55 protein-coding genes and 4 pseudogenes (2 of these 59 only partly in view) are annotated in these 56,217 nt (G+C 70.6%); 22 read left to right on the top strand and 37 right to left on the bottom strand.

All coding sequences use genetic code 11. From position 1 onward, the window contains the following. From AB0C21_RS05380 to AB0C21_RS05365, 4 genes are all read right to left on the bottom strand, one after another. Positions 1 to 6, bottom strand: partial view of an STAS domain-containing protein gene (locus tag AB0C21_RS05380; protein WP_500202823.1) — the 5' portion only. Its footprint begins 426 nt before the window's first position; 6 of the gene's 432 nt are visible here — the first part of the coding sequence; the start codon lies at positions 4 to 6; the stop codon falls past the left edge of the window. 74 nt (positions 7 to 80) lie between these two features. Further along, positions 81 to 650 (bottom strand): DUF5994 family protein, encoded by a 570-nt coding sequence (locus AB0C21_RS05375; RefSeq protein WP_500202822.1) that lies wholly within the window; start codon positions 648 to 650, stop codon positions 81 to 83. A gap of 928 nt (positions 651 to 1,578) precedes the next feature. After that, positions 1,579 to 1,875 (bottom strand): hypothetical protein, encoded by a 297-nt coding sequence (locus AB0C21_RS05370; RefSeq protein ID WP_500202821.1) that lies wholly within the window; start codon positions 1,873 to 1,875, stop codon positions 1,579 to 1,581. A 1,255-nt stretch (positions 1,876 to 3,130) separates the two neighbouring features. Further along, a complete protein-coding gene (locus tag AB0C21_RS05365) occupies positions 3,131 to 3,370 on the bottom strand; it encodes a hypothetical protein (protein ID WP_500202820.1) in 240 nt (79 codons plus the stop codon). Positions 3,371 to 3,475: 105 nt separating this feature from the next. Between AB0C21_RS05365 and AB0C21_RS05360 the strand changes: the two genes are divergently transcribed. The 3 genes from AB0C21_RS05360 to AB0C21_RS05350 all read left to right on the top strand — a co-directional run bounded on the left by AB0C21_RS05360 (position 3,476) and on the right by AB0C21_RS05350 (position 6,433). Next, positions 3,476 to 4,033, top strand: a complete 558-nt coding sequence (locus tag AB0C21_RS05360) for a helix-turn-helix domain-containing protein (RefSeq protein ID WP_500202819.1) — start codon at positions 3,476 to 3,478, stop codon at positions 4,031 to 4,033. A 305-nt stretch (positions 4,034 to 4,338) separates the two neighbouring features. Further along, on the top strand, positions 4,339 to 4,776 hold the full coding sequence (locus AB0C21_RS05355) for a nuclear transport factor 2 family protein (RefSeq protein ID WP_353817754.1): 438 nt from the start codon (positions 4,339 to 4,341) through the stop codon (positions 4,774 to 4,776). Positions 4,777 to 5,941: 1,165 nt separating this feature from the next. Continuing rightward, positions 5,942 to 6,433 carry a nuclear transport factor 2 family protein gene (locus AB0C21_RS05350; protein WP_500202818.1) on the top strand — a complete coding sequence of 164 codons (492 nt, stop codon included), beginning with the start codon at positions 5,942 to 5,944 and terminating at the stop codon, positions 6,431 to 6,433. Between the two features lie 13 nt (positions 6,434 to 6,446). Here the strand turns inward: AB0C21_RS05350 and AB0C21_RS05345 are convergent, their stop codons facing one another. Continuing rightward, positions 6,447 to 6,815 carry a hypothetical protein gene (locus AB0C21_RS05345; protein WP_500202817.1) on the bottom strand — a complete coding sequence of 123 codons (369 nt, stop codon included), beginning with the start codon at positions 6,813 to 6,815 and terminating at the stop codon, positions 6,447 to 6,449. 78 nt (positions 6,816 to 6,893) lie between these two features. Next, positions 6,894 to 9,053 carry an MMPL family transporter gene (locus AB0C21_RS05340; protein ID WP_500202816.1) on the bottom strand — a complete coding sequence of 720 codons (2,160 nt, stop codon included), beginning with the start codon at positions 9,051 to 9,053 and terminating at the stop codon, positions 6,894 to 6,896. Between the two features lie 234 nt (positions 9,054 to 9,287). On the opposite strand from AB0C21_RS05340, the gene AB0C21_RS05335 reads away from it, so the two are divergent. After that, the gene (locus tag AB0C21_RS05335; protein ID WP_500202815.1) at positions 9,288 to 10,520 is read left to right on the top strand and encodes a sensor histidine kinase; all 1,233 of its coding nucleotides are present in this window, start codon (positions 9,288 to 9,290) and stop codon (positions 10,518 to 10,520) included. Continuing rightward, entirely contained in the window at positions 10,517 to 11,194 is a 678-nt protein-coding gene (locus tag AB0C21_RS05330; protein WP_500202814.1) for a response regulator transcription factor, read from the top strand. The genes AB0C21_RS05335 and AB0C21_RS05330 overlap by 4 nt, the downstream gene beginning before the upstream one ends. 89 nt (positions 11,195 to 11,283) lie before the next feature. Here AB0C21_RS05330 and AB0C21_RS05325 read toward each other — a convergent pair whose 3' ends face one another. The 4 genes from AB0C21_RS05325 to AB0C21_RS05310 all read right to left on the bottom strand — a co-directional run bounded on the left by AB0C21_RS05325 (position 11,284) and on the right by AB0C21_RS05310 (position 14,536). Further along, positions 11,284 to 11,544: a hypothetical protein gene (locus AB0C21_RS05325; protein ID WP_500202813.1), complete on the bottom strand. Its 261-nt coding sequence runs from the start codon at positions 11,542 to 11,544 to the stop codon at positions 11,284 to 11,286. 13 nt (positions 11,545 to 11,557) lie between these two features. Further along, positions 11,558 to 11,950 carry a DUF4352 domain-containing protein gene (locus AB0C21_RS05320; protein ID WP_500202812.1) on the bottom strand — a complete coding sequence of 131 codons (393 nt, stop codon included), beginning with the start codon at positions 11,948 to 11,950 and terminating at the stop codon, positions 11,558 to 11,560. Between the two features lie 987 nt (positions 11,951 to 12,937). Continuing rightward, a complete protein-coding gene (locus tag AB0C21_RS05315; RefSeq protein ID WP_500202811.1) occupies positions 12,938 to 13,210 on the bottom strand; it encodes a hypothetical protein in 273 nt (90 codons plus the stop codon). Positions 13,211 to 13,618: 408 nt separating this feature from the next. Then, entirely contained in the window at positions 13,619 to 14,536 is a 918-nt protein-coding gene (locus tag AB0C21_RS05310) for a LysR family transcriptional regulator (RefSeq protein WP_500202810.1), read from the bottom strand. Between the two features lie 152 nt (positions 14,537 to 14,688). On the opposite strand from AB0C21_RS05310, the gene AB0C21_RS05305 reads away from it, so the two are divergent. From AB0C21_RS05305 to AB0C21_RS05285, 5 genes and pseudogenes are all read left to right on the top strand, one after another. Further along, positions 14,689 to 15,345, top strand: coding sequence for a CatB-related O-acetyltransferase (locus AB0C21_RS05305; protein ID WP_500202809.1), 657 nt, complete (start codon positions 14,689 to 14,691; stop codon positions 15,343 to 15,345). Continuing rightward, entirely contained in the window at positions 15,342 to 16,217 is an 876-nt protein-coding gene (locus AB0C21_RS05300; RefSeq protein WP_500202808.1) for a Vgb family protein, read from the top strand. Before AB0C21_RS05305 ends, AB0C21_RS05300 begins: the two co-directional genes overlap by 4 nt. Before the next feature lie 229 nt (positions 16,218 to 16,446). Beyond that, complete coding sequence (locus AB0C21_RS05295; protein WP_500202807.1) at positions 16,447 to 17,106, top strand: DUF5701 family protein; 660 nt, start codon at positions 16,447 to 16,449, stop codon at positions 17,104 to 17,106. Positions 17,107 to 17,223: 117 nt separating this feature from the next. Further along, positions 17,224 to 17,400, top strand: a pseudogene (locus AB0C21_RS05290) (transposase); the annotation flags it as partial. A 24-nt stretch (positions 17,401 to 17,424) separates the two neighbouring features. Next, positions 17,425 to 18,510 (top strand): hypothetical protein, encoded by a 1,086-nt coding sequence (locus AB0C21_RS05285; protein WP_500202806.1) that lies wholly within the window; start codon positions 17,425 to 17,427, stop codon positions 18,508 to 18,510. Between the two features lie 490 nt (positions 18,511 to 19,000). Here AB0C21_RS05285 and AB0C21_RS05280 read toward each other — a convergent pair whose 3' ends face one another. Together AB0C21_RS05280 and AB0C21_RS05275 are read right to left on the bottom strand one after the other, a co-directional pair. Further along, on the bottom strand, positions 19,001 to 19,732 hold the full coding sequence (locus AB0C21_RS05280; RefSeq protein WP_500202865.1) for a recombinase family protein: 732 nt from the start codon (positions 19,730 to 19,732) through the stop codon (positions 19,001 to 19,003). Continuing rightward, entirely contained in the window at positions 19,669 to 19,926 is a 258-nt protein-coding gene (locus AB0C21_RS05275) for a hypothetical protein (protein ID WP_500202805.1), read from the bottom strand. Before AB0C21_RS05275 ends, AB0C21_RS05280 begins: the two co-directional genes overlap by 64 nt. A 278-nt stretch (positions 19,927 to 20,204) precedes the next feature. Between AB0C21_RS05275 and AB0C21_RS05270 the strand changes: the two genes are divergently transcribed. Further along, positions 20,205 to 21,044, top strand: a complete 840-nt coding sequence (locus AB0C21_RS05270; protein WP_500202804.1) for an NmrA family NAD(P)-binding protein — start codon at positions 20,205 to 20,207, stop codon at positions 21,042 to 21,044. A gap of 140 nt (positions 21,045 to 21,184) precedes the next feature. Here AB0C21_RS05270 and AB0C21_RS05265 read toward each other — a convergent pair. The 5 genes and pseudogenes from AB0C21_RS05265 to AB0C21_RS05245 form a co-directional block, all read right to left on the bottom strand. After that, positions 21,185 to 21,436, bottom strand: a pseudogene (locus tag AB0C21_RS05265) (Tn3 family transposase); the annotation flags it as partial. 473 nt (positions 21,437 to 21,909) lie between these two features. Further along, a complete protein-coding gene (locus tag AB0C21_RS05260) occupies positions 21,910 to 24,738 on the bottom strand; it encodes a helix-turn-helix transcriptional regulator (RefSeq protein WP_500202803.1) in 2,829 nt (942 codons plus the stop codon). A gap of 108 nt (positions 24,739 to 24,846) precedes the next feature. Continuing rightward, positions 24,847 to 26,232 carry a dihydrolipoyl dehydrogenase family protein gene (locus AB0C21_RS05255; RefSeq protein WP_500202802.1) on the bottom strand — a complete coding sequence of 462 codons (1,386 nt, stop codon included), beginning with the start codon at positions 26,230 to 26,232 and terminating at the stop codon, positions 24,847 to 24,849. Positions 26,233 to 26,273: 41 nt separating this feature from the next. Continuing rightward, positions 26,274 to 27,242 (bottom strand): alpha/beta hydrolase, encoded by a 969-nt coding sequence (locus AB0C21_RS05250; RefSeq protein WP_500202801.1) that lies wholly within the window; start codon positions 27,240 to 27,242, stop codon positions 26,274 to 26,276. A gap of 48 nt (positions 27,243 to 27,290) precedes the next feature. Beyond that, complete coding sequence (locus AB0C21_RS05245) at positions 27,291 to 28,019, bottom strand: alpha/beta fold hydrolase (protein WP_500202799.1); 729 nt, start codon at positions 28,017 to 28,019, stop codon at positions 27,291 to 27,293. Between the two features lie 313 nt (positions 28,020 to 28,332). Between AB0C21_RS05245 and AB0C21_RS05240 the strand changes: the two genes are divergently transcribed. Further along, entirely contained in the window at positions 28,333 to 29,319 is a 987-nt protein-coding gene (locus tag AB0C21_RS05240) for a zinc-dependent alcohol dehydrogenase family protein (protein ID WP_500202798.1), read from the top strand. Between the two features lie 827 nt (positions 29,320 to 30,146). Beyond that, positions 30,147 to 31,391, top strand: a complete 1,245-nt coding sequence (locus AB0C21_RS05235) for a hypothetical protein (RefSeq protein WP_500202797.1) — start codon at positions 30,147 to 30,149, stop codon at positions 31,389 to 31,391. Positions 31,392 to 31,686: 295 nt separating this feature from the next. Here AB0C21_RS05235 and AB0C21_RS05230 read toward each other — a convergent pair whose 3' ends face one another. The 5 genes and pseudogenes from AB0C21_RS05230 to AB0C21_RS05210 form a co-directional block, all read right to left on the bottom strand. After that, the gene (locus tag AB0C21_RS05230; protein WP_500202796.1) at positions 31,687 to 31,935 is read right to left on the bottom strand and encodes a hypothetical protein; all 249 of its coding nucleotides are present in this window, start codon (positions 31,933 to 31,935) and stop codon (positions 31,687 to 31,689) included. A gap of 419 nt (positions 31,936 to 32,354) precedes the next feature. Further along, a complete protein-coding gene (locus tag AB0C21_RS05225) occupies positions 32,355 to 32,858 on the bottom strand; it encodes an SLATT domain-containing protein (RefSeq protein WP_500202795.1) in 504 nt (167 codons plus the stop codon). A gap of 250 nt (positions 32,859 to 33,108) precedes the next feature. Further along, positions 33,109 to 33,323, bottom strand: a pseudogene (locus AB0C21_RS05220) (IS3-like element IS3502 family transposase); the annotation flags it as partial. A gap of 205 nt (positions 33,324 to 33,528) precedes the next feature. After that, positions 33,529 to 33,729: pseudogene (locus AB0C21_RS05215) on the bottom strand (transposase family protein); the annotation flags it as partial. A 29-nt stretch (positions 33,730 to 33,758) separates the two neighbouring features. Continuing rightward, positions 33,759 to 34,001, bottom strand: a complete 243-nt coding sequence (locus AB0C21_RS05210) for a hypothetical protein (protein WP_500202868.1) — start codon at positions 33,999 to 34,001, stop codon at positions 33,759 to 33,761. A 138-nt stretch (positions 34,002 to 34,139) separates the two neighbouring features. Here AB0C21_RS05210 and AB0C21_RS05205 point away from each other — a divergent pair, with 138 nt between their 5' ends. Together AB0C21_RS05205 and AB0C21_RS05200 are read left to right on the top strand one after the other, a co-directional pair. Further along, complete coding sequence (locus tag AB0C21_RS05205; protein ID WP_500202794.1) at positions 34,140 to 34,352, top strand: hypothetical protein; 213 nt, start codon at positions 34,140 to 34,142, stop codon at positions 34,350 to 34,352. Then, on the top strand, positions 34,349 to 35,143 hold the full coding sequence (locus AB0C21_RS05200) for a polysaccharide deacetylase family protein (protein ID WP_500202793.1): 795 nt from the start codon (positions 34,349 to 34,351) through the stop codon (positions 35,141 to 35,143). Before AB0C21_RS05205 ends, AB0C21_RS05200 begins: the two co-directional genes overlap by 4 nt. Before the next feature lie 140 nt (positions 35,144 to 35,283). Here the strand turns inward: AB0C21_RS05200 and AB0C21_RS05195 are convergent, their stop codons facing one another. Further along, complete coding sequence (locus AB0C21_RS05195; RefSeq protein ID WP_500202792.1) at positions 35,284 to 37,116, bottom strand: MSCRAMM family protein; 1,833 nt, start codon at positions 37,114 to 37,116, stop codon at positions 35,284 to 35,286. A gap of 584 nt (positions 37,117 to 37,700) precedes the next feature. On the opposite strand from AB0C21_RS05195, the gene AB0C21_RS05190 reads away from it, so the two are divergent. Beyond that, positions 37,701 to 38,594 (top strand): endo alpha-1,4 polygalactosaminidase, encoded by an 894-nt coding sequence (locus tag AB0C21_RS05190; RefSeq protein ID WP_500202791.1) that lies wholly within the window; start codon positions 37,701 to 37,703, stop codon positions 38,592 to 38,594. Here the strand turns inward: AB0C21_RS05190 and AB0C21_RS05185 are convergent. Further along, positions 38,591 to 39,334 (bottom strand): DUF6597 domain-containing transcriptional factor, encoded by a 744-nt coding sequence (locus AB0C21_RS05185; RefSeq protein ID WP_500202790.1) that lies wholly within the window; start codon positions 39,332 to 39,334, stop codon positions 38,591 to 38,593. The two genes, AB0C21_RS05190 and AB0C21_RS05185, sit on opposite strands and share 4 nt — an antisense overlap. Before the next feature lie 64 nt (positions 39,335 to 39,398). Between AB0C21_RS05185 and AB0C21_RS05180 the strand changes: the two genes are divergently transcribed. Beyond that, complete coding sequence (locus AB0C21_RS05180; protein ID WP_500202789.1) at positions 39,399 to 39,968, top strand: TIGR03086 family metal-binding protein; 570 nt, start codon at positions 39,399 to 39,401, stop codon at positions 39,966 to 39,968. A gap of 55 nt (positions 39,969 to 40,023) precedes the next feature. Here the strand turns inward: AB0C21_RS05180 and AB0C21_RS05175 are convergent, their stop codons facing one another. From AB0C21_RS05175 to AB0C21_RS05160, 4 genes are all read right to left on the bottom strand, one after another. Next, positions 40,024 to 40,221, bottom strand: a complete 198-nt coding sequence (locus tag AB0C21_RS05175) for a hypothetical protein (protein ID WP_500202788.1) — start codon at positions 40,219 to 40,221, stop codon at positions 40,024 to 40,026. A gap of 64 nt (positions 40,222 to 40,285) precedes the next feature. Continuing rightward, positions 40,286 to 40,684, bottom strand: coding sequence for an ATP-binding cassette domain-containing protein (locus tag AB0C21_RS05170; RefSeq protein ID WP_500202787.1), 399 nt, complete (start codon positions 40,682 to 40,684; stop codon positions 40,286 to 40,288). A gap of 234 nt (positions 40,685 to 40,918) precedes the next feature. Further along, positions 40,919 to 41,929, bottom strand: a complete 1,011-nt coding sequence (locus AB0C21_RS05165; protein WP_500202786.1) for a glycoside hydrolase family 6 protein — start codon at positions 41,927 to 41,929, stop codon at positions 40,919 to 40,921. A gap of 381 nt (positions 41,930 to 42,310) precedes the next feature. Further along, the gene (locus AB0C21_RS05160; protein ID WP_500202785.1) at positions 42,311 to 42,694 is read right to left on the bottom strand and encodes a DUF5997 family protein; all 384 of its coding nucleotides are present in this window, start codon (positions 42,692 to 42,694) and stop codon (positions 42,311 to 42,313) included. 54 nt (positions 42,695 to 42,748) lie between these two features. On the opposite strand from AB0C21_RS05160, the gene AB0C21_RS05155 reads away from it, so the two are divergent. Together AB0C21_RS05155 and AB0C21_RS05150 are read left to right on the top strand one after the other, a co-directional pair. Continuing rightward, entirely contained in the window at positions 42,749 to 43,432 is a 684-nt protein-coding gene (locus AB0C21_RS05155; RefSeq protein ID WP_500202784.1) for a LysR family transcriptional regulator substrate-binding protein, read from the top strand. Between the two features lie 122 nt (positions 43,433 to 43,554). Beyond that, positions 43,555 to 44,118, top strand: coding sequence for a dihydrofolate reductase family protein (locus AB0C21_RS05150; RefSeq protein ID WP_500202783.1), 564 nt, complete (start codon positions 43,555 to 43,557; stop codon positions 44,116 to 44,118). A 102-nt stretch (positions 44,119 to 44,220) separates the two neighbouring features. On the opposite strand, the gene AB0C21_RS05145 is transcribed toward AB0C21_RS05150, so the two are convergent. Continuing rightward, the gene (locus tag AB0C21_RS05145; RefSeq protein WP_500202782.1) at positions 44,221 to 45,228 is read right to left on the bottom strand and encodes an RNA polymerase subunit sigma-70; all 1,008 of its coding nucleotides are present in this window, start codon (positions 45,226 to 45,228) and stop codon (positions 44,221 to 44,223) included. Positions 45,229 to 45,589: 361 nt separating this feature from the next. Between AB0C21_RS05145 and AB0C21_RS05140 the strand changes: the two genes are divergently transcribed. Next, complete coding sequence (locus AB0C21_RS05140) at positions 45,590 to 45,841, top strand: DUF4873 domain-containing protein (RefSeq protein ID WP_500202781.1); 252 nt, start codon at positions 45,590 to 45,592, stop codon at positions 45,839 to 45,841. 317 nt (positions 45,842 to 46,158) lie between these two features. After that, positions 46,159 to 47,367: a sensor histidine kinase gene (locus tag AB0C21_RS05135; protein WP_500202780.1), complete on the top strand. Its 1,209-nt coding sequence runs from the start codon at positions 46,159 to 46,161 to the stop codon at positions 47,365 to 47,367. Positions 47,368 to 47,395: 28 nt separating this feature from the next. Here the strand turns inward: AB0C21_RS05135 and AB0C21_RS05130 are convergent, their stop codons facing one another. After that, entirely contained in the window at positions 47,396 to 47,635 is a 240-nt protein-coding gene (locus AB0C21_RS05130) for a hypothetical protein (protein ID WP_500202779.1), read from the bottom strand. A 136-nt stretch (positions 47,636 to 47,771) separates the two neighbouring features. Next, the gene (locus AB0C21_RS05125; RefSeq protein WP_500202778.1) at positions 47,772 to 48,353 is read right to left on the bottom strand and encodes a TetR/AcrR family transcriptional regulator; all 582 of its coding nucleotides are present in this window, start codon (positions 48,351 to 48,353) and stop codon (positions 47,772 to 47,774) included. 171 nt (positions 48,354 to 48,524) lie between these two features. Between AB0C21_RS05125 and AB0C21_RS05120 the strand changes: the two genes are divergently transcribed. After that, a complete protein-coding gene (locus AB0C21_RS05120) occupies positions 48,525 to 50,006 on the top strand; it encodes an MFS transporter (RefSeq protein WP_500202777.1) in 1,482 nt (493 codons plus the stop codon). Positions 50,007 to 50,091: 85 nt separating this feature from the next. On the opposite strand, the gene AB0C21_RS05115 is transcribed toward AB0C21_RS05120, so the two are convergent. From AB0C21_RS05115 to AB0C21_RS05090, 6 genes are all read right to left on the bottom strand, one after another. Further along, positions 50,092 to 50,658: a hypothetical protein gene (locus AB0C21_RS05115; RefSeq protein WP_500202776.1), complete on the bottom strand. Its 567-nt coding sequence runs from the start codon at positions 50,656 to 50,658 to the stop codon at positions 50,092 to 50,094. A 214-nt stretch (positions 50,659 to 50,872) separates the two neighbouring features. Continuing rightward, positions 50,873 to 52,348: an NADH-quinone oxidoreductase subunit NuoF family protein gene (locus tag AB0C21_RS05110; RefSeq protein WP_500202775.1), complete on the bottom strand. Its 1,476-nt coding sequence runs from the start codon at positions 52,346 to 52,348 to the stop codon at positions 50,873 to 50,875. Beyond that, on the bottom strand, positions 52,345 to 53,163 hold the full coding sequence (locus AB0C21_RS05105; RefSeq protein ID WP_500202774.1) for a hypothetical protein: 819 nt from the start codon (positions 53,161 to 53,163) through the stop codon (positions 52,345 to 52,347). The genes AB0C21_RS05110 and AB0C21_RS05105 overlap by 4 nt, the downstream gene beginning before the upstream one ends. Further along, the gene (locus AB0C21_RS05100) at positions 53,160 to 54,308 is read right to left on the bottom strand and encodes a M23 family metallopeptidase (RefSeq protein WP_500202773.1); all 1,149 of its coding nucleotides are present in this window, start codon (positions 54,306 to 54,308) and stop codon (positions 53,160 to 53,162) included. The genes AB0C21_RS05105 and AB0C21_RS05100 overlap by 4 nt, the downstream gene beginning before the upstream one ends. A gap of 60 nt (positions 54,309 to 54,368) precedes the next feature. Further along, entirely contained in the window at positions 54,369 to 55,652 is a 1,284-nt protein-coding gene (locus AB0C21_RS05095) for a sensor histidine kinase (RefSeq protein WP_500202772.1), read from the bottom strand. After that, positions 55,649 to 56,217, bottom strand: partial view of a response regulator transcription factor gene (locus AB0C21_RS05090; protein ID WP_500202771.1) — the 3' portion only. 115 nt of this gene lie beyond the right edge of the window; 569 of the gene's 684 nt are visible here — the last part of the coding sequence; its start codon lies beyond the right edge, outside the window; it ends in the stop codon at positions 55,649 to 55,651. Before AB0C21_RS05090 ends, AB0C21_RS05095 begins: the two co-directional genes overlap by 4 nt.

Genomic DNA, 56,217 nt, shown 5'->3' with positions numbered 1-56,217 from the left:
GGTCATGGCGATCTCCGATAGCGGGGTGGATGAGTTCGGCCGTGTCGGTCGTGTCCGCGGGTCAGCGCGGCATTGACGGTTCACGCGGTCATCCGCCATGCGATCTCCACCCTCTGGGGCTCGGCCGCCTCACGCCCGTCATGCGTGTCGGCTGGAACGGTCGGTGCGGCCGGCGGGTCGGGGGCGGCCAGATGGTCGGTGGGATCGGCGGCTTCGTCCAGGGCGGCCTGGGCCGCCGTGCAGCCGATGGCGGCCGGGACGGTGAGCAGGTCGATGCGGCGGCCGTCTGCGTAGATCGCGGTGAGCAGCCCGGCGGGCAGGTTGTCGAACCAGCTCAGCAGGACCTCGCGGGTGTCGTCGGGCCCGTCGACGAGCAGGCGGCGCGGATGGCTCTGCCAGTCGGCCGCCCGCAGCAGGACGTGGCTGATCGGCCGTTGGTCGTCGGGTGGGTCGTGGACCCGCAAGGCCAGCAGCAACCCGGGCAGTTCGGCGACCGGATCGGCCGAGCGGGGCCACCATGCGCCGTCCAGAAGCGTGCGGCCCCGCCCTGGACGGGTTCGCCTGAGCGGGGCGGACGGCTGCAGGGCGAGCCGGGGGGCCGAGGGCGCCGGAAGGCCGATGATCATTCTCGGTTCCGCGGTGGTCCGCATGGTTTTCCCCTCCCCCTGGAACCGCGAGGCGGTTCAGAGCGGTGAACGAGCCGGTGTGGCGGATCACCCTCCAGGGCGGGGATGTCGTCTTTGCCGGATAAATTCACTCTAACCGCCAACCCTCGGCACTTTAAAGGCCTGGAGTAATATCTGCCCAATTTTTCGACATTTCTCCCCCCGTCTTTTGGTTCCGAGCGTTTGACGGAGGCAGATTTCCAATCCCAGATTTCCGTCCGTCCGCGGGTGCCGAATCCGTGGCCACCAGGGCCGACCTGGGTTTTCTCGGCGATGCCACCTGCTTCGAAGGGACTGCACGCGACGGTGTCGAGCGAGTAGATCATGGTTCTGCGGGCCTGGCGAGCTCGCCGCAGTTCACGCTCGGATCTCCCATGAACGCGCCTCATGCATCCCTGATCTGTAGTGATCGGATTGGAGCGCGCTACGAAGAACGTCCGCTGGCCACTTAGCGTGGCGAGAAATGCAGGCGTGAGGAGAGTTGCCGAGGCCCCGTGCTCCGACCGCCCCACCGGCTCCGACGGTGGCCGCTGGGTCAGCGAGAGCGCAGCCTGTCGAGACGATGGGCCGGCACACCGAGCGCCTGCAGAACATCGCGCATTTGCCGCGCGGGCGCCAGCGGTGGGCCGGATGCCGGTTCGGGCCGGAGCGGTTTGGTGAGACCGAGCAACCGCAGCATCTGATCCGTCGCACCCACAGCGCGTCCTGTCCCTTGCATCGTCCTGCCGGCCCGGAGCGGGTCGCCCGGGTGCGTGCCCGTGATTCCGGAGGTGAGGTCGGCTCATACCCCGAAAGCACGGGCCCACTCATCGCGACGAGACAGCGCAGGGCGGACCGTCACCGCAGCGACCTCGATCGCCGGCAGCACCGGGGGCGAGCCCGGTGGCACCGGAGGCACTTCGTGCCTCTCCGCTCACAGGGGTTCGCTGATCCAGCGCCACTCGCCGTCGACATGCCGCGCGCTGATCAGCTGCGCGCTACCAGAGTCCGCGACCTCGGCGATCATCCGCACCAGCCGCCGATGGAAGTCCGCGGGCGGACGGCCCTCGCCCGGCGCCCCCTCCAGAAGGGACACGCTGACCTTCGCCTCGTCGCGCAACTGCACGGTCAGTCGGCCGGTCCTGTCCAGACGCAGGACAACGATCGCATCAGCACGGATCAAGTCGCCTTCAGCCGCCGAAATCCATACCTCTGGTGCATTACCGCTCATGAGCCCCACCCTCCATGAGTCCAGGAGCCCGCCTCACCCCCGAACTTAGTACGGCCCCCGCCTCAGCCCCCTCGGCGCGCCGACGGAGAAGGCAAGGACCACCGAAACGAGGGACGCGCGATAGGCGGCCAGAACGTCGGCGACGACTCCGGCCTCTTCCTCTTCGGCGGCGCGGCGGCAGCGCCGATCACCTCGCCAGCCCTCTTCCCTCCCTCGGGAGCGGAGACCCGACCCTAGCCTCACCTCAAGCTCCCACCGCCTCACCTCCGTCGCCGTTGCTGCCGGCCATGTCGGCTCGTTGTCTGCTCGACGGTTCTGAAACAGGGCAGCACCACACGGCATGGCGCGGCATGGGGATGGGGTTGGATGTGGACAGGACAGTACAGTCCGACACTAAGAGCACTGCCCTGATACGAAAGTCGCGGACTTTTAATCCGTAGGTTGTGGGTTCGAGTCCCACGCGACCCACCACCCCTGACCAGGGGAAACGCGAGAAGGCCCGGCTTGTGAGCCGCCGCGTTTGCCCCGCTTCGTCCCCATGCCGGCTCGAGGTCGGCTCGGCGGCTCGATCCGGGCCCTGCGCCCACCCTGGTCAGGCCTCGAAAGCCAGGCACTCTTCACCCACCTAAGCCGGTCATACCACCCACTGATCCGACCGCAGGACCACAGGAGCAGTCAGCAACACCCTCCCGCAGGAGTGAATCCGCTGGCTCGCATCCCGCTGGCGGCGCCATCGAGCGCTTCCCATCAGGCGGTCATAGAGAAGGCGCCGCGATCAGAGCACGACGCGGACGAAAGCGCGCCTCTACCCCTCGATACTCATACACCCGAAGGCAGCAACCCCACACCAACGGCTCTCAAGACACCCGGCCATCACGCTCACCAAGATCATTACATCTCTGTCCGGGATCGTGATCGCAAACCAACCGAATGAAACCCGACGCCTTCACTGCTAGCGTCGCAGGTCAGCAAGTATCGGCCCCGCGCACGCGGGGATGGTTCCGCACTCGCGGTGTACCGACGGGGCATCAACGCGCGGCCGCCGCTCGGATCCTCACAGCCGCATCGCCGGTACACACCGCCGGCACTCCTCGCTCTCCTCATGAGGTCAGGGTGGGCGGCCTGTCGTTGCCTTGACCACCACGGACGGCGACAGACCGGCCTACCGAGCATGACAGCGCAGCCTCGGGCAAGGGCGGCACGAGTTCCCCTGGCTTGTTTCCCACCACAGAAGCCGGGGCCGCCTCAGTCCCCCTTACAGGACGACCACCGCGACAGCCGCCGCCCCGGCGACCACTGACGACCAACGGAAGAGCTCCTTGGCAACCCGCACCTCGGCTGAGTCGGTTTCCCTCGGAGCCATCTCGTCGTAGAACTTGCGTGCTTTTGCGGCGGCGTCCCCGACAGCCGGCAGCGAGTAGATCCCACCTGACGGCCCGATCTCCTCGACCGTTGCGGCGCCCTCATCGTAGTTGTCGATCTCCACGTCGATCACCTCCAACAACTGAATGGCCTTGTTGCCAGTAGTTGGAGGCTACCGAAGCCCAGACAGCTCAGGCAACAACTTCCAACTGATTACTTGTTGGGATACCCTCTTGGCGTGGATGATGGCGATAGGCAGCCGGAGACCTCCATCGGCGCCCCGTCTCCGTTCGTGGATATGGTCGTCGGACCAGGCGAGTCGGACAACAGCCGCTTCGGGGAACTGCTTGAGCGTCTGCGCTGGAAGGCTGGCCTGTCTCGCGCTGATGCAGCGACCAAACTCGGATTCTCCTCTGAGTACTTGCGCCTCATCGAGGTAGGCAAGCGCACGCCTGCCCTTGGGCAGATGCGAAACCTGCTGCGTGTCTACGGTGCAAAGGGTGCCGTCGAGCAGATCTCGCCTCAGGGATACCGGCAGGACTTGTTGGTCTTCGACCCGCTCGACGGCGACCACGGCGATCCGGTCATCATCGAGTTCACCAGCAGGATCCGTGAAGCACGACGAAGGGCGCTCGGTGCCCCTCCGGACGAGGATGAGGACTGGGAACAGGCGGACTATGAGGGCCCGACTGAGAGTCGGGCCACCGAGCTCGGCCTGGTGGTATCTCTCCTGACCCGAGCGGACGACAGCACGCTACTCAAGGTTCGCAAGTTGCTTGAGGACAGAGCAAGGTGACATGTCTCAGACGGGCCTGCCCACGAGGCCTTGGGGCTTGACGTACAGGGGGCGTACAGGGGCCTGTTAGGCCGCCAGGTCTAAGCCGCCCGGTCCTTCCGAACGTCCCCGCGCAGGCGCCGCCGCGGCATTGCTGGCGCTGTGGGCGGCGTGGGGGCACGGTGCTACAGATGGCGGCCAGATGGTCGGACACCGTGGACTCCCGCTAGGAACGCTCAGGGGAAGGCTCCGCGCGGCCGCGTACCTGCCTGAAGGGTCGATGGAGACCGTTGGACCAGGAATGAGAACACGTTACAGTTTCTGCCATGGGCACAGTCACTTGGGACGCGCCGGACGGCGACCACCCCGCACGCCGGGCGGTGCGCGCGGCGATGGCCGCGGCCGCGGGCGGGCGCAAGCAGGAGTGGCTCGCGCTGTTCGGCCCGGACGCCGTCATCGAGGACCCCGTCGGCCCCTCGATGCTCGATCCCGAGGGCAAGGGGCACCGGGGGCCGGACGGGATCGAGCGGTTCTGGGACGAGAACATCGCCCGGGTGCGCAAGTTCCACTTCCGGGTGAGCGACTCGTTCGCCAACGGCCCCGCCTGCGCCAACGTCGTCACCATCACCGCGACGCTGGACGGCGGGACCACCTCGACGATCGACTGCCTGACCGTCTACACCGTCGATGACGACGGCCTGATCACCTCGTTCCGCGCCCATTGGGAACCGGACCGCGTAATGGCCACCCTGACCTCCCCCTAAGACGCAGGGAAGCGGCTTCAGGGCCATGCGCACTCCCCAGCACCGTACTGGCTCCCCACGCTAGCGGCCGTGCTGTACACCGCCGAGCTGACGGTCGCGCTCGCGGTCATGCTCACCGCGGTCTTCGTCCCGCCCTTCGGTGAACGAGCGCGCTTTTCGGCTGCTGCACTGGATGACCGGCCACCCCGAACCGGCCCACCCGGCCCCTCAACGGTGCGCATGCCTAGAACTACGTCCGCGCAGGTCAAGCAGAATGCTCGTACTCGTTGAGAATTCCCCCAGACGTTGCCTTCTTCAGACGTTCAGCTGGGCGGTCTGGTCTGGTTGGCTGATCGGTGGAGGCAGCGGGGGGTGCGCCGCTGGGGGGTGCGACGTGCGACCCGATCGTCGCGGGCGGCGGGGGTCTGGGGCTGCGCCGCCGCTTTCGGTGGTGGTGGTGAAGGATCTGGTGGCGCACTCGGCGCGGTGGTCAGGTGCTGCAGGTGGTCGCGGTGCTCGGCGAGGGCGTGCTCGACGGCGTCGCCCAGGTTCAACCCCAGAGCGCTGGTGGGCCGTCGGCGAGGTGCCGTGACGGGTCCCTTCTCCGGCGCCCGCTCCCAGGCGCGGGCATGGACCCCGATGGAAGCATGTAGACCGCCGCACCCGGCTGGAACCGCACACAGCCAGCACCGTCAGCCTCTCCACCACAGGGAGGGCTCTGGGGCGAGCTCGATCCGGCGCAGCGTACGGCGCTGGTGGAGGTGGGGCGGCCGCGCAACTACCCGGCCACGGCGCCGCTGTGCTCCCAGGGGAAGGGCTCCGACCACGTCGTCGTCATCCCGGCCAGCTAGGCGAAGGTGATCTCGGCAACGTCAGACGGGCGCGAGGTCGTGCTGGCCGTGCGAGGGGGCCGGCGACCTGGTGCGCGAGAGCGCGGTGCTCGGCAGCCAGGACCGGACGGCGACCCGTGACGGCGCTCACCGCGGTCCGCGGGCTGGTGGTCCCGGCCGCCCGTTTCACCGCGTGCAACTGCGGCCAACGGCCCGGCCGGTCAGCGGGTCCTCACAGCCGCACCGCCGGTACACCCCACTCACAGGTCGCCGCGCCGAACGCCGAGCGGGAGGGGCCCCCAGGGAATTAGAACGCGTTCTTGTCAACGGCGGCGGTGTCGAGCAAGCTACGTCGCATGGACCTGAATGCCCTGGAAGAGATCCGTCAGGTGAAGTACCGCTACTTGCGCTGCCTGGACCTGAAGGACTGGGACGGGTTCGCCGACACCCTCACCGAGGACGCCCTGGGCGCCTACGGAACCCGCGCGGTCGGCGAGGCGCTGCGCCTGGAAGGCCGCGATGCCATCGTCGACTACATGCGCGACAATCTCGGTCCCGAGATCACCACGGTGCACTTCGCGGGCCAACCCGAGATCCGGGTCGACGGCGACAGGGCCGAGGGCACCTGGTGCCTGGAGGACACCGTCATCGCCAAGGCATTCCGGGTGCTGATCCGCGGTTCCGCCTTCTATGAGGAGACGTATCGACGCTGCGCGGACGGCGGATGGCGCATCAGTGGCATCGGCTATGAACGGACCTACGAATACTCGATATCGCTCGACGATGTGCCCAGCTTCAGGCTGCTGGCAGACCGCTGGGCGCCCTCGCCCCCGCAGCCGGGAACCTGACCAGTATCAAGAGTCAGACTTGATGCGTGCCGTCGCCCGCCGCCAGCGCCCCGCGGACGAGGAAGTAGCCGTCAGTGGAGTCGGCGGTGGAGGCATGGCCAGATCGGTGGCGGTCAGGACCAGGCGACCTGCGCTTGCCCGCCTTGATCCGCGGCCTACCTTGCGAGCGGCGGTGCGCGCGGCCAGAGGCATCACGTGAGTCAGGACTTGACGCGCTGCTGCTTGAGGCGGAGTTCCTCCTGCGGACCTCGGCTTTGACGGCTTGCTCGCGTTCCAGCCAGTCGGGCCTTTCGGCCTTCAGATTCGGGAAGCCGGTGAAGGCCAGCAGGTCCTCGCGGGCGGCGTCCAGCTCGGTGGATGAGGCCCGCAGCCGATTGGTCAACGGGCCACCGGCCGGCCCGGCCCCACGGTTCTCAGGAATGCTCTCGCGCTGGGCGCGCTGGTCACCCGGGCGTCCTTCTCAGCGGGCGGCGGGCGCCGGGGGCGGCGCGGAGGTGTCGGGGAAGGGCCTGGTGGCCGGGTCGGTCAGGCGGGGGAGCCGGCGGTCGAGCCAGCGGGGGAGCCACCAGTTGGCTTTGCCCAGCAGGGCCATGGTCGCGGGCACCAGGAGCATCCGGACGACCGTGGCGTCGAGCAGGATCGCCGTGGACAGGCCCAGGCCGAGCATCTTCACCAGCGGTGACGGGTGGGCGACGAAGCCGAGGAAGACCACCGTCATGATCAGAGCGGCGGAGGTGATCACCCGGCCGGTGCCCGCCAAGCCGCGCGCGACCGACTCGGTGCTGTCGCCGGTGGCCTCGTAGCTCTCGCGGATGCTGGAGAGCAGGAACATCTCGTAGTCCATGGACAGGCCGAACAGGACCGCGAAGAAGATCGTGGGCAGCGGTGAGGCGATCGCATACGTTCCGTCCAGGCCGAACAGGTCCGCGCACCACCCCCACTGGAACACCGCGACCACGACGCCGTAGGCGGCGCCGATCGACAGCAGGTTCATGACGGCGGCCTTCAGCGGCACGACGACGGCGCGGAACAGCACCATCAGCAGCAGGAACGACGCGGCCAGGACCGCGGCGATGAAGATCGGGAGGGTCCTGTCGAGCTGCCGCGTGAGGTCGTCGGTCATGGCCGTCATGCCGGAGACGGCGACGTTGGCGGGGGCCAGGTCGCGAACGCGTTCGAGCGTCCGGGAGGTCTCGGCGTCCGCGGGGGCGCTGGTGGGGATCGCGGGCACGACGACCGCGTCCCCCTGGGGAGAGGTCCGCGGCGAGCCCACCGCGGCGATGCCGGGGTCGGCGGCGAGACGTTCGGCGAGGTCGGGGATGGTCTGGGCGGTCACGCCCGGGCGGCGCAGGTCGGCGACGAGCAGCAGCGGGGCATTGTGGCCGGGGCCGAAGCCCTCCGCCAGCAGGTCGTACGCGCGGCGGTGGGTCGTGCTCGTCCTGTCGTCGCCGGCGTCGGGGTAGCCGGTCTGCATCCACAACGCCGGGGCGGCGAGCGTGAGCAGCAGCGCCGTTGCGCCGAGCAGATACGGCCAGGGGCGGCCCGAGACACGATGCGCCAGACGCCACCATGCCCCGTCTTCGGTGCGCTTGGCGGGGGAGCGGCGGCGGACGACGCGTCCGGCGTCGATGCGGTCGCCCAGCAGGGACAGCAGTGCGGGCAGCAGGGTGAGGGCGGTGGCCACGGCGAAGAGCACGACCAGCGCTGCGCCGAGCCCGATCGAGGCCAGCAGGCCCAAGCCGGTCAGCAGCAGCGCCGACATTGCGACGACGACGGCGCCTCCGGCGAACAGGACCGCCGAGCCCGCCGACGCCATGGCGTTCGACAGTGCGGTGCGGTTGTCCTGACCGGCCGTCCGGTTCTGGCGGTAGCGGGCCACGATGAACAGGGCGTAGTCGATGCCGACGCCCAGACCGATCAGCATTCCGACGCTCGTTGCGGCGCTCGTGACGTCCATTACATGGGCCAGCAGCGCGATGCCGGACAGCCCGGTGGCCACCGTGACCATCGCGATCGCGATCGGCACCAGGGCGGCGACGACCGTTCCGAAGACGACGAGCAACACGACCAGGGCGGCCAGCAGACCGGCCACCTCGGTGCCCGAGGTCTCGGTCTCGGCGTTGACGAACGCGGCGTCGCCGCCGACCTCCGCGACGGCGCCGGCGGCCCGTACCGGCTCCAGCGAGCCGGTGATCGCCTTCACCGGCTCGGGGCCGAGCCCGGCCGAGGGCCGGTCGAAGGTGACCTCGGCGTAGCCGATGCGCCCATCGCGCGACACCGTGCCGGTGGCGAACGGGTCGGCGACGGCGGCCACGTCCTCGGCATCGGCGATCCGGGCGAGGGCCGCCTGGATGGCAGGTCGGTAGCGGTCGAGCCGTTCACCCTCCGGAGCGGCGAAGACCGCCTTGGCGCTGCCACCGGCCGCCTGCGGGAAGCGCTCCTCCAGAAGCTCCATCGCCCGTTCGCTCTGGCTGCCCGGAGCGACGAGGTCGTCGGCGAACCTGCCGCCTGCGGTGCCCGCCAGCCCGATGACCAGGACGGCCAGGAGAGTCCAGAGCCCGATCGTTAGCCATGGTCGGCGGGCGCTGGTGTCGCCGATGCGACGGATGACGCGATGCATGACGGTGCTCCTTCGGGGGATGCGGCGGCGAGTGCGCCAGGGTGAGCTGTCGTACCAACCGTGCTCGCCGGGGCCGCCGCAGTCGCCCGTCCACCGGCGGAGCCGATCCCCGTCGCGCAGCGGAGGCCCGGTCCGCCTCGCGGCGGATGACCGGTGTGTCCGTCCCCGCATACGGTGGTCCCGCGCCCGCCGACAAGCCGCGGAGTGCACCGCATCTCGCACCGTGGAGCGCCGGTGAACCGCACAACACCGCCTTCCCGCCCGCTCGCCGAGGCCGCGGCAGGCCGCCCCGGAAGGCTCCGGGGGCCCTTCGCCCGCTGGCCGCGCGCCATGGACGCCGTCCTCGCCGGGCTGGTCCTCCTCGTGCTGGTGTTCGTGCACGACATGCCCGGAGACGCCCTGGCCTTCCGTCCCCTTCGCGACCTCAACCTCGCCGCCCTGCCGGTCTTCGCCGCGGCCGGTACGGCGTTGTACTGGCGACGCCAGGCACCTCTGGCCGTGCTGAGCGTCACCTTGATCGCCTGGGCCCTGTTGCTGCCGACCACGCGCAACCTCGTCGGCGTTCCGGTGCTCATCGCCCTGTACAGCGCCGGGCGGTACTCGCCGGATTCACGGCAGGGGCCCGCGGGCGTCGTGGCGGCCGTCGCCCTGGTCACCGTTGACCTGCGCACGGAATCCGCGCCGTGGAGTGAGGTCGTATTCGGGGTCATCGTCATGGTCGGCCTGTGGTACGTGGGGCGCGGTCTCCGGCTGCGCGATCGCCACGCTGCCCGGCTCGTCGCAGCACAGGCCGCCGAGGCCGTCCGCATCGTGGCCGAGGAGCGGACGCGCATCGCCCGCGAGCTGCACGACGTGGTGGCCCATCGGGTGAGCGTCATGACCGTTCAGGCGGGCGCGGCCAAGGCGATGGCCGCGCACGCCGCCGACGGCCCGATCCCGGAGCAGGCACTGCGGGCGATGGGGGCGGTCGAAGAGGAGGGACGGCAGGCGCTGGCCGAGCTGCGCCACCTGCTCGGCGTCCTGCGTCCTGAGAACGATGCCGGGGGCCCCGAGCCCCAGCCCGGCCTGGCCGACGTTCCCCACCTCGCCGACCAGATCCGCGCAACGGGCGTCGCGGTGACCCTGTCGCTCGCCACGCTCCCGACCGGACTGCCCGCTCGCGTGGACCTGTTCGCCTACCGCATCGTTCAGGAGGCGCTCACCAACGTGCTCAAGCACGCCGGTCCCGGCGCCCACGCCGACGTCCGGCTCGGGGCCGCCGGCGGCGAGATCGTCATCGAGGTGCGCGACGACGGCGGCGGCACCGCCGCCCTGCCGGGAGACGCCCAGGACGGAACGCGCGGCCACGGCATCGTGGGGATGCGGGAGCGGGCACTACTGTTGGGCGGCACACTCGACGCCGGGCCGCGCCCGGACGGCGGGTTCGACGTCACCGCCCACCTGCCCACCGGAGGCGAGCCCGCGTGAGCATCCGTGTCGCCATCGTCGACGACCAGGCCCTCGTCCGCGGCGGCTTCGCCATGATCTTGCAGATCCACGACGACATCGAGGTCGTCGCCGAGGCCGGGACCGGCACCGAGGCGATCGAGGCGGCGCGCCGGCACCGGCCCGACGTGATCCTCATGGACATCCGGATGCCGGACATGGACGGTCTGGAGGCCACCGAGCGGATCCTGGCGGAATCCGACTGGAACATCAGGGTGCTCATCCTGACCACGTTCGACCCGGACGAGTACGTCTACCGGGCGATGCACGCCGGCGCCAGCGGCTTCGTCCTCAAGGACATCCCACCCGACCAGCTCGCCACCGCCGTGCGCACCGTCGCCGACGGCGGCGCTCTGCTGGCCCCCTCGATCACCCGCAGGCTGATCGGCCGGTTCGCCCGGCGGCTGAGCGTCAACAACGCCGTGGCCGAACGCCTGGAACGCCTCACCGACCGCGAGCGCGAAGTGATGGCCGCCGTGGCCCGCGGATCGAGCAACTCCGAGATCGCCAAAGAGCTCTTCATCGGACCCGCGACCGTCAAGACGCACGTCTCCGGCATCCTCACCAAGCTAGGCCTACGTGACCGCGCCCAGATCGTCATCTTCGCCTATGAGAGCGGCCTGGTCGAGGCAGGCGACCGCAACATCGGCCACTGACCGGCGGTGGCGGGCCTACACCGGCTTTCGAGCCGCTGGGGGTCGGGGGGCGGTGAGCCACCGGGGACAACCGACGGCCACGCCCGCCGCTAGAAACGCCGACTGGCGAGGCCGAGGAGATCAAGGTCCTCGTCGACCACGCGCGCGGCTCGGATCCGATCAAACTGGGCAGGCAGGCCCATAACCTCGGGCTCTACCGGTATGCGCTCGGCTTCCACGGCGCCGCGTTCGCCGCCGATCCCGGGCCCACCGACGCGATGCTCTGGTCCGGCGAACTGCACCAGGTCGCGGGACGGCTGGACGAGGTGGACGTTCTCCGCGTGAAAGCCGTGGCCCTCCCGCGTTCGCAACGCGAACCGCCTTCTACTTGATCCTCCACTCGGCGGCTGACCCCAGGCCGGATGACGCGCCGAACCGAATGCGCTCAACTGTGGCGTCCTTGTTGACCTCGAAAGTCACACAGCCGATTTGACTCTCCCCTTTGGTCAGCCGGACCTCTCCCTCGGGGAAGTCCTGGCAGTCGGATGCAGTGAGGAGACTGCCTTCGTAGGCCTGACCAGTCGTATCGATGGCGCGTGCGCCGTTGCTTGGCGAGTCCTGGTATTCGTTGTCGCTGTTGTTCTTCACTTTGAACTGTGCCGCAACGAGCCGCTTACCATTCGGAACCGGCTCAAACTCACCCGGCTTGGCGGGATCGACCACTTTTCGGAGGGTAACGGCCAGCGAAACCCCTGCCGAGTCGTCGGCGATACTCACGGCGTCCCCTATCTGCGCCTCCTTCTTCGATGTCCGCGTGGCTTTGCCGCTCGCGCTGCCTCCACTCTTCTCCGGCGCCGTGCTGACGCTACCGGTCTCGCATGCTGCGGCTATAGCGACCAACGTCAGCGACATCACTGTCCTCGCGACCACCAAAGATAGGCGCACGTCGACCCCCTTCCGACATCCATTGAAGGCAAGTCTCTGCCTGCACACAGTTACCCATAGTAAGTGAGGGCCGTTCATATTGTTGCCATCTGCCGTGTAGGTAAGAGCCAATTTTCAGAGCGCATCCTGCAGCGGACATGCACTAGACGGACGTCTCAGCGCTGTCGCCGCCATCCTGTCGAAGGTGCTCCCCGAGCCGCCCGCTTCGGCGAGAGCGCCCGTGAGAAGCCTGGTACAGGCCCGCCCCCGGCAGGATTTCTTTCAATGGCGGGCCAGCGGCCGGGAGGTGATTCCGCACCGTCCCTAACTAACGTTAGACACCTCGCAGCGGGATAGCGGTTGCCGGCGATGGCGGGTGATCGGGCTGGGATTTAATGCGTCGGCGATGTCGGCGAGCATGGCGGGTTCGCACTGAAGGTCCATGACCAGGTTCCGGCCCGCCCGGGTCACCCACGCGGCGTTCGGGTGGGCGGTGGCGTCAGACGAAGGACAAGAGCCCGGATGGAACGGACGGTCGGGGGCGGCCCGGCCGCTTGGGTCTGGATCGGGCGGCGTGCTGGCCCGCGATCATGTCCCGGTGCCAGCGCAAGACCGTGTCCGGCCGCACGATCAGCCGCATCCGGCGTAGCACACCACGTGGCAGCCGGTGCGGCAGCGCCGCGGGTAGTGCTCGATCCGGACCGGCGAACCGGACCCTCGCCCCGTCCAGTTGGTGTTCCAGCACCATGATCTGATGCCGCGGCACCACGAACGTTGCGCTTACTGATAACGCCATCCATGCCGGTCGCCGACGAGCAAGCCACAAGATTGTCAACGGTCTCATGTCGGCGCGCCGACGTTGTCGCCGGCGAGGGGGTAGGCGGTGGTGGCCGAGACCGAGGAGGAGGTCGTCGCGGCGACCTGCTCGACCGGGCGTGTGACGTCCGGCCTGCTGATCTCCGCGCCCGAGCGCGGGTCGGTGAAGGCGCCGATGATCACACAGTGCCCCGGCGGGACGATCTCGACCTCGCCGCCGTCGCGCCGCTCCGGCAACGACCGGCCCGCGAACGGGATCACGTCGCCGCGCCGCACCACCGGCATGAACCGCTTCACCAGGAAGACGACACTTCGGCTTCTCGGGCCTTCTCATCGGGGCTGCGATGATGACCGTGTCCAGCCCCACCCCAGGGATCGTAGAACGCGACACCTGAGGGGTTGGAGGGATCCACGTGGAGTGACCGGCAGTGACCGTTGCAGTCGGTGAGACGGGTCAAGGAGTGCCGGGCGGACATCTTGGTCTACGCGCCCATCTGGGCTCCGTTTCGACCGATACCGCTGTTGGCTGCGTCTGAGCGGTCCCGCACTGCCCGGGCGAGTGGGTCTGGCTCCGTGTGCTCGCGGGCGTGCCCGAGTGGGACGAGATGGCGGCTCGGTGGCGGATCGCCGGCTTGGTCCGGGCCCCGCGTCCTCCCACGTGTTTCCCCGAAACCGGAGCACTCTTGGTCATAGGTGGTGGCCGGGTCACTCCTGCACGCTGGACGTGTCGAGGTCGCGGACGGTTTGGGCGAAGGCTCGAAGGAGCGGGGCTGCGTTGGCGGTGCGCCAGACGAGAGCCCATCGGCAGGGCGGGGCGTCGCGGACGGGGACGTAGACCAGGTTGGGCCAGGGGTAGAAGCGGGCGGACTCGACCACGGTCGCGGCGACGGCCTGCCCGGAACTCACCGCCGTCAACTGGTCGTGCCAGCTCGCGACTTGCGGTCCGCGCCGGATGGGGCGGCCGGCGGGGGTGTGAAAGGGCTGGAAGACCTCCTCGACGTATGCCGGAACGGCGGACTTGGGCGAGATGAAGGTGCAGTCGCCGAAGTCCTCCAGGCAGACCGATTCGCGCCCGGCGAAGGGGTGGGTGTCGGCGACCATGAGCACGAGGGCGGAGGTGTGCGTGACCGGGCCGACGGTGAGATCGGGTTCGCGGATCGGCAGCCAGAGCAGTCCGAGGTCGATCTCGCCGGAGCGGAGCAGGGAGAGCGGATCGATCGGGTTGATGTCGCGGTGGCGGATCCGGGCGGCCGGGTAACGGGTCCGGAACAGCTCCACGGCCTCCTGGATCATCCAGGCCTGCGGGCCCATGGCGCCCAGGGTCAGCGTCCCCGAGGTGCCGCGAGCGGCGGCGGACACCGCTTCGATTGCGTCCATGATCTGGCGGTAGCCGGCGCCGAGTTCCCGGTACAGGTGTTCTCCGGCGGGGGTGATGCGCACCCTGCGGCTGGTGCGGTCGAACAGCGGGGCGCCGATGCGGCGCTCCTGCTTCTTGATCGATTGGCTGACGCGGGCCTGGGAGACATGCAGCCGCTCGGCGGTGCGGCCGAAGTGCAGTTCCTCGGCCAGGGCCAGGAAGATCTCGATGTCCCGCAGCTCCACTCGCGCCTCGTTCCGATCCATAACAGCCGGGTTATCGATCAGTTTACGAAGTCCACGTTGATCAAGACCGGTGCCCTGGCGGAGAGTGGGACCCGTTCAACGCGCCCGGGCCGCCGCTTGCGCCGCGCCGCCCAGGACCGTTGCGAGGCCGACCGATCTGCGAAGGACTCTCGTTGTCTCCCGACCCGACCACCGTTCACCCGCTGTCGGCCCACCACCGCGTGGTGTTCCTCAAAGCACTGGTCAGCTCGCCGACGATCATCGTGGGCGAGTACACCTACTACGACGATCCCGACCACGCGACCGACTTCGAGCACCGCAACGTGCTCTACGCCTTCGGGCCCGAGCGGCTGGTCATCGGCAAGTACTGCGCGATCGCGACCGGAACCAGGTTCTTGATGGCCGGCGCCGAGCACCCGACGATGGGCGTGTCCACATTTCCGTTCACCATGTTCGGCGGCCAGTGGGCTGAGGAGACCCTGGACATCGTCACCGACATGCCCAGCCGGGGCGACACCGTCGTCGGCAACGACGTGTGGTTCGGCTACCAGTCCGTCGTCATGCCCGGCGTGCGGATCGGCGACGGAGCCATCATCGCGGCCGGCGCGGTCGTCACGACGGACGTGCCGCCCTACACGATCGTGGGCGGCAACCCGGCACGCCAGATCCGGCGGCGCTTCGACGACGCCGACGTGGACCGGCTCCGCCATGCCGCCTGGTGGGACTGGCCCGCCGGCCTGGTCACCGAGCACGCCCGCACCATCATGGCCGGCACCCCCGCCGACATCGAACGCATCGCCGCCCAGCACCGCCGCGGAGAAGACCGTTGATCATCAGGGAACACGTCGTAGCCGACCGCAGCGGCGGCCCGTATGCCGTCACGACCGGGCCGGACGGGGCGCTGTGGTTCACGCTCGTCCGCGGTGGCGGTATCGGCCGGCTCGTCCCCGGCCGGGAGCCCGGCATCCACCGGCTCGATCCGGCGTGCGGGCCGACGATCATCACGACCGGGCCGGACGGGGCGCTGTGGTTCACCGAGTACCAGGCGCACCGGATAGGACGGATCGCCCCCGACGGCACGGTCTCGGAGTTTCCGCTGCCCACCCCGCGCTGCGGCCCGTACGGCATCGCCACCGGACCCGACGGCGCGCTGTGGTTCACCCAGACCGCCGCCGACCGGATCGGCCGGATCACCACCGAAGGCCGGGTCAGCGAGTTCCCGCTCCCCACCACCGGCGCGTTCCCCTCCGCGATCACCGCCGGTGCGGACGGCGGGATGTGGTTCACCTTGAACCAGGCCAACGCGATCGGGCGGATCGGCATGGACGGAGCGATCGCCGTCCACCCCCTGCCGACCGAGGCCGCAGCGCCGGTGGGCATCGCGGCCGGACATGACGGCTGCGTGTGGTTCGTCGAGATCGCCGCCGGGCAGATCGGCCGGATGACCACCGACGGACGGGTGACCGAGTTCGCGCTGCCCGACCGGACCGCCCGGCCGCACGCCATCACGCCCGGCCCCAACGGTGAGCAGTGGTTCACCGAGTGGGGCGGCAATCGCGTCGGCTCCATCACCGGCGATGGCATGATCCAGGTGTACGACCTGCCCACCCCCGGCTCGGAACCCCACGGCATCACCCTCGGCCCGGACGGCGCCCTGTGGGCGGCGCTGGAAACCGGCGCCCTCGCCCGCATCACCCGCTGAACAGGAGACAGGCAGGCGTACCGGCCAAGCTCAACCACACCATCATCGCCGCCGGGGACCGCAACGAATCGGCGCAGTTCTTCCGAGGACTCCCTCGAACTCCGCCAGCCGCCCCTCATAGGAGCGAGACCCCTGCTGGACGGGGCGGTGCCCGGAGACGCGGCGGGCCGCGCCATCGGACTCTCCCGGCCCCAGATCTCTGAACCGCCGGAGCTTACGAAAGGACCTCATGACACCGCAGACGATCTTCGACGCGGGCGCAGAATTCGACCGGCAGGTTCACAACCTGGTCGAGCGCGAATACCCGGCCATGGCCGGCATGACCCCAGAGCAGTTCCACGCCCTGGTCACGCCCTTGCGGCCGGTCGCCGTGAACGCCGGGAAGCTCGCTTGCGAGCCCGATGCCGGCCGACTGCCCTTCCTGCTGGTGGTGCAACGCCAGGTCGTCCCGATCGAGCAGATGATGCCGCGCACCACCCTGCACGGAAAGGCCAAGACCGGTTTCGTCGACCATTCCTTCGAACCCGGATCCCTTGAACGCTTCGTCGCCATCAAGGAGACCGACCTCCCCGACCAGCCGGTCTACCTGCTGTTCGACATCGAACGCGGCGAGGAGTTCTGCGGCGCCATCCCCAACGACGCCATGGAAACCATCGGCGCCCGGGGAAGGACCCTGCTCACCATTGAGGAGGGCATAGCCATGACCACCCAGTTCCCAGAGGTCCTGGTCAAGAACAAATGCTACTCCCTGGGCGGCTCACGCTGCGGCGACCGCCGCGTCCCGGCGATATGGATCAGCAAGAACGCCCCCAAACTCGGCTGGTGCTGGGAACGCAATCCCCACACCTGGCTCGGAATGGCCTCCGCCGCCCACCGCGACAGCGTTTGAAAGGGACAGGAGTCAGGTAGCGCGGCGATCCTCGATCGCCGCTGCCGAGGGCGACTCCGCCGGCCAGCCCCCGGCTCACCTTCGCCGCCGACATGATCGTCCTCTCCGGGGGGCGGAGCGTTCCTGCGCGGCTCGGCGGCCCGCGGCCTGTGGGGGGTGAAGCTGGTGGTGCCGGACTGCCACGCCGGGCTGCGCGACGCGATCACCTCCGCGCTGCCCGGCGCGTCCTGGAAGCGGTGCCGGACCCACTACCACCGCAACTTGATCACGCGCGTCCCCAAGTCGGCGCAGCCTTCCGGCGGGTGAAAGCATGCGGATGTGACGCCCAATACCACCCGTGAGGGAGCCGCCCGGTTCGCCGCCCGTCTCCTGGCCACCGCCGCCGCTCCGCTCGACCCCGCCTCAGCGGACGGCCCACGGGTACTGCACTGGCCGGGGCGCAGGCTGCTGGTGCAGCGCGGGGACACCGAACTGGCCGTCCGCGACCTTGAGGAGACGGGGGCGGAGACCCGCTTTCCAACGCCGTGGCCTCGCCGGTACGGCACAGTGGCGGTCTCTCCCGCCGGTGATATCGCCGTGTTCGCCGGCGTGCACGCCTTGCGGGCCGTGGATTCGACCGGCGCCGTGCTGTGGGAGATCCGCCACGGCTGCTGGTCCGCCGCCGTGTGCACGACGGCCCATGCCACATTCTCCGAGTACGCCGACGACGACTACCACCACGGCCACGCCGACAGCGGCTCGGCGGCCTTCTCCTCCGACGGCAAGGTCCTGTGGGCTCACGTCCGCAGCCACACGGGGCACGACATCGAGGAGGAATGGTTGATCCTCGACGCCGCCGACGGCTCGCTGCTGGCCCGGGTCGCGACGATGACCGTGGGAGCGGGCTCCTCCCACTTTCCTCACCCCGATCCGGCGTACATGGGGCTGTCCATCGCGGAGGGCGAGGAGACTTCGCCCGTGCTGTGGGGACGCTGGGATGGTACGCAGCTCACCGTCCAGCGATTCGTCGAGGAGGTCTTCCTCGCGGTGAGTCCGTCCGGGGAGCACTTCCTGACGACGGATACGGGGCAGTGGGCCCTCTATCTCCACCAAGCGGAAGATGGCATGGAACTACGGCGACTGAACGCCGCGGATGCCGTACGCCCTCCTTCGGGAGACGACCGTGTCCGCTGGGACTTCGAAGCGGCTTTCCCGTACGACGACATCGCCGTGGTCGGCACCGAGTACTACGCGGAGATCCCCCGCCACTGGCTCGTCGACCCGCGCACAATGGCCCTGCGAGGATCAGTCGTCTACCCCTTCCCTGTCTCGGGGCCTCCCCTGTCGGCAGGAAAAGACGCCTGGTGCACGGTCTCCAAGGACCAGACCGCCCTCCATCTGTGGGACCTCCCGCACCTGGAATGAGCCAACAGCCCAGACCCGGGCCCAAAACTGCTCGTCCCCGAACGGTGGTTCGCGCCAAGACGGCTCTCCTCAACGCCGCCGGGCCGAGAGCTCGGGCGGCGGCGAGATCGGGAAGCTGCGGCTCCGGCGGGATGCTTGGCATCTGACCGGGGGACGTCGGGATTCGCCATCAGATCGAGAAAGACGCCTGGAACGCAAGGCGTTCGTCGGCCTGATCGCCGATGTGGGAGAGGACTTCATCGAGCGCGATGAAATTCTTCCTCCGGGACCGGAAAGCTCGGAAACATGGACGGCTTTCCCTACATCGTGCGTCGCGGCCCCGAACAACACCGCCTCGCGGTCAAAGAGCACCGCCGGTTAGCGCATCTCAACCCAGTCGACCAATTTCATGATGTTGGGGTGCCGGTAAGAACCGTGTCATGAGCCCCAAACGAGCCCGCGTTAGCGAATCAGTAGGCCAGGGGCTGGTGAGCCCGGCGGGGCGGCGTGGTTAGTTGCCGGGTGTCCCCTGCTGTTGAGCGGCTGTGATGCGGGTGGCGTACACGCGGTAGGCCTTGCGTTCGGCCGGCCCGGCGCCTCCGGCGGTGAGGGCTGCGCTCCGTTGCAGTGCGGCGTGGTGGAGTTCGAGCGGCATGGTAAGGCGGATGGAGTAGCCCTTGCCGCGGCGGATGATCCGCCCCCGGATGAGAGCCTGGAGGATGGTGTCGTCGCCGACGGTGCGCAGGTGGTCGGCGAGTAGGCCGGGCAGGTCGAGCGTCACGGGCGTGTCCGCGGCGGGGCCGGACGGCTCCTCGGGGACGGGGAGCGCGTCGATCTGGTCGGGGAGTTGGCGTGCGCCGGCGGCGTCCAGGATGCGGCGGATGGTCTTGGGTGCGACCTTGTGTCCGCGGGCCAGGGCCTTGACGGCGGCGCCTTCGGAGTAGGCGGTGACGACCTGGGCGGCCTTGTCCGGGGCGAGCGCGGTGGGGCGGCCGAGGGTCTTGCCGGAGGCCTCGGCGGCGGCGACGCCCTGGCGGGTGTCCTCGCTGATCATGTCGCGCTGGAATTCCAGGATGGAGGCCAGCACATTGACCATCATCTTGGTGCCGGGGTCGTCGGCGGCCAGGTCGATCCCCGACAGCAGTCCCGATTCCACCCGCAGGTGCAGGCCGCGGCGGATCAGCACGGGTCGCAGGGCGAGGATGTCGGCGACCGAGCGGAACAGGCGGGCGGCGTCGGCGATGCGGATGGTGTCGCCGACGGCGGCCTCGTGCAGCAGCTTGGTGAACCCACCCGGTCCAGGGAGAGCCGGCGGCTGGAGGTGGCGGGGTCGTCGTAGACGGGGGCGCCGGCGGCGATCAGCGCGGCCAGGGCGTGCCGCTGGCGGGCGTCGGTCTGTTCGTCGGTGGAGTGCCGCAGGTAGACGCGGTCGGCCATGCCCGATCAGGTTCCTTCCCCGCAGGTGGCCCGGGAGGAATGATCGACCGGGTGTTTCCCGGGTCGCGACTGCGGGCGTGGTCCCGGTGGCGGGGCCAACGGCGACCCGGCCAAGCGACCCGGCTTGGTGTCAGGCCAAGCGGTCCGGGGGCGGCGCCAGGGAGTAGTTGCTCCAGACGAAAGGTGTCCATCTGGTGCCGGCTTAGCCGGACCCGAATTGGAACAAAGCATTCCGTTCTGATAGAGTGGAGGTATCGCAAGAGAGAAGGAGATTGGCAATGATCCTGGTCATCGGTGCTACTGCGCACTTCGGCCGGCAGACCGTCGAGGCGCTGCGTCGGGAGGGCCACCAGGTGCGGGCACTCACCCGCACCCCAGAGAAGGCCGGTCTCCCCGAAGGTGTCGAGGTGGTCCAGGGCGACCTGGCGAAGCCCGCGACGTTCGCAGCCGCGCTCGACGGTGTGACCGCCGTGTTCCTGGTCCTGCCGTACGGGCTGGAGGCCACGGCGTTCCTCGACGCGGCCGCCAAGGCGGGTGTCGGCCGGATCGTCTTCCTGTCGTCGGGTGCCGTGGTCGACGGCGCGGACGGGCAGCCGGACGTGATCGCGGCCTATCACGCCGGGGTCGAGCGGGCGATCGCGGCGACCGGCGTTCCCGCGACGATCCTCCGCATCATGTTCCCGGCGATCAACTCGCTGGCCTTCGGCATGCAGCTCCAGGGCGGCGAGGTGATCCGCGGCGCGTACGCGGACGCCGCGTTCTCGATGATCCACGAGAGGGACGTCGCCGACGTCGCGGTCCGGGTGCTCGTCGACGGCGGGCACCAGGGCCGGGTGTACGAGCTCACCGGAGCCGCGTCCCTCACCCAGACCGAGCAGGTCCGCGTGCTCGGCGAGGCGCTCGGCCGGCCGCTGCGCTTCGAGGAGATGCCCGACGGTCCGCTGCGCGAGCAGATGGGCAACTTCATGGACCCGGACTTCGTCAACGCGCTGTTCGACCTGATGGCCGCGACCGTCGGCAAGCCCGCCCCTGACACCTCGGTGGTCGCCGACCTCACCGGTCACGCGCCCCGCACGTACGCCGACTGGGCCGCAGAGCACGCCGGCGACTTCGCCTGAGGTCCCTCCGCGATCGGCCTGTCGTTAAGGACGGCGTCACCAGGTACACGCCCCCTGTTCTCGGAAGTGCTGAGCAGGGCGAACGGTGCGGCGCGGCCTGGCCCTCGTTCTCGGAAGTCCCCGAGCTCGAGTTCCAGGCCCTACTGGGCGGCGCCTGCTTGCGTAGTCTGCGTCTGGCCGCCGAGCGGAAGGCGCTTGGCCACGTCCAGCCGTACCTCGCCGTAGGGCTGGACGTGCTGCCAGAACAAGGGCGTCAGGCCGCGGCGGTCGGCGGGCTTGAGCAGTTCGGACCACTCGGGGCCAGCCAGGACGTCTTGCAGCATCAGGGTGTTGATGTAGACGAGCGCGGCCTGCAGGATGCGCAGGCACAGCACGGTCATCTCCAGTTCCTCGCTCGCGGAAGGAGTCCGCGCCGACCACCCAGATCTCCTTGCACCGCAGCGCCTCACGCAGCGCCTGGAAGGTGACGATCTCGTACACCATCCGCACCACCCGCCGCCGGCCGCGCTTGTCGCGCTTGAACACCAGGTCCTCCCAGGCCCCGGCGGTGCCGCGATGCTCGGGCACCCGCTCGCCGCGCGGGTAGTAGAGGTCCCGCACTGACGGCCCGAGCGGTCCCGCGGCGGACCCGACAGGCCGCCTGGGCCGGCGCCGGCCACGCACCTGCCGTCGCTGCCGACCATGTCGGCTCGCTGTCTGCTCGGCGGTTCCGAACACGGACTGACACGGAGCGGAATGGAGCGACACGGGAGCGGTGATGAAACACGAGAATGCCCCGGCTTGCCCACCGCCCGGTTCGCCCCACTCCGTCCCCACGTCGCAGCCGAGTGGTCATCTCAGTCGCGCGCCGACCGGCCCGGCACGCTCAGCCTGTGGGCCCGGCGGCTGCGTCGGCGCCGAGCACGGTCCCGAGCTCGGTCCGCGAGGCGATGCCGCGCTTCGCGAAGACCTTGCGCAGGTGGTACTCGACCGTGCGCGGGCTCATGAACAGCCTGCCGCCGATCTCGGGATTGGTCAGGCCCGCACTGGCGAGACGTGCGATCTGCAACTCTCGCTGGGTCAGATCGCCGTCGGCCTCGGTGCTTCTCCTGTGCGCGGTCTCGCCGGTGGCCCGCAACTCCCGTGCGGCGCGCTCGGCGAACGCCTCCATGCCCATCGCGGTGAACATCCCATGCGCGTTGCGCAGGTGTTCGCGCGCATCGAGCCGACGCCGCTCGCGGCGCAGCCATTCGCCGTACAGCAGGTGGGCGCGGGCCGTCTCCGAGCGCAGCCGGGTGCGGCAGAGGCGGTCGATCGCCTCGCCGTAGAGGGCCTCCGCCTCCTCGCCGTGGCCGACAAGCGCGCGTGAGCGGGCCGCGATTCCCCGTGCCCAGTCCGTCTCGCTCGCCTGTGTGGTCTCCAGCAGCTGCCCGAGCGCCCTTGCGGCGAGGCGCATGTCTCCGCAGCGGACGGCCGCCTCGACCAGTTCGGCCGGCGCCCACTGGGGCGCGACGCCCGGTGCCGGAGGGTCCGCGCTGGCCTGCCGGGCGGCGTCCCGGGCCTTCTCGTACCGCCCCAGACCGTTGTAGAGCACGGCGCTCGTCCACTGGGCCACGCTCAGACCGACCCCCTCGCCCCGCGAAGTCGCTTCGCTGACGGCCGCTCCCCTCAGCTCCTCGGCCTCCGCTTCGCGGCCTCGCCACGCGGCGAGCGCGAGGGCACCGTAGTTCGTGATCCGCATCCCGGTGGCCGCGGTGAGGGTGTCCACCTCCTCGCTGAGCGTCGTCGCCCCGGCCAGGTCACCTTCGAAGAGCCGCACCATGATGCGCGAACTCAGGGCGAGAGGCAGCACCGCCAGGGCGCCGGTCTCCCGTGCCAGGCGGACATGGCGGTCGGCCAGCGACCGGCCCGCCTCGTCGTCCCACCGGGCCATGCTCGTGATGAACGCGAGCCACAGCCATCGGAGCTCGTCGTCCGCGGAGACGTCCTGGCCCAGGAAGGCGTGCAGCGCCCGCCTCATCGCCGGGGCCGCCGCCGCCGCGTCCTCGGTGAACAGCAGGGCCAAGGCGTCCAGGAGGAGATCGGCGGCCCGGCGGGGTGCCGGCGGACGCGGCGCGGCACGGGCCGCCACGGCGACCTCCAGCAGTCCGGTGCCCTGCGCCAGGCGGCCGGCGAACATCACGGCGGACAGGGCCTGGAGGTAGGTGTCGCGCGCCAGCGGCAGGTCCAGCGGCTCCAGTTGCTTGGCGGCGTCGAGCAGCAGAGGCGGAGCCAGGCTGCCGTGGTGCGCGGAGAACTCGATCTCGGCGTGCAGCAGGGTCGCCCGAGCGCGCTGCCGCTCGTCGAGCGGCCCCGCCTGGGCCGCGGCCAGCAGCCTCCGGGCGGCTTCGGCCGCGCCGGCCTCCTGCTGGGCGTGGGCGGCGGTCAGGGCCCGCTCGGCGCGGCGCGCGGGATCGGGGGTGAGCGCGACGGCGCGCTGCATGAAGGCCGCCGCCGCGGCCAGGCCTCCGCGCGCCTGCGCATGCCCGGCCGAGCGTTCGAGTTCCGCGGCGATCTCCTCGTCGGGCTCGGCCGTCGTGTGCGCACGGTGCCAGGCACGGCGTTCCGGATGCGCGCGGGCGTCGGTCGCGTCCGCCAGCGCCGCGTGCGCGCCCAGCCGTTCCTCCGCCGTCGCGGCCCGGTAGACCGCCGAGCGCACCAGGGGGTGCCGGAAGCGGATCAGGGTGCCGAACTGGATCAGATGGTCCGCGGGGGCGGCGGCCGCGGTGCCGTCGGTGATGCCCGTCCCGGCGGCCGCCCTCCAGACCAGGGCCGCGTCGCCGAGCGGCTCGGCGGCGGCCAGCAGCAGCAGTCGCCGAGTGGCCGAGGGCAACCGCTCCAGCTGCCGCAGGTAGCCGTCCTCGATGCGGCGGGAGAGCGTCCGCGTCCCGGGGAGCCCGAAGCCGCCCGCCAGCTCGGCGGGGGTCGAGCCGAGCGGCAGCTCCAGCAGGGCCAGCGGGTTGCCGCGGGCCTCGGCGATGATCCGGTCGCGCACCCTCTCGTCGAGCGGACCCGGTACCGCCCGCCGCAGCAGCTCCCGCGCGTCACGGTCGCCCAGCCCCCGCAGCCCCATCTCCGGCAGCCCCCACCGCTCGGAGGAGTCGGCGTCGTGCTCCGCGCCCTCCTCCGCGTCGCGGACCGCGAACACGCAGGCCACCGACTCCGCGCCCAGACGGCGCGCCACGAACGCCAGGAGCTGCGCGGAAGCCTTGTCCAGCCACTGGACATCGTCGACCACGCACACGAGCGGACGAGGCTCGGCCGCCGCGGCGAACAGGCCGAGCACGGCCAGGCCCAGCAGGAAGCGGTCCGGCGGCGGCCCACTGCGGAGGCCGAACGCCGTCCTCAGCGCATCGCGTTGCGGCTCCGGCAGCCTGCCGAGCAGGTCCAACATCGGCGTGCACAACTGGTGCACGGCCGCGAAGGCGAGTTCCATCTCCGACTGGGCCCCCACGGCGCGCACCACACGGCATCCGTCGGCCCGCCGCACCAGGTACTCCAGCAGCGCCGACTTGCCCGTCCCCGGCTCCCCGCGGATCACCAGCGACCGGCTCTCCCCGGCGCGCACGGAGTCCACCAACCGATCGAGCGCCTCGCACTCCGCACGCCGCCCCAGCAGCCCGGGCCGCTGCGGCCAGGCGGAGGGACGCAGGCCGGTCGGATCTGTCGACGACATCCCACCTCCGTCCGCCGGGAGCCGCTGACGCCACTCTACGGCCGCGAACGGCGGTTCGCCCAGGTCGGGGCAGGTGCGCCCGGAATGCGGGCGCAGACGGCCCCGTCGTCAGTCGCCGGTCAAGCCCGCGAAGAGCATGGTGAGCCCCTCACTCATGGTGGGGTGGGTGACCATCATGTCGCGGAGGGCGGTGAAGGGCAGGCCGGCGAGCATCGCGGTCTGCACGGTGGTGATGGTCTCGCCGGTCTCCGGCCCGAGCAGCGTCGCGCCCAGAATGCGGTCCGTGTCCGCGTGGACGACGGCCTTCCACAGCCCCCGCGTCTCCCCGGTCGTGCGGGCGCGGGGAATGGCCGACACGGGCAGGCGGGCGATCTTCACGGGATGGCCGAGCCGCCGCGCCTCCTCCTCGGTGAGGCCCACGTGGGCGAGGTCCAGGCTGAGGAAGGTCGTCCGGGGCACCAGCCGGTCCTCGGAGGACCGGGAGCCGCCCGCCAGGTTCTCCTTGAGGATCCGGTAGTCGTCGAGGGACGCGTGGGTGAACTGCGGGCTGCCGGCCACGTCGCCCGCCGCCCACGTGTGCGGCGCGGTCGTGGCCAGGTGCTCGTCGACGTCGACGAACCCGGCGGCGGTGACCGCCACGCCCGCCCGCGGCAGATCGAGCTCCTCCGTGACCGGCTGCCGTCCCACGGCGACCAGCACGTCGTCACCGGCCAGTTCCAGGCCGTCCTCCAGCACCACGGTCACCTCGCCGCCGCCGTCACGGCCGACGCGCGCGACCTCGCGCCCGAGCAGGACGGTGACGCCATGGCCGGACAGCAGGTCCCGCACCGCCGCCGCGATCTCGCCGTCCTCACGCGGCAGCAGCCGGGAGTGCCGGCTCACCACGGTCACCCGGCTGCCGAACGCCGCGAACATGTCGGCGAACTCCAGCCCGATGGGCCCGTCACCCAGCACGATCAGCCGACCGGGGATCGGCTCCAACCGCAGCAGGCTCTCGCTCGTCAGCGCCCCGGCCGCGTCCAGTCCCGGGATGGCGGGGACACGCGGCCGCGTGCCGGTGTTGATGACCGTGTCGGCACCGCGCAGCACCCGCCTACCGCCGTCGCCCAGCCGGACGTCCACGGTGCGCTCGGCCACGAACCGCGCCCGGCCGATCACCAGGTCCATGCCCGAGTCGAGGAACTGCTTGTGGTTGAGCGCGACCATTGCGTCGACGACATCGCTCTTGTGCGCCCGCAGCAGGTCGACGTCGGCCTCCGCACCGTCCACGATGAGCCCGAGTTCGCGGCCGCGGTCCAGCGTCCTGCGGGCGCGGGCGCTGGCCACGAGGGCCTTGGTCGGGATGCACGCGACATTGATGCACGTGCCCCCGATCATGCCCTGCTCCACCATCGCCACGCGGGCGCCGCCCCGCGCCCGGTCCATGGCCAGCGTCTTGCCGGCCTTGCCGCCGCCCACGACGAGAAGGTCGAAGTCCTCTGCCGGCGGTGCCATCCGTTCCCCCTCAAGGCTCGGTCCGGGCTCCTACGCCCGTATCAGTCGTCGGAGTCCAGCGCCGCGCGGAGCACCGCGACGGCCTGGGCGACGGCCGCCCGGGTGGCGTTGGTCTCGCTGAGCGGGTTGAGCATCATGAAATCGTGGGTGATGCCGTCATAGCGGACCGCGGTCACCGGAACGCCCGCGGCACGGAGTTTCGCGGCGTACGCCTCACCCTCGTCGCGCAGCACGTCGGCCTCGTCCACGATCACGAAGGCGGGCGGAAGGCCCGCCAACTGGTCCTGGCTCGCCCGCAGAGGCGAGACGGTGATGGCCGCGCGGCGCGAGGCGTCGGGCAGGTAGGCGTCCCAGAACCACGCCATGGCCTTCGCGGTGAGGAAGTAACCGCTCGCGAACCGGGCGTAGGAGCCGGTGTCCATGCCCGCGTCGGTGACCGGGTAGTACAGGGACTGGTGGACGAACCGGACGTCGCCGCGCTCCTTGGCCAGCAGGGTCAGCGCCGCCGCCATGTTCCCGCCCACGGAGTCGCCGGCGACGGCCAGGCGGTCGGGGTCGAGACCATGCTCACGGCCGTGCCGGACGATCCACTGGGCGGTCGCGTACCCCTGCTCGACGGCGACGGGGTAGCGGGCTTCCGGCGAGCGCGTGTACTCGACGAACACGACGGCGGCCCCCGCCCCTACCGCGAGCTCGCGGACGAGCCGGTCGTGGGTGTCCGCGTTGCCGAGGATCCACCCGCCGCCGTGCATGTACAGCACGGCCGGCAGCGGCCGCGCGGCGCCCTGCGGGCGCACGATGCGCACCCGCACGTCGCCGGCGTCGACGGGGACGGTGATCCATTCCGAGTCGGCGGGGAGTTTCTCGATCGGTTCCGCCTGGAGGTCGTCGAGCACCTTGCGGGCCTTCTCCACCCCCAGTTCGTACAGGAAGGGCGGGTGTGCGGTGGCGTCGGAGAGCCGCTGCGAGGCGGGCTCCAGAACGATGCCGGCGGTGGACTGGTCGGTCATGATGGGACCCCCTGCTGGTTCGAAGGACCGGTGGCGCGTCCACCACGGTCACGCCGTGGAGGCGGCGGCCTCCCGGACGAGGTCGGCGACGGTGGCGGCCTCCGGAATGCCGACGGCGTGGGAGCCCTCCGGCAGCTCCACGGTCCGCCGGGATCCCGCCCGCTCCGCCATGAACCGCTGGGCCGCAGCGGGGATGTTCTTGTCCTTGCCGCCGATCAGGAACCACGACGGGATCGTCTTCCACGCCGGCTCGCCCGACGGCTCGGCGAGCGCCGACTCGACGATCGGGCGCTGCGTCACGGCCATCACCGCGGCCTCGCGGGCCGGGGAGTCGGCGGCGAACTGCGCGTGGTAGAGGTCCTGCCGGATGTACAAGTCCGTACTGCCGTCGGCGAGCTTCACGGGCGCGAGCGTCTCACCGAGGGTGCTTCCCTCGTAGCGGCCCGCGAGGTCGGCGGCGCTCTCCCCCGTGTCGGGGGCGAAGGCGCCGATGTAGACCAGCGCCTTCACGTTGCCGTTCCCGGCGGCCCCGTTGGTGATGACGATGCCGCCGTAGGAGTGGCCGACGCAGATGACGTCGCCGTCGATCCCGGCGAGGACGCCGCGCAGGTAATCGGCGTCGTAGACGACCCCGCGCAGCGGGTTCGCGACGGCGATCACGGGGTGGCCGTCGTCGAGCAGTGCGGCGATGACGCCGTTCCAGCTCGACGACTCGGCGAACGCCCCGTGCACGAGCACGATGGTGGGCTTGCCTGCGGGATCCGTCGTGTTGCTCATGGTCTGGTCCTCTCGGTCGGTGTCGGCATGCGGCCAGTCTGTTCTCGGCGTCCCGCCGCTCGCATCCGTCGGTCCCTGGCGGGAGTCCCTGGCGCCCGACGACCTGCGTCGCCGCGGCGCACCCGAAACACCCTCACCGTCCGGCGTCCGGCCCAGGCGCGGTGCAGGTCGTGGAGCGAGCCGATCACCGTCGGCCCCGGCGCGCCGCCGGGCACGTCGGCAGGTTCCCGGGCACGCCACCAGGGACGTCACGGATGCGAGCGGGCGCTCACGGCACCGACACTCGGGGCAACGGGAGAAAGGAAGACATGCCATGCGCGCTGTCGTGCTGGAGGAGTTCGGTGGTCACCTGGATCTGCGCGAGGTACCGCAGCCCGTGCCGGGGACGGGACAGGTGCTGGTCCAGATTCGCGCGAGCGGCGTGAATCCGCTCGACACCAAGATCCGGGCGGGCCGGGCGGATCATGCGCGCAGTCGGCTGCCGGCGGTTCTGGGCCTGGACCTGGCAGGCATGGTCGTGGAGGCGGGACCGGGAGTGACCGGCTTCCGGCCGGGCGACGAGGTGTACGGACTGACCGGCGGAGTGGGCGATCTCCAGGGATCGCTGGCGCAGTACGCGGCCGTCGACGCCCGCCTGCTCGCCCCCAAGCCGGCCTTCTTGGGGATGCGTGAAGCGGCGGCGCTCCCCCTCGCCGTGATCACGGCGTGGGAGGGGCTGGTCGACCGTGCCGGGGTGCGGGTGGGCCAGCGCGTCCTGGTGCAGGGCGGCGCCGGCGGTGTGGGCGGTGTCGCCGTCCAGCTCGCGGCGTCCCGCGGCGCCGAGGTCTACGCGACCGCGTCGGCCGCCAAGGCGCCCCTCGTCCGGGACCTCGGTGCGACGCCGATCGACTACGGCACGACGTCCGTCGAGGAGTACGTGGCCGAACATACCGGCGGCGCCGGCTTCGACGTGGTGTTCGACACCGTCGGGGGCGCGGTCCTGGACGCCTCGTTCACGGCCGTGCGCATCTACACCGGGCACGTGGTCAGTGCCCTGGGATGGGGCACCCACAGCCTCGCGCCACTGTCGTTCCGCGGCGCCACCTACTCGGGCGTGTTCACCCTGCTGCCGATGCTGACGGGAGCCGGGCGCGAACATCACGGCCAGATCCTCCGGGAGGCCACCGCGCTCGCGGACGCCGGCGGACTCCGCCCCTTGCTCGACCCGCAGCGCTTCACCCTCGAGACGGTGGCCGAAGCACACGCCGCCGTGGAGAACGGCACGGCCCTGGGAAAGGTGGTCATCGACGTCGAGCACTGAGCCGACCGCTCGGCGAAGCCCCGCCCGGAGCCGTCCTGCGCTGCCTGAAGGGCAACCCTGTGAAACCGAGGTTCCACACCGCCGCCGTGGGACGCGCCCTCGCCTGAGCCTCGCCCATGAAGATCGCGGGCAGGCCCTTCACCGAGTCCTCCGTCCAGCTGTGTTTGGTTAGTCCTTTCGCAGGTCGGCCGGCAAGGGCAGGGAGCCGAGGTTCTCGATCACGCCGCCACAGGCGATGCGCGGCGATCGCGTCCAGAAACCGCGCGGTCAGCGCCGCCGTCCACACCGCCACCATTGGCCGCTCCCCGGTCTTACGCCAGTGCCGGACGCGAGCAGCGGTCCACACCACCGCACGCGGCCGCCGCGTCCATCGCGCCAGCCACTCGGCCACCGTCAACGGGCTCCCGGCCGGACCACTCAACCGCACCAACGCCGCTTCCGCGGCGTTACCGGTTGCGAAACCGCCCCGACGGACACGACGCCGGTGCCCGTCCGCACCGGCCCTTGTTCGATGCGCAGGTACCAGCTGCCATGACTGCGCTCAGCCCCTCAGGCGCGGGCACCTGCCGCCCATCGCGCGGCCGCTGCGGGGATCCTGGCAGCCGTATCGCCAGTACACACCACCGGCTCTTCTCGCCCCACTCATAAGGCCAGGGTGGGTGCGCTGTGGACGCCTCCACCATCACAGACAGCGACAAACCAGGCTGCCGAACACGACAGCGAAGCAACGGACCACGAGCACGAGGTTCTCCTGGCTTGGCTGCCATTACGGAAGCCCGGGCAGTTCACCTAGAGATTCCGGGCCGGTTCAGATGAGACTGGAAGGCATGACCGGCTCAGCGCGCGCCCGGCAGTTGCTCACGGAGGCCGAAAGCATCGCCCGCACCGTCGCCTATCCGAGCGTCGGGCATCCCAGCGGCTTCCAGTCCTGGGCGCTCCGAGAAATCGTCAGGCCGTTGAGCAGGCTCGACCCCGATGACGCCGAACGCCTCGCCCGCACCATCGCCACTCCTCGCGACCAGGCCGAAGCGTTGAACGACGTCGCCAGTGCACTGGTGAACGCACAGCCGGACCGCGCCCGGCGACTGTTCACCGACGCCGAACGCGCAGCCGAACACAACCTGACCTACATCCCGATACGGGAAGGGACGCTCCCGAGCTACACCGGGGAACGGGACCGAGCGCTGGTGGTGATCTGCTCGAGTCTCGCCCCCCTGGACATCGCTGACGCCGAACGTGTCGCCCGCACCATCGATGGCCGGGAATGGAAAGTGTCGGCGTTACACGCGATCGCCGAGACCAGCATCGCATCGGATCCCCGCCGGGCTCGCCGGCTCCTCACCGAGGCCGAGCACCTCGCCCGTACCGGCGGCTTTCATCCCCTTGGCTACGTCCTGGGCGAGGTCGCCGGGACACGTGCGAGGCTCGACCGCCACACGGCCGAACGCATCGCCCGCGGAATCTCCGACGAGTACGCGCAAGGGCGGGCACTGCGCGAGATCGTCAGGAACCTGGCCGAGACGGACCCGCACCACGCCGAGGGCATCACCGCGCACATCACCAACCCGATCCGCCGAGCCCAGGCGATCACACTCATCGCCGCAGCACTGGCCAAGACCGAACCCGGACGGGCCCGGCGCAGTCTGGCCGACGCCGCCGACCTCCTCCTCACCAGTGACACCCGACACCCGTGGCTCCAAGCCCGGACACTCACAAAGATCGCGGCCGCGGCCGTGCAACCGGACCCGGCACTGGCCCGCACATTGCTCACCGAGGCCGAACGCATTCCCTGCCCCCATTACCAGGCCGCCGTGCTCCTGGAGGACATGGCCGAGGCGATGGCCCGGCTGGACAGGGCAGAGGCCGAGCGCATCTCGCATTCGATCGCCCAGCCACCCGTCCACCGCTTGAACGCCCTGAGAAAAATCGGCCGGGTCATCGTCGCCGACGACCCCGACCACGCCGAACGCATCGCCCTCGAACTCCCCCGACCTCATCACCAGGCAAGGGCGATGGCAGGGATGGCCATGGCCCTCATCGAGCAAGCCACACCTGAAGCGCTCACTGCTTGACATAGACCAGACACTGGGCAAACGCCTTTCCGGCGATGCAGAACTCGTGCGGGATCGCCGTGAAGCAGTCGGCGACATCCGTCTCTACACCGATCGGCGCCCTTTCGCCTACTCGTCGATGAGAACTTGCAGGGCGTCATGGGCTGACCGCCGGAGCCGGAAACCGAACGAGCCATCGGACATGTCCGCCTCAAAGACCGGTTTGAACACGATCTTTAGCGCGGCCTGCACGACCCGGTCCCCGAACTGCCGGGATCGACAACGGCCGCCATTCGTCCCTCCCCCCGGCTTGGGATCAGAACCCGACGAGCGAGCAGCGGACGATATCGGCCTTCCCGAAGCTCAGCGGCCACTTCCTCCAGGAGCCGGGCAACCCGTACTCCTCAAATTCGGCCAGGGTGGTCCGGTCGATTCCCGGTGCGCCGTTGTTCGCGCCCAACGTCACCCACGCGCATTGCAGGACGTCTCTGCACCCCTTGTCCATCAACGCGTGGAACCTGCGTCCGGGATCGGCCTTGGCCGCCTGGTAGAGCGCATGCTGCAAGGCTCGGACCGGATCACCCGGCACTGACGGCCGGCGCGATCCCGAAGCGGCGGCTATAGCCTGGCCGGCACTCACCGGGCCTCCGGCCGAGCGGGAGACCATCCCCGCCGTCCGGCTCCTTCTCCCGCCGTTTCTTGATCACCTCCCGGCCTCTCGCGTGACCGTCCGGGTGTAGTTCTGCAGGAGTACCTTGCACTTGCCCGAAATGGCATTGGCCCAAGAACTGGAAGATCCTGACCAAGCTACGTTGCTGCCCCCACCGAGCCGGTCACCTGGCCAAGGCCATCCAGTTCCTCCAGAACCGCGAACTCAACGCATGTTGAAAAGGATCCTGAAACGGACCCGAGTCCCGGTATGTCGCCGTACGCGGACACTCTGGCGGACGGTGGCCGTCTTCGAGCCGGGCGAGACGCCGATCCTCAACTCTGGCCGACGGGACTGGCGCCAGCGGGTGGCGAAGGCGGGGTATTGCCCGACGCCGAGGGGAGTTGTGGGGGATTCACAGCCTGTGCCCGTACTGAATGCCATGTCTGCAGATGTGCTTCCATGATCTCCTCGAACCCTTGACGCAGCGTGTCAACGATATCGTCGGGCAAGCTGTCTTGAGCGGCGCGAGCCTGTTCGTCGCGTATACGCCTGTCTAGTGCTTGGAGGCGGGCCAAGTGGGATACATCCATCGCCCATAGGCCTAGGTGGTTGTAGAACGCATCGACCGCCAGAGCAACTGTTCCCCCGGCACTGAGGATGAGCGCCATTGGGGCCAGGGAGTGGCTGGCGGCGCCACTGGTACTCAGCCCTAGCAAGACGGTAGTTAACGCCGATGTCAGCACGGGCAGCAAGCGGAGCCCGAACGCCAGCCGTTTGTTGCGACGTCTTGCGCGCTCGATGCGCTGAAGTTCAGTCGCGATCTCAAGGTGCAGCAAAGCAGTGCGGCTCGTTGCCGCAGTCCCACCATCCAAGATCAGATTCCCTCCCGGTCAGCTTCGCACGCCTTGGCTTAGAGTTTCCCTCTGCCCCGGAGGTTCCGGTACCTGAACTACGGACGGGGTGACCGTTAGCGGGATTCGAGGATGTAGTGGATGACGGGCGCCGTTGCGGGGTGAACGGAGTCCTCGACCGCTCCGTCGAGGACTCGAAAGCAGGTCTCAGGCTCGACCAAGTAGGCATCCAGATCTCTGCCACCGCGTTGTCGGCGCTGATGCCCACCGCACCCATCGACTGGAAGCCCCTGAGCCGGGCGCACGCGGCTGCGAAGTCGGCCGAACCGTATTGTCCCCCATGATTGGAGTGGAAGATCGCCCCGTCCAGGCGCCTACCCGGGTGCGGGCGGCCCCCTCTGGGGAGTCGATGACCAGCTCGGTGCGCATTTGGTCGGCGATCGACCAGCCTGTGCCGCTCGAATATCGGGTTACATGGTCTGAGGTGACTCCCACACGACCCACCACCTTTGACCAGGGCAAACACGAGAAAGCCCGGCTTGTCGGCCGCCGCGTTCACCCTGTAAGCGCGCCTCTGTCCCTCGATACTCATACGCGCGAAGGCGACCAACCCCACATAAGCGGTTTCCAAGACAGGTCACACAGTGAGCCTTTTTCATCCTCGCGTGGTTTCGTAGTTCTGTAGGACGGCGATGGCCTTGACGAGGTGGCCGGCTTTGCCGGGGCTGCAGCGGAGCTTGTGGAGGATGCGCCAGCTCTTGAGCTGGGCGTTTGCGCGTTCGCCGGGTCCGCGGAGCCTGGCGTGCGAGCGGCTGCGGCGACGCAGGCGCGGCGGCTCGGCGCGGCCGACGTCCGGGTGTGCGCGCCCGCTGTACGACCCGGCTTTCAGCCCGCCCCGTCCGTCCTCGAACGGCAGCTGGCGCGGCTGCACTTCGGCCTGCCGGACGACGACCGCCTGGCCCTGGTGGTCGCGGGGGCGTGGGGATCGGGGGACGTGGCGGCCACCGTACGGGACGTGGCCGCGTCCCGGCTGGTCACGCCGGTCGTCGTGTGCGGGCGCAACACCGCGCTGCGGGAGGCGCCGACCCGCTCCGGTGTCGGCGTCACGCTCGGCTGGGTCGAGGACATGCCGGCGTTGATGCGCGCCTGCGACCTCGTGGTTCAGAACGCCGGCGGCCTCAGCTCCCCCTCGAGGCGCTGGCGTCCGGCCTGCCCGTCATCAGCTACCGCTGCCTTCCGGGGCACGGCAGGGCCAACGCCGCCGCTTTGGAGGAGTCCGGGTGGGCGCCGTGGGCACGCAGACCCGAGGAGCTGCCCGAGGCGTTGTTCGCGGCGTTGGCGGCACCCCGCGCCATGGGGTTCACCGGAGCCGCCGACCCGGCGGCGATCATCGTCGCCCTGGCGACCGGACGAGACTCCGCGGCCACCGGCCGGCCCGCGTCCATGGAGCTTTCCGAGCTGGTGGAGGCGTCCCGGTGAGCGCCACGCGTCTCGCCGTGACGGCGGCGGGTGTCCTCGCCGCCGCGCATGCCGCGCCGGCCGTCACGTCGATCGGGCCGCTGCGCCGGCGGCTGTTCCCTGGTCTGGCCGGCGTCGGCGAGCCCGGCCATGTGGCGCTCACGTTCGACGACGGTCCGGACCCGCACTCGACGCCGGCGTTCCTGGCCGCCTTGCGGGAGTACGAGGTGAAGGCCACCTTCTTCATGCTCGGCCAGATGCTCAAGGCGGCCCCGGACCTGGGCAGGGAACTCGCCGAGTCCGGACACGAGATCACCGTCCACGGATGGGAGCACCGCTGCATGCTGCTGCGTGGGCCCGCCGCGACGTACGACGACCTGGCCCGGGCGATGGAGTCGATCGTCCAGGTCACCGGGGCGGCGCCGCGATGGTACCCGCCCCCCTACGGTGTGCTGAGCTCCTCGGCCTTGCGGGCGGCCCGCCGCCTGGGCCTCACGCCGGTGCTCTGGACGAACTGGGGCCGGGACTGGACGCGCGCGGCGACCCCCGCCTCCATTCTCGCGACGCTCATGCGCGACCTCGGCGGTGGAGGAACCGTGCTCCTCCACGACTCCGACTGCACATCGGCACCCGGCTCGTGGAGGAACACGCTCGACGCGCTGCCGCCGTTCTTGGAGGGGATACGCGACCGCGGCCTGTCGGTCGGTCCCCTGCGCGACCACTGGCAGAACGCGCTGCGGCAAGGCCCTCCGGCGGCCGCCCCGCCCGGCGCAAGCCTCCAGAACCCGGACCCTCACGCACTAAGCGAATGAGCCAACTCGCCCGAATCCGGATATTGAAACCCCACAGGATCGGCCGCCTCGGCTTGACACCCTCGCCAATGCATGGAAAGTGAAATCCAGGCCGCGCGGCGTGGCGATTCCGGCCATGCCGCGCGGCCTGAGAGCTCCTGTCATCCCTTCGGAATCACCAGATCGGGACCGTTGATCGCCTTCCCGGCGACTACATGCAGGGGCTTCGGATACCAGGCCATATCGGCGGGACCGCCGCGGTAGCCGAGTTTGATCCACTGGGTGGCCAGTCCGTACAGGGCGTAGTCGACGTCCCCGGAGATCCTCGCGAAGGGCGCGGCGATGTCGCCGGTTCGGGCGCTGACGGCGACGACGCTCACATACTCGTTGGGAACCACCGAGCCGATGACCCTGCCGCTCAGCTTGCCGCTCTCCGGCAACCGGGCATCGGCGGTCGCCGTGCCCCCGTCCCGGACCCTGATCGGCCGGGCGGCGAAGCGGTCGGGGGCCCCACCGGACCATTGCCACGCATAGCGGCCGCGGAAGTCCGGGTACTGGACACGCCAGTCGTAGGGGCCGAGGCCGTCGATGGTGTAGCGCCCGCCGGAGTCGGTGCAGTTCCCGCCCCATACTTCCGGGCCGGATGGGCCGGCAGGCAGCACCCAGGCGCACACGTCCTCGACGGCCTTGCCGGTGCGGGCGTCGGTGACGGTACCGGCGATGGATCCCGTCCCGTCCAGCCGCACCCCGGTCTCGATGACCTCACCGCTGGCCACGGTGAACCACGCCGCCTTCTCCATGTCCCCGGTGCCGCCCTTCGAGCCGACCCACTGGCGGCCATGCACACCATCGGTGGGCGTTATGAACAGCCGGTACTTGCCAGGCCACAGTTGATGGATGCGGAGCTTGCCGTCACTGTCGCTGCACTCCTGGTCGAGCGTCTTGTTCCCGCGCTTGCGGGTGACCGTCTTGTTTCCGCGCTCGCGGGTGACCGTCTTGGGGAAGGTGGCCGCCTGCTCGAACAGGCTCACACATGCGCCGGCCACCGGCTGTGCCGTCTTGGCGTCGCGGACCGTCGCGACGATCGTCGCCTCCCGCACCAGCTCGGTGGTGACACGAGTGGCCTGACCGGCCTGCACCACCACGTCGTCGATCGATCCGTAGAGGTAACCCTCCGGCGGTGAGATCGAGAACGAATAGGTCCCGGTGAGGACGCCGTCGAACGTCGCCTTGCCCTTGGCGTCGGTCTCGGCGAAGAGCGATCGGGGACCGCCGCGCGTCGCCACGTAGGCGCCGGGCACCGGCTCGCGGCTCTGGGAGTCGAGGACGGTCACTTCGAGGTCCCCGGTGGGGAGGGCGGTCTCGGTGACGGTCGTCTCCAGCCCGGGCCGCACCGTGATCGGGTCCGCCTCGTCCTGGTCCAACTTCCCGTGGGCCCACTGGATGTTGCCGTTCGAGTCAAAGGACAGCTTGTGGTCCTCCGCGTTCAGCCCGGTGAACCTGAACGCTCCGTCGGCATCGGTGATCTCGCGGCCCCGGGAGTTGCCCGAAGCGTCGTGTACCTCCACCGCGGCACCGGCGACCCCGGAGCCGGAAGCGGTCACGAACCGGCCGGAGATCGAGCCGTATTCGATCTGCTTCAGGGCCAGCGAGGCGGTGCCGGGAGAGGTCACCGGATCGGCCGAGGCCTGATCGGACTTATCGAATGCCCACTGCGCATGGTAATCGGTGGCCGACACTTTGATCCGGTATTCCCCCGGTGCCAGCCATTGCAGATGGTAGTGGCCGGAGTCATCGGTGTTCGCACCGCCGGAGACACCACCGGAGGCGCCATAGGCTTCGACCCAGGCACCCGCCACAGGTTGACCGGTCTTCGCATCGGTGATCGTTCCGGTGATTCCGTCGCTGTCCGCATGAGCGGGTACGGACAGGAGACTTCCCGCCATGATGATGGCGATGGCCGCAATTAACCATAGGCAGCGTCGAATGAACATGTGCCCCCTCCATCCGCTCGCCCTACCGCGAGAATCGGCGATATAACGAAGACAACCGACGGCTCCGTTCGGTTGACAGGTGAGCGTCAGAACCCACTGACTCTGGCCGTATCCGGCCTCTACAGGTCCATCAAGTGGTTTGAGAAGCCGATCAGTTCGCTCCCGGTGACGCGGTCACCGGCGGTCGGTCGCGGTCCCCCTGCCAAACCGCGCCCCTCATTGGCGTCGGCCCAGCGACGGACAGATGTCGCGGTATTCGATGGAGGCGGTACCCCGGTGAGCACCACCCGGATGCCCGCATCGGCCGGAACGGCGTTGAACACCTCGGGGGCGCAGGTCGTGCGGCGTCGCCGCTGATACTTGACCGGTCCATAGGGGGGCGCCTCCGGGCGCTGCCGAGCGCCGTCGCCGGTGCGGCGCTTGCCCTGATGGCCGGGCTCCTGGTCGAGGCGGCGTTCAGGATCTGACCGCCGATGGTCCATCGTCCGGGATACACGATCGTCCGCGAGACGCGACGGCGGCACCGCCGCGAGACCAGGGGAAAGCCGGGACGCGCCACCAGGATCCCGGTAGCTTGATCATCTATGGCACGGAGGTACGCGGTCGTCGCGCTGGCCCTTGTCACCCTTTCGGGCTGCGGCGGCTCGGGAGGCGGTGCCCGCGACGTGTCGGCACATCAGACGACGCCTGCGAACGCGCAGGCGGCCTCCTGGTGGCGGCCGGCGGTCGGCGTCGGTTGGCAGTGGCAACTCAGCGGGAAGATCGACACGTCGGTCAATGCCGCCGTCTACGACGTCGACATGTTCGAGACGCCGAAGGCCACCGTGACCGCGCTGCACCGCTACGGGCGCAAGGTCATCTGCTACGTCAGCATCGGCTCGGCAGAGGAGGGGCGGCCGGACTACAAGGCGTTTCCGAAGTCGACCCTCGGCAAGAAACTCGATGGGTGGCCGAAGGAGCGCTGGGTCGACATCCGGAGGATCGACGTGCTGGAGCGGATCTGGGCCGCGCGCCTGGACCAGTGCAAGGCCAAGGGCTTCGACGGTGTCGAGCCGGACAACGTCGACGCCTACCAGAACGATTCTGGCTTCGCACTGACCGCGAGACACCAAATCGCGTTCAACCGCATGCTGGCGCGGGTCGCTCACCAGAAGGGCCTCGCGATCGGGCTGAAGAACGACCTTGACCAGATACCGTCCCTGGTCAAGAACTTCGATTTCGCGGTGAACGAGCAGTGCGCGGAGTACCGCGAGTGCGCGGCCCTCAAGCCGTTCATCGCGGCGGGCAAGCCCGTCTTCCACGCCGAGTACAACCTGCCGCTGAGCAAGTTCTGCCCCGATTCCAAGCGCCTGCACCTGAGTTCGATCCGCAAGACGCTCGACCTCACCGCCAAGATGCAGACCTGCCCCGGCAATCACCTGCCGCCCGCACCCGCGCCGGAACGCGCCCCACTCTCAAATCTGGGGAATGCGAACTAGTACCGCTGCGCGTACCAGGTCGGTTGCTCGCCGAACATGCCCTTGAAGTCGCGGATGAAGTGGCCCTGGTCGGCGTAGCCGAGGTCTGCCGCCAGCGCGGCCCAGTCGATCGCCCCGCCGGCGGCCATGCGTGCGGTCACCTCGCGCAGGCGGTAGCGGCGGATCACCCACTTGGGCACGATGCCGACGTACTCCGCGAACAGCCGTTGCAGCCCCCGCACGCTCAGCCCCAGCTCGCGGGCGAGGTGCTCGACCCTGGTCACGGCCTTGTCCTTGGCGATCAGCTCGACCGCGGCCGCCGCCTGGCGCACCCGGGGGTCGTCGTCCGGCAGGTGTTTCAGCAGGAACGCGTCCACGGTCGGCACGTCGAGCGTCGTGGGCAGATCCGGGCCGAACACCTCGGTCGCCGGGACGACGCGGTCGGTGATCGTCGAGACGGAGGCACCGAGGAACGGGCGGAAGCAGCCCGGCCGGAACGCGACGCCGAAGACATGATCGCGGCCCTCGAGGACCTTGATCTGGTAGCCGCTGCACACGCCGTTGACGTCCGCGCGGCCGCCGCCGAACGACAGTTGCACGTTCGGGTACGGCACGATCTTCTGCCGGTAGGGCTCGGCGTAGTCCCAGCGAGCCTCCCAGTACCGCTCCACCCATGGCGCGAGCGCCGGCGACGGGCTGTGGAACGTGTGGCGCTGGTACCTGGTCCACGCACCCCGCAGCTCACGAACGTCCCGCTCCACACGGCAGAGTGTATGTCGCCTTTGTTCAATACCCCTCCGGTCCGGGCCGCCTAGCCTCGCCGCCATGTCGCATCTGTCCAACGCTGCCGAGGCCATGGCCGCAGTCGCCCGCACCATCACCGACGACCAACTCGCCAACAAGACTCCGTGCACGGAGTACGACGTGCGGGCACTGGTCAACCACCTCCTGTTCTGGGGCCCGTCGCTCGCCGGCGGCGGCCGCAAGGAGTCCGTTCCGCAGCCGGCGGGCACCGAGTCCGAGGTTGACCTGGCGGCCGGCGACTGGCGCGGCCGCCTGCTCGCCCTGCTGGACGACATCACGTCGTCGTGGGCGCCGCCGAGCGCCTGGGAGGGCGAGACGAGCATGGGCACACCGCAGACGCTGCCCGCGCCCGTCCTGGGCGACATGATCGTCGGCGAGCTGGCCATGCACGGCTGGGACCTGGCGGTCGCGACCGGGCAGCGGCTGGAACTGCCCGCCGACCTGCTGACGCATCTGCATGACACGGTGTTCGCCAGCGTGGACCAGGGGCGGGAGATGGGCATGTACGGACCGGAGGTCGCAGTGCCGGCCGACGCGCCCACCTTGGACCGCATCCTCGGCCTGACCGGCCGCGATCCCGCCTGGGCGTAGTCACGCCGATGCCGTCAGAAGGCCTCATGACGACGCGGTCGCAGAGCCCGGCATGTCATGCGCTCGGCTGGGGAACCCTGCAGTTGGCGGTGGGGTTGAGACCGATGTAGTTGAGCGGGCCGGAGGCCAGGGTGATTCCGATCGTGGCGATCTTGGCGCAGCTGCCGTCGAACTGGGCGTAGTAGTGGCGCTGCCCCGCGGCGAGCGCTCCTATGATCAGCCAGGCGACGAGCATCCACCGTCCAGACCTCATCGCCACCTCCGGTGACCGCTTCGCCGACCTTGGGGTACGACAGTAACGACAAGATCGGCCGTAGTTAAGCAAGTCGGGCCTGGTGTGTCATGTCACCAACGTCCCGCGCGGCCGCCGACGGGGCTCGGAACCCGCGCGCCCGGCTACCCGGTTCTACCCGCACGACGCACCGCGGAGGACGGGAGACCAGTGCCCGGGCGATGGCCACCCGCTGCTGCCGCCCGCCGGACAGCTGCCCGGGCCGGCGCCGCTCGCGCCCGGCCAGTCCCACCCGGGCGAGCGCGTCGAGCACCCGGCCCCGGTCGGGTCGTTCGCCGGCCAGTCGGCCGGGAAGCTCGAGGTTCTGCGCGACCGTCATCGCGGGCAACGCCCGCACGGCGGCAGCACCGCGTCCGTACTCCCGGTGCAGGTCCTCGGCCCGGGCGGTCAAGCCCGTCGTGTTGTCCGCCGCCATCTCAGCCATGCCCTCATCCTCGGCGGGCGGAGCACGGCGATCGATCGTGCCCGCCCCCGAATCGAACGTTCGGAAAACCGCACCCCAGTGGGCCGGCCACCCCACCCGCCACTGGGCTGTGGCGTCGGCCCGCCCCGGTCATGACGCCGGGACGGGCCGAGGGGACGGCGGTTGTCAGGTCGGCGTGGCCACCTGTCCACCCACCGGGTTGGTGGGCTGCGGTGCGGGCGGCACGCCCGGCTGTCAAGTGCCGTCGATCAGGCGGATGGCCAAGTCGGGGCTGAACTGGCCGGCGGGGATCCCCGCGCCGATTCCGCAGTCGCCGTCGGAGTCGCCTGGGACCTTGACCCACAGTTCCAGTTCCGCGTCGGCTCCCTCGCGGGGCGGGGTGCCGAGCCTGCGTCCGGCCGGGTTGCACCATTCACCGTTGGAGCCGTTGCCGTTGCGGCTGGTGTCGACCACGAAGGTCTTACCGCCGGGGAGCCCGGCATTGACGGCCTTGGCGTAGGCGACCGACTGTTCGGTCGTGTAGTAGTTCGACACGTTGACCGAGAAGCCGCGTGCGTCTGCGATCCCGGCGGCCTGCAGACGCTGGGCCATGGTGCCGGCGGGAATCCAGTTGGCATTGGCGGCGTCCAGGTAGACCCAGGCGTTCGGCGCCTTCTGCTTGAGCTGCTGCACACCGTATTTCAGCAGGTCGAGCCGGATCTGCCGCTCGGTGTCGTTCGGCAGGCAGTCGAGTTGGGCGACCGCGTCGGGCTCCACCACGACGATCGCCCGGCGGTCGCCGATGGCCGTGGCGAACTGCCCGATCCAGGTGCGGTAGGCCTCCGGGCTGCCCGCGCCGCCGCCGGAGTGGCTGCCGCAGTCACGGCCCGGGACGTTGTAGGCCACCAGCATCGGCGTGGCCCCGGTCTGCGCGGCACCGCCGACATAGCGGGACACCGCCGCGGTGATATCGCTGTCCCAGTTGCCGAACCAGCGTGCGATCGGCCGGTCGGCGATGGCCGCCTTGATGCGAGCGGCCCGCGAGTCGCCGGGGTGGGCGGCGACCCAGGTCGCCGGGTTGGAGTTCGGGTCGACGTACAGGTTGGCCGCGGCGATCGCCTTGGCCGCGGGTGGGGCATAGGAGACGGCGGCGACCTTGGCGACCTGCGGCTGCTGTCCGGTGAGGTGGGCACCGGTCAGCGCGCCCGTCGACGCGGTGACCGCGGCGATGGCGGTGATGGTCCATCTGCGGAGAGCGGGGAGCACGGGGGTCCTTTCCTGTCCGGTGTCATTGCGGGGGCACCGTCCGCCGGCTCTCCGGTCATCTTTCAGCGGATCAAAGGAAGCGGACGGATCCAATGCACCTTTTCTGGCCGTTTCCCGCGAAACTATCGACGCACTTCAATTCGAGTCAAGAGCCCTTTCACGATCTCATTTTCATCCAACTGCAGAGCATCCCGCCGTCATTGCGAGCCTGCGGGCACCGATCTTGCGGGCCTGGTCAGGGGCTGATCTGCAGTGGTCTTCTCCGCGGCGGTGTGCACGCCTTCGGGCAGCACGGAAGTGCAGGTGTCGACGATGATTCCCGGCCGGCTCGGCGTCCTGACATGCCTCAGCCCCGGCGCCTCGGCCGGGGCATCGCGGGGGTCAGGCCTTGGCGCGCTGCTGCTTGAGGCGGAGTTCCTCTTCGCGGACTTTGACGCGGATGGCTTGCTCGCGTTCCAGCCAGTCGGGGTTCTCGGCCTTCAGGTTCTCGATCTCGGCTGTGGTGAGGGGGCCCGTGATGCCGGCGCGGGCGAGACCTGAGGCGGAGACACGGAGCTTGGCGGCGACGACCTGACGGGGGTGCGGGCCTTCGCGGCGAAGTTGGGCGAGCCACGAGGGCGGGTCGGCCTGGAGCGCGTTCAATTCGTCCCGGGAGACAGGGCCTTCCTGGAACTCGGCGGGCGCCGCCGACAGCAGGATCCCCAGCTTCTTGGCCGCGGTCGCGGGCTTCATGGTCTGCTGGGTCTTCGCCTTGGACGCGCTCATGGCCCCAAGAGTAGCCAGCGGAAGGGGCTGCCTGGACGGGACTACGCTGAGGGAGTGACCGAAGGTGAGTTCCGGCTGGCCTACGTGCCGGGGGTGACGCCCGGGAAGTGGGCGGGGGTGTGGGCCGAGCGGGTGCGGGATGTGCCGCTTCAGCTGGTGCAGCTCCCCGCCGCCGATGCCGTCCCCCTGCTGCGGAAGGGCGATGTGGACGCGGCGTTCGTACGCCTGCCCGTCGACCGCGAGGCCCTCCATGTGATCCCGCTGTACCTGGAGACGACCGTCGTGGTGGTGCCCAAGGACCACGCGGTGGCCGCGGTGGAGGAGGTCGAGCTTGCCGATCTCGCCGACGAGGACGTGTTCGAGCCGCTCGACGAGGTCTTGACCTGGGACGACCGCCCCGGACAGCCCGCCTTCACCCGTCCCGATGACACCGCTGCGGCGATCGAGTTGGTGGCGTCGGGGGCCGGCATCCTGCTGCTTCCGCAGTCTTTGGCCCGCCTCCACCACCGCAGAGACCTCACCTACCGTCCCGTGACCGACGCTCCCCAATCCCAGATCGGCCTGGCCTGGCTTGAGGTCGAGACGACCGATCTCATGGAGGAACTGATCGGCATCGTCCGCGGTCGCACCCCCAACAGCTCCCGCGGCCGCAACGCCCGACAACAGCCCACCCGCAAGAAGCCGCCCCGCCAGCGCTCCACCCCCAAGCGCCGCCACCAGAAGCGCCGCCGGACGTAGCCGAGTACGCCGTGCTGCGTCGGGAACGCGGGGACTACCTGCGGACGCAGATCGCACACCGATTAGGTTTCCGCGCCGCGCCCGTCTGTAGGTGTGAGATCGACTCACAGGAGGCTGACGCCATGCGGAAACTGAGCTACGGCATGAACCTGAGCCTGGACGGCTACATCGCCGCGCCCGGCGACGACCTGGGCTGGAGCGTGCCGAGCGACGAGCTGTTCCAGTGGTGGTCCGACCGGGTGGCGGCGACCGGCCTGGCGCTGTACGGGCGCAGATTGTGGGAGACGATGAGCTCCCACTGGCCGACCGCCGACCGGCAGCCCGGCGCCACACCGGCGGAGATCGAGTTCGCCCGCCGGTGGCGGGACATGCCGAAGGCGGTGTTCTCCTCGACGATCGACAAGGTCGACTGGAACGCCCGCCTGGTCACCGGCGACGCGGTCACCGAGATCACCCGGCTCAAGGCCGAGGACGGTGGCCCGATGGACATCAGCAGCGCCACACTTGCCGGAGCGGCGATGCGGGCCGGGCTGATCGACGAGTACGTGCTGGTCACCGTGCCGGTCCTGGTGGGCGGCGGCAAGCCGTTCTTCACCGCGCTGGACAGCTGGGTGAAGCTGAACCTGGTCGAGACGCGGACATTTCCCGGCGGCGTGCTGTTGACCCGATACGAGACGAGGCGATGAGCAGGAGCCAAGTGCTCGGCTCGTAAGGCCAGGCCGAAATCCTTTCTGGCGTGTTCACCGTGCCCCTCGACGATGAGTCGTCGACGGTGGGGACTTGTCCGGTCACAGCGTCGCGGGCAGGTTCAGCCATGGTTTGTCGGCGGCTTCGAATCCGGTGAGCTCAGCGATCTTGCCGTCGACGATGTGCAGGACCGCGATGTTCAACAAACGGTATTCGGGGTCGCCGGGAGTGCGGAGGTACAGCACGGCGGCGGGCATGCGGTTGACCGTCGTGGCGATGCAGCGCCAGTCGTCGTGGCCGGGCTGGAAGAGCCCACCGGCGACCCAGCCGTCCACCGCGTCCTTGGCAGTGACGTCCACGGTGCCCGACCCGGGCAGCATCATGAAGCGCAGGTCGTCGCGCAGCAGGGCCATCAGCCCGTCGAGGTCGTTGCGCTCATGGGCGTCGATGTACGACTTCACGACGCCGCGCTCGTCGTCCGACAGCTCGTGCGTGGCGGGGCTCCGCCAGTCGAGGCGGCGGTCGGGCAGCTGCTCGCGCATCGTCACGCGCGCCCGCTGCAGTGCGCTGGTCACCGAGGCGACGGTCAGGTCGAGGGCGCCCGCGGCCTTCGACGCCGGCCAGCCGAGGACGTCCCGCAGGATGAACACCGCCCGCTGCCTCGGCGGCAGGTGCTGGACGGCGACGATGAACGCCAGCTCGATCGTCTCCCGCGCCACCACCGATTCCTGCGGGTCCTCCGGGAGCATCCGGTCCGGGTAGGGCTGCAGGTAGCGCATTTCCGAGCCCGCGTCCGGCAGCTCGGCAGGCACGGGTGTGCGGTCGTTGCGCTTCTCCAGGAAGTCGAGGCAGGCGTTCGTCGCGATCCGGTACAGCCAGGTCCGCAGCGCGGCATTGCCCCTGAACGACTCTCGCTTGCTCCACGCCCGCAGGAACGTCTCCTGCGTCATGTCCTGGGCGTCCTCGTAGTTCGCGAGCATCCGGTAACAGTGCACTTGCAGCTCCCGCCGGTAGCGCTCCGTGATGAGCGCGAACTGTGCTGTGTCGTTCGAGCGGGCCGCCGCGATGAACGCGGCCGCGTCGGCGCCCGGCAGGCCGGCGTCGGTCATGGTCGTCAATCCTTCCGCGGGTGGCGAGGGGCCACCAGAACTGACGGCGTGGCGAAGGATTTCTGATCGGTGAAGCCGCCGCCCCGGCCCGTTCACCAGACCGGACGGGTCGGGGTCGATCGACGCGACTGCCCGGGCCGGGCACACCCCTCAGCACACCCGTTTGGTCAAGCCACCAGCTCTACCAGAGCGGATGCGGGGGCTGTGCGCCTTGGGGGCGGGGCGTGGCGGGGCGCGGGCTCTACGGTGAGGGGGCGCGGCGGCCGGTGGTCGCCTGTGCGGGGCGGGAACGTCCGACCTTGGGGCTATGGTGCGTCGTTGTGAACAGACTCCACACCAGTCTCGATGAGAAGGTCCGGGCGTGAGCCGCTACAGGGGGCCCGCCACCTTGATCAGCAGCGGGGGAACCGAGGTCGAGGTCTACGTCGATCTGCGCTCCAGGCAGCGCGAGTGGTCCGGGACCGCGACCATCGCCGACTTCGATGCCGACGACTCTCACGACCGGACGTTGAGACTTCCCGACGGCCGCGAGGCGCAGGTCGCGCTCGGGGGTTCGGAGTCCTGGTCCGACGTCGTCACGCTGGTCGGAAGTGGTCCGCCGCCCTTCGCCTGAGCAGATCGTCCAACCAGCGACACCGCCGGTCAGATGGGCCGCTGCCTTCTTCTGGCACGCCGCCTGGAATCTGACGCTCGTCGGCGCGGCTCCACGCTTGGTCAAGGGGCGGAAATCTTTCGGGGGGCTGCGCTCGTGAAGTTCCGCATCGTCCGGTCGCCTCTCTCAGAACATCGGTCGCTCCGGTCACGCGGACCATGCTGAAAGGTTGCCCCTGCGTCAGGGTCAACCGCCGCGGCGACGTCCTGGCGCGCGTCTTAGGGCGTGGCGGGGTCGGGGGGGAGGAGTTCTTGACGCGGCCGGGGTAGGCAGTCAACGTGACCACCCTGGATTACTCAGCGGTGTTCGACGCGGTTCCCGCCGCGTGCGCGGTGCTGTCGTCCGACCTGGTGTACCTGGCGGTGAACCGGGCGTACGAGCATGTCGTGGAACGCCCGCGCGGCCAGTTGCTCGGGCATCGGATCTTCGAGGTCTTTCCGGGTGGTCCGTCCGGGGAGGGCGTCCAGGAGCTGCGCGCCTCACTGGAGCGCGTGCTGGCCGAAGGGGACGTCGACGTGATGCCACTGGTGCGCTACGACGTGCAGGCGGCCGAGCAGCCGGGAAACTTCGAGGAACGGTACTGGACCGCGGTGAACGCGCCCCTGCTGGGACCGGACGGCCGAGTCACATGTGTGGTCAACCGGGTCGAGGAGATCACCTCCTACATCCAGCGGCTCCGGTCGGCCGGCGCAGCCGAGGAGGGGTTCCTGGCCGACCAGGTGGAGGCGACCGAAGCCGAGTTGTTCCAGCGCGCGCAAGAACTCCAGGAGGCCAACCGGCGGCTGCGCCGGGCACAGCGCCGCGAGCGGCAGGCCACCGCCGCCGCCCGCGCGGCGCTGCGCCGGCAGCAGCAGGTGGTGGCCGACACCTCCCACGACCTGCGCCGGCCGCTCACCGGTCTGCAGACCAGGCTGCAGGTGGCTCTGACCGACCCCCAGGCCGACTCGCGGCAGGTCCTGCACGCGGCACTGCAGGACGCCGAACGGCTCGGCGACATCGTCAGCGACCTGCTGGAACTTGCCCGGCTCGAAGGCAAGGCCCCCTTCCCCACCGAACCGGTCGACCTGTCGGCGCTGGTGGACGCCGAACTCGCGCGGTCCGGCGTCGCCTGCGCCACCACCGTCGACATCACCGACGGCATCGTGGTCGAAGGGTCCGCGGTCCGCCTGGCACGGCTGCTGTCCAACCTGCTGACCAACGCCGACCGGCACGCCAACAGCATGATCCACATCAAGGTCTACGAACGCGGCGAGGAGGCGTTCGTCGAGGTCGTCGACGACGGCCCCGGGATACCCGCCGACGAGCGGGAAGCGGTCTTCCAGCGCTTCTACCGCCGCGCCGACGCCCGCCGCAGCGACCCCGAGGGCACCGGCCTCGGCCTGCCCATCGCCCGCCAGATCGCCCGCGCTCACCACGGCGACCTCTACGTCGCCGACCACCCCAGCGGAACCCGCATGGTCCTCCACCTGCCCCGCACGTCCCCCTGACAAGGCGCGCGGACGTTATCGAACGGCGTCAGGCGTTCAGGCGCCGGCGCAGGAAGTCCTTGCCCTGCTCGGCGCCCTTGCGGCTCTCGGTCTGGGCACGGCGGAACAAGTCCGCCAGTTCGTTGTCGCCTTCGCGCTCGGCGTCGGCGATGTAGATCTCCAGTCGCAGCGCGTTGCTCAGGCATTGCTCGACGAACCAGACCAGGTTGTAGTCCTTGTCCTTGGTGCCCGTGATCCCGCCGGTCTCCTGCTCATGCATCAGACTCATCGGTCCCCCCTTATCCGTCGGTCATCGTGCCGAGCCCTACCCGGCCGCTCGCCCTCCATGCGAGCCCCGCAGGCCGTGAAAAGCCCGAGGTCGTCGGGACGAGGGCACCGCCAGGGCCCTTGGGCGGGGTGGAGGCTCAGGCTCGCCGCGTTTCGGCTTCGACGGTGTCTTGGGCGAACCGCACGGCGGCGCTGGTGGCGCCCTTCAAGCCCAGTACGGCCCCGTTGGCGTTGAGACCGTCGATGATCAGGTTGATCCGGTCGGACAGGGCCTCCGGGTCCCGCGCTCCGGCGCGCTTGGCGAGGTCGCGCAGGTGCGCCTGCTTGGCGGTGAAGTGGTCCACGATGACCTGGTGGGCGGGGTGGGACTCGTCGGGGAACTCCGCGTAGGCGTTGCGCAGCGGGCAGCCCCGGAAGCCGTCTTCGGCCGCGCGCTCGGCGACCGCGGCGACCAGGGCGACGATCTCCCGGCCGGGGTCGGACGTCTCCGGCCGGGCGGCCTCGGCGACGACCGCGTCCCAGTCGTCCTTGCAGCGCTCCAGGAAGGCGACGACCAGCTCGTCCTTGCTGCGGAACTCGCGGTAGAGGAGGTTCTTGCCGCAGCCGCACTCGTCGATGATCCGCTGGAGCCCCACGGCGTGCACGCCGTACCGGGTGAAAAGGCGCGACGCGGTCTCCAGGATGCGATCGCGCGCCCCCTCGTCGGGCTTTCGGGCCATCGAGCACCTCCGCCGGACCGTTGACCGTCCGCGCACGGATTATAGCGGACTGATCGGTCCGTCGCCCCGGGCGCGAGTCCCCCGGCCGGTTGACACCGGCTCCACCGTCCATCAAGGATGGGGACCGTTCGGTCCGGGACCGATCGGTCCGCAACTTGTGAGGAGTCGTACGTGGACACAACGGGTTCGATGGCCGCCGACGACGGCGGCAGGCTGGGCGGACGCGCCTGGGGCATGCTGCTGGTGCTGTGCGGAGCGCTCTTCCTGGACGCCCTGGACGTCTCGATGAAGGGCGTCGCGCTGCCCTCGATCGGCGCGGACCTCGGCATGTCCACCCGCTCGCTGCAGTGGGTGGTGAGCGGCTACGTGCTCGGCTTCGGCGGCTTCCTGCTGCTCGGCGGCCGGGCCGCCGACCTGCTCGGCAGGCGCAGGATGTTCGTCCTCTCGCTCGCCGCGTTCCTGGTCGCCTCGGCCGTCGGCGGCATCGCCGGCAACGGCGAGGTCCTCATCGCCTCCCGCTTCCTCACCGGCGTCAGCGCGGCGTTCTCCGCTCCGGCCGGGCTGTCCATCATCACCACGAGCTTCGCCGAGGGGCCGGCCCGCAACAAGGCCCTGTCGGTCTACAGCGCGACGGGTGCGTCCGGCTTCGCTCTGGGCCTGGTCGTAGGGGGCCTGTTCACCGAGCTGTCGTGGCGCTGGGTCTTCTTCGCCCCGGTCCTGATGGCCGTCGCGACCCTCCTCGGCGCCCTCTGGCTGGTCCCCCGCACCGTCCGGCCGGAGGGCCCTCGCCAGGGCTTCGACGTCGCCGGCGCCATCAGCGCCACCGCCGCGATGCTCCTTCTGGTGTTCACCCTGGTCGAGGCGCCCCAGGCGGGCTGGGGGTCGGCGCGCACGGTCGGCTCCCTCGTCGCCACCGGCCTGCTGCTCGCGGTCTTCGCCCTGATCGAACGCCGCGCGCCGGCGCCGCTGGTCCGCCTTGGCCTGTTGCGGTCGGGTCCGGTCATCCGCGCCAACCTCGGCGCGATGGCGCTGCTGGGGAGCTGGGTGTCCTGCCTGTTCATCCTGACCCTCTACATGCAGCAGGTCCGCGACTGGTCGCCGCTGGAGACCGGCCTCGCCGTCGCCCCCTCCGGCCTCCTCGTCGCGCTGCTGGCACCGCGGGTCGGCGCCCCGCTGGTGGGACGCTTCGGCGCGTTCCCGGTGACCCTCGCCGGGCTGGCGGCGGCCGCCCTGGCGTACGCCCTGCTGCTGCCGCTCGGCCCCGACTCGGCGTACGCGCCCGCCATGCTTCCGACGTTCCTGCTGGTCGGCGTGGCGTTCTCGTTCGCCTACGGGCCCCTGAACATCGCCGCGACCAACGGCGTTCCGGCCGAGGAGCAGGGTGTCGCGGGCGGGCTGGTGAACACCTCGTTCCAGCTCGGGCCCGCGCTCGTCCTCGCGGTCGTCACCGCTGTCGACGACGCCGCCGCCGGACCCGGCACGGCGCCGTCCGATCTGCTGGACGGCCTGCACGCGGCGCTGGTCGTGCCACTGGTCGCTGCCCTCATCGGCATGGCGGCGATAGCGCTCGGCGGCCTCGGAAGGTCCCGGTCGCCGCGGCGCCCGGCGCACGGCTCCGACTCCCGGACCCGCCAGTCCGTTCCGGCCCCCTGAACCCCGACCTGCCGGACGAGGCCTGGCGGTAGACATGCGAGGGGCGCCCACCGCTTGGTGGGCGCCCCTCTTCGTCTTGGTGTGGCTACTTGAGGAAGGGGAGGCGGCGGACCAGTGGGGTGCCGGCCCACCAGCGGCCCAGGCCCAGGGTGTCGCCGGCGCTGACCAGTGCCAGACCGACCGCCAGCAGAGCGTAGACCAGGTGGTCGTCCATGAACGGGTTGTTCTCCGGAGGCAGGACCGCCGCCCACATCATGACCAGCAGCGCCGCCCCGGCACCGGCCGCGATGCGCATCCCGATCCCCAGCACCAGCGCCGCGCCGATCCCCGCCAGCCCCAGCATGAACAGCCAGTCGGCCCAGGCCAGCCCGGCCAGATCGTTGTAGAACCCGGCCAGCGGACCCTTGGGGGCATGGGCCAAGAACCCCTCGGTGGGGCTGCCGCCATCGATCCACCCCTTACCGGATGGGGTCTCATGCCCCAGCCCGAACGCCTTGTCCAAAAACGCCCAGAAGAACACCCACCCCAGCGCGATCCGCGCGACCGCCCACACATACCGCGCGGCCGGCGACTCGGTGATCGGCCTGGCCGCCACCACCTTCAGACTCACCAGAGCCCGGCGCCCGCTGATCCTGTGCTCGGAGACAGCCATTGTCGCCCCCACCCTTCCATCGAACCCCGAACTCCTGCCACTGATCATTCAACCCACCCCGAACCACCCCCCACAGGTGCATTCGCCCCACCCTTCAAGGGACCTTCGTCCCACAATGAAAATGCTGCTCTGATACGGGAGCCCGGACTTTGATCCGGGAGCAGTCGCTCCTATCGGAAGCGGCTCTCCATGCGTCGGCGGATCCGGCCGGGTGTCAGCTTCGGGCCCGGATCGACAGCGCCAAAGCCGGACACATCTCGGCGGCCCGAGCGGCCCCCCGCAGGAGCCGGGACGGGATGGCCTCGCCGGTGATGACGGGGTAGCCGAACCGGTCCAACTCGATGAGTTCCGGAAGCAGATGCCGGCAGAGCTTGTGGCCGGCGCAGCGCGACCAGTCGATGGCCAGTTGGGCCCCCGACTCCTCCTCGGTCCGCTCCCCCGGGACGGGAAGGAACCGGCGGGTGGGACGGCCGCATCCGCCCTTGGTCAGGTGCGCGTCGACGTCGTCCTGGAACGCCTTGAGCGCCGAGAGCAGGAAGCGGGTCGTCCCGTCGGGGTGGCTGCACGCCCCCCGCCCCCGCACGGTCGCGCTGCCGTTGCGGATCGCGGCGAGCGCCTCGTCACCGGTGTTCCCGGCGGCCAGGGCGCCGAGGGACTGGGCGATGGCGGGCAGGCCCAGCCGGCAGGGGCCGCACTGCCCGGCGGACTCGGCGCCCATGTAGGCGGCGACGCGGGCGACCTCGCCGACCGGGCACGTGTCCCGGGGCAGCGGAACGATGATCCCGGCGCCGAGCGCGGCGCCCGCCGCCGTCATCGACTCCCGCGAAACGGCCGCGGTCGCCGCCTGCGCGGGGGTGAGCCAGGCGCCGTGGTACCCGCCGACCATGAGGCCCTGCCCGGCGTCGGTGCCGCATCGGCGCAGCACGTCGGCGAGGGGGACGCCGGTCGGGGTCTCCACGACGACGTGGCCGCCGTCGGGGACGGTGACGGTCAGCAGGACGGTGCCGGGCTCGGCGGACGTGCCGACGGACCGGTAGCCCTCGGCGCCCAGTCCGGCGAGGACGGCCAGCTGCGCGAACGTCTCGGCGTTGGACAGCAGGGTCGGCAGCCGGTCGACCCCGCTCTCGGCCGCCCTGACCTTGCGCCCGGGCGGTATGGGCGTCTCGCCGTTGACGCCGCGCACCAGGGCGCCGCCCTCCCCGGTGATGAACCGTTCCGGCAGCTGGACGACCCGGGCCCGGTCGTCCAGCCCGGACTCGGCGACGGCCAGCCGCAGCGACCGCGCGGCCGGCCCCTCATCGGTGATCCCGATGACGAGTTCCCGGGCGCGCAGCGCCCGGACCGCGAGCAGCGCGCCGTTCAGCACCAGATGCGGGACGTGCGCGAGCAGCGCCTTGTCCTTGGAGCTCGCCGGCTCGCCCTCGGTGGCGTTGACCAGTACCACGCAGGGCCGGTCGGACCGGGCCGCCGCCTTCCGCACGGCGGTGAGCTTGCGGGCGAAGGGGAAGGCGGCTCCACCCCGGCCGCGCAGGTCGACCGCCTCGGCGAGGGCCACCAGGTCGGACACCGAGAACCGGGCCGGGACACGGTGCACGCGCCGGTGCGCGGCGGCGTCCAGCCGGGAGACCCGGTCGAGCCCGGCCAGCAGCCGGGGACGGCCGATCGTCGTCACTTGGGGGACGGGGCTCACGGGCGGCTCCTCGACCAGCGGCGGGCCTCATCCTTCAGCTCCGCCCAGAACTGCTCGTCGGGCACTCGGGCGACGGCGTCCGGCGCCGGCTTGGCCGCAGGCCGGGCCGGTGACCTGGGGACGGCGGGCTGCGCCGGTCGCGGCCGGGTCGCGCGGCGGTGCCGGGCGGCGATGGCGAGGCGCAGCAGCACCAGGACCACGACCACGGCCGCGCAGGCGAGATAGCTGAACGTCACCCAGCTCTTGGCGGCGCGGCCGGCGTTGAGGCCGTGGACGAGGGCGACCGGCCAGCACACGTAGACGCTCAGGTGCAGCAGCCGCCACGTCCAGACCCGGCCGGCGCCGATGAACCGGCCGCGCGCGACGCCGATCAGGAACGCCAGGATCATCAGATCGCCGGCGACCGGGCCCAGCGAGACCATCAGGCCGTGCCCGCGCAGCCCGGCGGCGGGCAGGACGGCGTCCAGCGCGGTCGCGTGCCGTTCCAGGATCTTGAGGGTCACGTGCACGGCCAGGAAGCTCATCGACAGGGTGGCCGTGGCCCGGTGCCCGGACTGGGCGACGATCCGCAGCCGGACGGGAGTGAACCGGCCGCTCGCCAGCAGCCCGAACACCACCGCCCCGGTCAGCCCGACCAGGGTGAACACCCCGGAGAAGAACTCCAGGAACGCCTGCACGCCGGCCAGCGCGCTCGCTGCCGGAGCGGTCCGCCCGGCGGCGGCCGCGGCGGCCAGGCCGGCGGCGAGCAGCAGGAACGTGCGCACCCGCCGGCCGGTGCCGGACGGCAGGGTGTCGGAGGAGGAGGTCGCGCTCATGACGCCTTCCGCATCAGAACGCCGACGCTGCGGGACGGCGCCGGAGCCGTGGGGCTGAGCCTCGCCGACGGCGCCGGGGAGGCACCGGGGGCGACGCCGAGGTTGAGCAGCGGGTCCCCCGCCTGGATCCGCGACCCGGGGCGCTCCGCCCGGACCGGTCCGGATGCGGGCACGTCCAGGGTCCAGCCGCCGATCCGCAGGGAGTCCAGCGGCACCGGGCGGCCGCCGGACAGGACCCCGAACACCACCGCCGCGGCCCCGTCCACGTGCGCGCCCGTGCAGGACTCCTCGTTCCCGGCCGTCCCGAGGTAGGCGCCCTGCTGGACGACCGCCCCGTCCTTGACGTTCGCGAGCGCGGACATCTGGGAGTACGTCGAGGCGAGCCCGTTGGGATGGATCAGCAGGAGCATGCCGTGGGCGGGCTCGCGGCTGCACAGCCGGTACAGGCGCCCCGATCCGGCCGCCAGCACCCGCCCGTCCCCGCCGGTGAACGCGACCAGTTCCGCGCTGCCCGTGGGGCGCATGGTCCACGACTTGCCCGCCCCCCAGGGCAGTGACAGGCCAGTGTCCTTCGACGCCGCCGCCTTGCCGTACGCGGCCAGGAACGACCGCTCGGCCTTCGGGACGACGCTGTCCGGCGCTTGCCGCGCGTAGGCGGTGAAGCTCTCGGAACCGGTCACGGCGACGTGCCAGCCCGTCTTGGCGCGGCGGGCGATGAACAGCGAGGCGTCGGGAGGGGCTTCCACGCCCTCGGGGGGAGTGAGGACGGAGGAGCCGAACGCCCAGCCGCGCGCCGGGTCCGACCGGGACAGCAGGACCCTGGGCGCCGCCGGGGCGTGGCCCCCGAAGTCGCGGCGCGCGAGCGGCGCGCGCTGCCGCAGGACCACGGCGCGCACGGTGCGCACGAGCGGCGTCGACTTCGCCGCCGGCCGGGCGGGTTCCGAGGGGTGCGAGCCATGCACCGGCCGCGTCCGGCCGGAGGCGGGTGCGGACGCCCGTGCCGGCCCGCTCCGCGCGGGCGCCACCGTCTGCGCCACGACGGCGGACAGGACGAGCAGGACGGCGCTCGCCCCGGCACCGCCGAGCCACGTGATGCGGTTGGCGAGCGGCAGTATCGACCGGCCGCCCGGTTGGTGGCTGGACATCACCGGACCAGAGTCGCGTCCGAGCCGATAAGGCGGCGCTGCCTCCAGGTTAAGGCTGGACTAAGAAGCGCGGCCCCGAGGCGGAACCCCGAAACGGACCATGACCCGCGCGCCTTCGGCCGGGGACACGCCGAGTTGGAGACTGCCGCCGCTGGCCTCGGCGGTGCGCCGCACGATGTCCAGCCCCAGCCCGGTGGACGACGCGGTGCTGACGCCGCGGCGCAGCAGGTGGCGGGCGCCGAAACCCGGTCCGGCGTCGTCCACCGTCAGGTAGACGGCGCCGCTGCGCGGTTGCAGCGCCACGGCCAGCGCGCTCCCTTCCGGCGTGTGCGAGAAGACGTTGCCGAGCAGCGCGTCCAGGCAGGCCGAGAGGTCCTCGGCGCGCACCTTGACCGGCAGCGGACCCGGCGGGACGTCCAGGTCCACGCGGCGGTCCTGCTCGTCCGCCAGCGCCGACCAGAACTCCACCCGTTCGGTCACGATCGCGGCGGCGTCCGCGCACGGCGCCTCCGTCCGGGCCGGTCGGCGGGTGGTGTTGATGAGGTCGGTGACGGTGCGTTCGAGCACGCCCACCTGGTCGCCGATCCGCTCCGCCTCCGCGGGGTCGCTGAGCGTCTCCGCCTCCAGCCGCAGCACCGTCAGCGGCGTCCGCAGCCGGTGCGACAGGTCCGCCGCCGACTCCCGCTCCCGGGCCAGCAGCTCGCCGATCTGGGCCGCGAGGTCGTTCAGGCCGATCGTCACGTCCCGGATCTCCGGCGGCCCGCCCGGCGCGACCCGGACGTCCAGGTCCCCGTGCGAGACCCGCTTGGCCAGGTCGGCCAGCAGGGCGATCCGCCGCACCAGCGAGCGCGCCAGGCGGTCGGCGAGCACCAGGCTCACCGCCAGCAGTCCGCTGCTGAGCGCGGCCAGGATCCCCCACGCCCGCGTCACGCCCGCCCGCATCTGGCGGTCGGACACGAAGGTCCGGATGACCGCCGTCCCGCCGGGCACGCCGAGCACCGCCACCAGGATCTCCTGTCCCCCGGGCGTGTCCACCGTCAGGCTCTGACCGCGCTCGGCGAGCCGCACCCCCGGGTCGCGCGCGGCCGGCGCCCCGCTGACCCGCCCGTCCGGCCACAGCACCGTCATCGGGTGGCCGGTGGAGGCGTTCTGCTGCAGTGCCAGCTCGACCGTCCCCCGGTCGCCCGCGGCCACGACGGGCGCCAGCGACTGCGCCCGCACGTTGGCCGCCGCCAGGGTCCGGGTCCGCGCGACGTCCTGGACCAGCAGCGCCAGCGGGACGAGGAACGCCACCAGTACCAGCACCACCGTCGCCGCCACCAGCAGCGTGATGTGCCGCCTCACGTCGGATCGACGATCTTGATGCCGGAGCCGCGGACCGAGCGCAGGTACCGGGGCGCCGAGGCCGTCTCGCCCAGCTTGCGGCGCAGCCAGGCCACGTGCACGTCGATCGTCTTGTTCGCCCCGCCCAAGGGCACCTGCCACACCTGCGTCAGCAGCTCGCGTTTGGAGACCACCTGCCCGGGGCGCGAGGCCAGGTAGTACAGCAGGTCGAACTCCTTGGGCGACAGTTCGAGCGTCCGCCCGTCCAGCACCGCCTCGCGCGCCGCCGCGTTCATGCGCAGCCCGCCCACCTGGACCGCCGGCGCCGCGGCGTCCGCGCCCTCCGAACGGCGCAGGACCGCCCTGATACGGGCGTCGAGCTGCCCGGCGCCGAACGGCTTGACCAGGTAGTCGTCCGCGCCGGCGTCGAGGATCCGCTCGATCTCGCGCTCGTCGTCGCGGGCCGTCGCGACGATCACGGGGACGGCGCTGACCGCGCGGAGCATCCGCAGCACCTCGGCGCCGTCCAGATCCGGCAGGCCGAGGTCCAGGATCACCAGGTCGGGCCGCGCGGTGACGGCCCGCC

The sequence above is a fragment of the Spirillospora sp. NPDC049024 genome (genome assembly GCF_040649235.1).
Taxonomy (GTDB): Bacteria; Actinomycetota; Actinomycetes; order Streptosporangiales; family Streptosporangiaceae; genus Spirillospora.
This window is presented reverse-complemented; position numbering and strand designations above follow the sequence as displayed.

Coding starts and splice junctions, on each gene's coding strand:
- AB0C21_RS05245 (WP_500202799.1), bottom strand. CDS start 28,019: ATGAGCAACACGACGGATCCCGCAGGCAAGCCCACCATCGTGCTCGTG.
- AB0C21_RS05105 (WP_500202774.1), bottom strand. CDS start 53,163: ATGAGCGCGACCTCCTCCTCCGACACCCTGCCGTCCGGCACCGGCCGG.
- AB0C21_RS05340 (WP_500202816.1), bottom strand. CDS start 9,053: ATGCATCGCGTCATCCGTCGCATCGGCGACACCAGCGCCCGCCGACCA.
- AB0C21_RS05145 (WP_500202782.1), bottom strand. CDS start 45,228: ATGACCGACGCCGGCCTGCCGGGCGCCGACGCGGCCGCGTTCATCGCG.
- AB0C21_RS05270 (WP_500202804.1), top strand. CDS start 20,205: ATGATCCTGGTCATCGGTGCTACTGCGCACTTCGGCCGGCAGACCGTC.
- AB0C21_RS05275 (WP_500202805.1), bottom strand. CDS start 19,926: ATGGCCGACCGCGTCTACCTGCGGCACTCCACCGACGAACAGACCGAC.
- AB0C21_RS05180 (WP_500202789.1), top strand. CDS start 39,399: ATGTCGCATCTGTCCAACGCTGCCGAGGCCATGGCCGCAGTCGCCCGC.
- AB0C21_RS05175 (WP_500202788.1), bottom strand. CDS start 40,221: ATGAGGTCTGGACGGTGGATGCTCGTCGCCTGGCTGATCATAGGAGCG.
- AB0C21_RS05350 (WP_500202818.1), top strand. CDS start 5,942: ATGGACCTGAATGCCCTGGAAGAGATCCGTCAGGTGAAGTACCGCTAC.
- AB0C21_RS05160 (WP_500202785.1), bottom strand. CDS start 42,694: ATGAGCGCGTCCAAGGCGAAGACCCAGCAGACCATGAAGCCCGCGACC.
- AB0C21_RS05130 (WP_500202779.1), bottom strand. CDS start 47,635: ATGAGTCTGATGCATGAGCAGGAGACCGGCGGGATCACGGGCACCAAG.
- AB0C21_RS05310 (WP_500202810.1), bottom strand. CDS start 14,536: ATGGATCGGAACGAGGCGCGAGTGGAGCTGCGGGACATCGAGATCTTC.
- AB0C21_RS05150 (WP_500202783.1), top strand. CDS start 43,555: ATGCGGAAACTGAGCTACGGCATGAACCTGAGCCTGGACGGCTACATC.
- AB0C21_RS05240 (WP_500202798.1), top strand. CDS start 28,333: ATGCGCGCTGTCGTGCTGGAGGAGTTCGGTGGTCACCTGGATCTGCGC.
- AB0C21_RS05170 (WP_500202787.1), bottom strand. CDS start 40,684: ATGGCTGAGATGGCGGCGGACAACACGACGGGCTTGACCGCCCGGGCC.
- AB0C21_RS05255 (WP_500202802.1), bottom strand. CDS start 26,232: ATGGCACCGCCGGCAGAGGACTTCGACCTTCTCGTCGTGGGCGGCGGC.
- AB0C21_RS05125 (WP_500202778.1), bottom strand. CDS start 48,353: ATGGCCCGAAAGCCCGACGAGGGGGCGCGCGATCGCATCCTGGAGACC.
- AB0C21_RS05355 (WP_353817754.1), top strand. CDS start 4,339: ATGGGCACAGTCACTTGGGACGCGCCGGACGGCGACCACCCCGCACGC.
- AB0C21_RS05250 (WP_500202801.1), bottom strand. CDS start 27,242: ATGACCGACCAGTCCACCGCCGGCATCGTTCTGGAGCCCGCCTCGCAG.
- AB0C21_RS05370 (WP_500202821.1), bottom strand. CDS start 1,875: ATGAGCGGTAATGCACCAGAGGTATGGATTTCGGCGGCTGAAGGCGAC.
- AB0C21_RS05375 (WP_500202822.1), bottom strand. CDS start 650: ATGCGGACCACCGCGGAACCGAGAATGATCATCGGCCTTCCGGCGCCC.
- AB0C21_RS05190 (WP_500202791.1), top strand. CDS start 37,701: ATGGCACGGAGGTACGCGGTCGTCGCGCTGGCCCTTGTCACCCTTTCG.
- AB0C21_RS05235 (WP_500202797.1), top strand. CDS start 30,147: ATGACCGGCTCAGCGCGCGCCCGGCAGTTGCTCACGGAGGCCGAAAGC.
- AB0C21_RS05210 (WP_500202868.1), bottom strand. CDS start 34,001: ATGTCCTCGACCCAGCCGAGCGTGACGCCGACACCGGAGCGGGTCGGC.
- AB0C21_RS05295 (WP_500202807.1), top strand. CDS start 16,447: ATGACACCGCAGACGATCTTCGACGCGGGCGCAGAATTCGACCGGCAG.
- AB0C21_RS05260 (WP_500202803.1), bottom strand. CDS start 24,738: ATGTCGTCGACAGATCCGACCGGCCTGCGTCCCTCCGCCTGGCCGCAG.
- AB0C21_RS05195 (WP_500202792.1), bottom strand. CDS start 37,116: ATGTTCATTCGACGCTGCCTATGGTTAATTGCGGCCATCGCCATCATC.
- AB0C21_RS05100 (WP_500202773.1), bottom strand. CDS start 54,308: ATGTCCAGCCACCAACCGGGCGGCCGGTCGATACTGCCGCTCGCCAAC.
- AB0C21_RS05115 (WP_500202776.1), bottom strand. CDS start 50,658: ATGGCTGTCTCCGAGCACAGGATCAGCGGGCGCCGGGCTCTGGTGAGT.